This is a genomic window from Paenibacillus sp. BK720, assembly GCF_011761545.1.
Lineage (GTDB): Bacteria > Bacillota > Bacilli > Paenibacillales > Paenibacillaceae > Pristimantibacillus.
In genome coordinates this window covers 1-57,671 of sequence record NZ_JAASRQ010000010.1, presented here as the reverse complement: position 1 = coordinate 57,671, position 57,671 = coordinate 1, and the positions used below count along the sequence as shown (strand labels likewise).

The window sequence follows — 57,671 nt, the reverse complement described above, 5'->3', positions numbered from 1 at the left end:
AAGTCTCAGATAGGCAAAGGTGGTGAACACAAATGCAAATTACTGATGTCAGACTCCGCCGTGTAAATTCGGAAGGGCGTATGAAAGCTATTGCTTCCATCACGATTGACAATGAATTCGTCGTTCACGATATTCGCGTCATCGATGGTAACAACGGCATGTTTGTGGCTATGCCTAGCAAACGTACGCCGGATGGAGAATTCCGGGATATCGCTCACCCAATCTCTTCGACGACCCGGGAGAAAATCCAAGCTGCTGTACTCGCTGAATACGAGCGTGCGGCAGTGGAAGAAGTGGCAATTGAAGAAGGAGCTTAAGCCTATCCTTTAAGTAACGGAATTGCGTCCTTTTGCCGGGACGGCGCGTGCCGTTCCGGCAAAGGGATAATAGAAAAGAGGGCCGCGAGGCTCTCTTTTCTTTTTGTGTATAATGGGATATAGTCTTTAACAAGGTGAACCGATGACGCCCAACCATGCGGCGTAACGCGGGTTGCATGCGTAAGTTATTCATAGGATATCAAAACTTATAAATATCAATTATTCAAATCAGGTCGTGTAGGAGGAATTACAGTTGAAGGTAATGACGATTGTATTGGCTGCCGGTCAAGGCAAGCGGATGAAATCGAAACTATATAAGGTTCTTCATCAAGTGAGCGGCAAACCGATGGTTGGCCATGTGCTCGATACGGTAAACGAAGCAAAGAGCGAGCGGACCGTAGTTATCGTTGGCCACGGGGCGGAAATGGTAAAAGGCTACCTCGGCGACCGCGCGGAATACGTACTGCAGGAGCAGCAGCTTGGCACCGGCCATGCTGTACGCCAAGCAGAAACGCTGCTTGGTTCGGAGGATGGCACAACGATCGTCATTTGCGGCGATACTCCGCTTGTACGTGCGGAGACGATTCAATCGATGCTGGCGCTTCATGCGTCCAGCGGCGCGGCGGCAACGGTTCTGACGGCATCCTTCGATAATCCGACGGGTTACGGGCGCGTTATTCGCGGCGCAGACGGTGCTGTACAGCGCATTGTCGAGCAGAAGGATTGCTCGGCCGAAGAAGCCGCCGTGAAGGAAATCAACACGGGTACGTATTGCTTCGACAACAAGAAGCTGTTCGCGGCCTTGGCGCAAGTAAAGAACGAGAACGCGCAAGGCGAATACTATTTGACCGATGTCATCGGTATTTTCCGCGGCGCGGGCGATACGGTTCAAGCTTACTGCACGCCGGACCTCGCGGAAGCGATTGGGGTAAATGACCGCGTAGCGCTGGCGGATGCCGAGCGTTTCATGCGCGAGCGCATTAACCGCAGGCATCTGATCGAAGGAGTAACGATTATCGACCCTGCTAATACGTACATTGAAGCCGATGTGCGCATTGGAGCAGATACGGTTATATATCCGGGCACCGTTCTGCGCGGCAATACGGTTATCGGCGAGGACTGTGAAATCGGACCTCAGGCCGATATTACCGATTCCGAGATTCAAAGCGGCGCCGCCGTAAAATATTCGACGGTTGCCGATTCCGTTGTGGGCAAGGACAGCACGGTTGGTCCGTACGCGAACCTGCGTCCGGGCTCGAAGCTTGGCGAGGGCTGCAAAGTCGGCGATTTCGTTGAGCTGAAGAACGCAACGCTTGGCGATGGAAGCAAAGTGTCGCATTTGAGCTATGTTGGGGATGCCGTAGTCGGCAGAGACGTTAACATCGGCTGCGGAGCGATTACGGTCAATTACGACGGCTTCAACAAAGCGATTACGGAAATCGGCGACAACGCTTTTGTAGGCAGCAACGTCAATCTGATCGCGCCGGTGAAGCTTGGCGATGGCGCGTATGTCGTGGCGGGCTCGACGATTACGCAGGATGTTCCGTCCGGCGATTTGGCTATTGCGCGGGAGCGCCAGGTGAACAAGCCGGGCTATGCGGACAAGATCCGCGCCCGCGCGAAAGCGAAGAAAGAAAGAAGCAAGAAAGAATAGGTTTTCCAGCAGTTGGGCAAAGTGATATGGAAATTGACTTTTTAGGAGGTTCCTATCCCGATGTCCATAGCAATGACGGCAGAACAAAGAAATACAACCATGAAGAGCGAACTCCGCAGCTTGAGGGCAAGCGGCCGGGTGCCCGGCGTCGTTTACGGCAAGCAGCTTGCTTCCCCGGCTTCCGTTGCCATTGAGGAGAAGCAGCTGCTCGCTTTGCTGCGTTCCCACCCGAATGCGGTTATCGACCTGGACATTCCGGGCGCGGGCAAACAGTCGGTCATGATTGCGGGCATACAGCGCGAGAAGCTGTCGCATAAGCTGCTACACGTTGATTTCCAGCAAATCAATATGAATGAGGAAGTAACAACGCATGTCCGTATCGACCTGGTTGGCGACTCGCAGGGCGAGCGCGAGGGCGGTATCGTGCAGGCTTTGCTGCATGAGCTGGAGGTGCGTTGTCTGCCGGGGAGCATTCCGGATTCGATTCCGGTCGATGTAACGGGCCTTCTGATGGGCAGCAGCTATCTGGTCGGAGACGTTCAGACTCCGGCTGGCGTAACGATCTTGACCGATCCTTCGGCGGTGCTCGTGACGGTCCTGGTACCTCAGAAGGACCTGACGGCCGAGGAAGCGGAGGCGCAGGAAGTGGAAGCGAAGGAAGCGGTATCGCGTTCCACGGAAGCGCAAATGCACGAGGTTGATTTCGCAAAATAGAGCAATGGATAAACGGTATCTGCCCTCCGCGGGAAGATACCGTTTCTTCCTTTCGTGCAGGGAATATTGTCCATCGTGTAGAATGAATAAAGACATACGCAAAATGAGATTGGAGAGCAGGATAGCATGAAGTGGATTGTAGGGCTGGGGAATCCCGGCACAACCTATCAAAGCACGCGGCATAATGTAGGCTTTATGGTCATAGACGAATTGGCTCGGCGTTGGAATATCCAGGTGACGCAGAGCAAGTGCAAGGCTTTGATTGGCGAAGGAAACGTACAGGGTACGAAGGTTGTCCTCATCAAGCCGATGACTTATATGAACCTGTCCGGGGAATCGGTACGGGGGTTCATGGATTACTTCAAGGCTGATCTGGAAGACGGACTTATTGTTTACGATGATATGGATACGGAGGTCGGCAAAATCCGGCTTCGTTACCAGGGCAGCGCGGGAGGCCATAACGGCATCAAATCGCTTATTCAGCATTTGGGCACGCAGCAGTTCAACCGGATCCGCATGGGCGTCTCGCGTCCGCAGCCGGGCCGCAATATTGCCGACTACGTGCTCGATAACTTCCCGAAGAGCGAGCAGGAAGCTTTGAAGAGCATGATTGAACAGGCCTGCGACGCAGTGGAGTTTAGCCTCAAGGCCAGCTTCGACAATACAATGGCCAAGTTTAACAAGTAACCGCCTAAGCTTGGGCAAAACGGGCATACTGAAGGGTATAACTATTCTTCAGGAGGCATACATATGGCTGTAAACTATATTTGCCGGCACTGCCGGACGCCGATGGGGACGATAGAGGAAAAGGAAATCTCCGAGTCGAGGCTTGGTTTCCATTTCTTGACCCCCGAAGAGCGCAGCGATATAATAGCGTATAACTCGAACGGCGATATTACGGTTAAAGTGGTCTGCGATTACTGCCGCGAGGCACTGGAAGCAAACCCGGAGCTTGTGCTCGTCGTAAATCCGCTGCAGTAACGGGAGCACAATAGCGTGCGTAGCCTTGGCATTCGGCTGAGGCTTCTTTTCGATGGTTCCTATAGTAAAATAATGCTTCTATTTCTTTGCCTTTTGTCTTGTGTATAGAAACGGGGTGCCTTCACGATTGAAAGCGTTAGTACAGGCTTTTGCCGCGGATCCGGATGTACAGTCGATTATAGCCGGCGTCCGCAAAGGAATGCGCGAACAGATGATATCGGGACTTGCGGGTTCTTCCAGGCAAGTACTCGTAGCGGCGGTGAAGGATGATCTGGACCGTCCGCTGCTTGTTGTCACGCATAATATGTATGCCGCACAGAAAATTGCAGAAGATTTGCAGGAATGCATCTCTGCCGATGATGTATTGTTATATCCCGCGAATGAGCTGGTAGCTGCCGAAGCGGCGATCTCGAGTCCCGAGACGCTGGCGCAGCGCATGGATGTGCTGATCAAGCTGTCCGAAGGCTTCCGCGGGATTATTGTCGTTCCGTTCTCCGGTATTCGGCGCTATCAGCCGATTAAAGGGGTTATGTCGAATGCAAAGATTTCGGTAAAGGTTGGCGACACGCTCGAACTGGATGATTTCCTGCGCCAGATGACCGGACTTGGCTACGTCCGGGCGGACCGGGTGGAATCCAAAGGCGAGATGAGCGTACGCGGCGGTATTGTCGACTTCTATCCGCTTACGGAGGAGCTCGCGTACCGGATCGAGTGGTTTGGGGACGAGATCGATTCGATCCGTACGTTCGATCCTTCCGACCAGCGTTCGCTTGATAACCTGCAGTCCTTTACCGTAACGCCTTGCCAGGAGATCGTTGCCGACCAGCAGCGCTTTAGCGCTGCAGCGGAGCATGCGGCAGCACTTCTCGCCCAGCAGCTCGACAAAATGACGGACCGCATGGCAAAGGACCGCCTCCGTCAAGAAATCGGCGGCGAGATCGAGAAGTTGCGGGAGCAAGTCTATTTTCCTGAAATTTATAAATATATATCCATGCTGTACCCGGAAAGACAGACGATTCTGGACTATATGCCGGAGGATACGGTTCTTATCCTGGATGAGCCGACAAGGCTGATCGAGACCGCGCGGCAGCTGGAGCGGGATGAGGCGGAATGGTCGACCCATCTGCTCTCCAACGGCAAATCTCTGCCAAGCTTTACGCTTGCCCGGGAATCGGATGAGATTCTGCATCACCGGAAATTCCAAACGCTGTTTATGTCGCTCTTCCTGCGGCAGATCCCGCATTCGCAGCCTCAAAATATCCTGAATATGACGAGCCGCGCCATGCAGAACTTCCACGGACAGATGAATGTGCTCAAAGCGGAGATGGAGCGGTGGAAAAAGACGGGCGCGAAGGTGATGATGCTGGGCGGCAACGCCGAACGGCTCGACCGGATTAGGCGCGTGCTGCAGGATTATCATATTGAGCCTCCGATCCTGATTGAGGGTAATCTTCAATCCGGCTTTGAGCTGCCTTCCTCGCATCTTGTCATTATTACGGAAGGCGAGATGTTCTCTCAGAAGCAGCGCAAGGCGCGCCGGATGGATAAGAAGATCGATAACGCCGAGCGGATCAAGAGCTATACCGAGCTGAAAGTCGGCGATTACGTCGTTCACCAGAACCACGGCATCGGCAAATACGTCGGGATCGGCACGCTCGAGATCGGCGGCATTCACAAGGACTACCTGCATATCCTGTATGCCGGCGGCGATAAGCTGTCCGTGCCCGTTGAGCAGGTCGACATGATTCAGAAGTATGTCGGTTCCGAAGAGAAGGAGCCGAAAATCAATAAGCTGGGCGGCAGCGAATGGGTTCGGGCGAAAAATAAAGTCCGCGCTTCCGTCCAAGATATAGCCGATGACCTGATCAAGTTGTATGCGGAGCGCCAGTCGGCGCCCGGATTTGCTTTCGGTCAGGATACGGCCTATCAGAACGAGTTCGAAGCGATGTTCCCTTACGATGAGACGCGAGATCAGCTGCGGGCTATCGAAGAGATTAAGAAGGATATGCAGAAGCCCCAGCCGATGGACCGGCTCCTGTGCGGCGACGTCGGCTACGGCAAGACCGAGGTGGCGGTTCGCGCCGCTTTCAAGGCTGCAATCGAAGGGAAGCAGGTAGCTATTCTTGTCCCAACGACCATTCTCGCCCAGCAGCATTACGAGACCTTCCGCGAGCGTTTCTCCGGCTATCCGTTCAACATTCAGGTATTAAGCCGGTTCCGTTCCCGCAAGGAGCAGAATGATACGATGAAGGGCCTGAAAGCGGGTACGGTTGATGTGGTGATTGGCACGCACCGCTTACTGTCGCAGGACGTCATCTTCAAAGATCTGGGATTGCTGATCGTCGACGAGGAGCAGCGGTTTGGCGTATCGCATAAGGAGAAGCTCAAGAAGCTCAAGACCAATGTCGACGTGCTGACGCTGACCGCTACGCCTATTCCGCGGACCTTGCATATGTCTATGCTGGGCGTTCGCGATTTGTCGGTCATCGAGACGCCACCGGAGAACCGTTTCCCGGTGCAGACTTATGTCGTCGAATACAGTACCTCGCTTGTGCGCGAAGCCATTGAACGGGAGCTGGCTCGCGGCGGGCAGGTATATTACCTGTATAACCGCGTGCAAGGGATATATCAGATGGCCGAGCAGATCAATGCGCTTGTGCCGGACGCCAAGGTTGCGGTCGGCCACGGCCAGATGTCGGAGCAGGAGCTTGAGAAGACGATTCTGGATTTCCTGGACGGCGAGTCCGACGTGCTTGTCAGCACGAGCATTATCGAGACCGGCGTCGATATCCCTAACGTAAATACGCTGATCGTGCACGATGCGGACAAAATGGGCCTCTCCCAGCTGTATCAGCTGAGGGGCAGGGTTGGCCGTTCGAACCGGATTGCCTACGCCTACTTCACCTACCAACGGGACAAGGTACTCACCGAGGTGGCGGAGAAGCGCCTGCAGTCGATTAAGGAATTTACGGAGCTGGGCTCCGGCTTCAAGATCGCAATGCGCGACCTTTCCATCCGCGGAGCGGGCAATCTGCTCGGTGCGGAGCAGCACGGCTTTATTGCCTCCGTCGGCTTTGATCTGTATTCGCAGATGCTGGCTGACGAGATCGCCAAGCGTAAGGCGGAGATGGAAGGCGTGGAGGTGAAGGAAGAGCGTCGCGTCAGCACGCTGATCGATGTCAGCATCGACGCTTATCTGCCTTCCGACTATATTTACGACAGCATCCAGAAGATCGAGATTTACAAGAAGGTGGCTACCGTTACGTCCATAGACGATGCGGAGGATTTGGCGGAGGAGCTGATCGACCGTTTCGGCAATCTGCCGCAGGCCGTCGACAATCTGCTCTCGGTTGCGCGGCTTAAGGTTTACGGCTCCCAATACGGCATTGAACAGATCAGCCAGAAGGGCGATGACCTTATCGTCCGCTTCAACGAACGCGAGAAGAAGCGGATTGACCGCAAGCTGGTGGACCAGCTATGCATGCAGTACGAGAACCGGTTCCGCCAAGGAGCGATACAGGATGAATATCCGACGCTTCTGCTGCGGGGCAAAGGGCTCGAGATGGATCAGAAGGTTCAGCTTCTGGAGGGCTTCCTGAAGAAGTTCAAGGATGCAAGAAAAGGCGAAGAAGCGCTGCAGGACGCAAAAAGCTAAGGGTAGATTAGCGTGTTATTCGCTCGATAATTGACGGGCTGCTCCTCCTTGCGCGGGGCAGCTGTTACAACCTTGTGGTCAAGCCTTGTCGTTTTCTGTTACAATACAATAAACTTCTCAAATTGAAAGGGGATTCAACATGTTGCACACAAAACGCAAATCGACATGGCGCAGAAGCGCACTGCTCGTAATCGCGGCAGTGCTGGTCATGACGATCATGGCGGCTTGCGGTGGCAAGAAAGATAACGAGGGCGGCTCCTCGGGCCTCACTTTCGCAGGGGCGGGCAAAGGTACTGTCGTTGCAACCTACAAAGACGGCACCGTCACAGAAGCGGAGTTCAACAAGTACCTGGATATCTTCAACATCATGCAGCCGGGCTACGAGCAAGTGATTGCAATCCCGCAGTTCAAAGAACAATTGCTCCAGCAATTCGTTTCGTATAAGATCCTTGCCAAGCAAGCTACAGAAGCAACGCTTAAAAAAGCAGGCGATGAAACGAACGATCAGATGAAGAGCTTCGAAGATACGCTCAAAACGAACGCCGACGTGAAAAAGACGCTCGACGAGAAAAAAGTATCTACAGCTGACGTAAGAACCTACCTCAACCTGATGCTGGTTGTGGTTGAGCATATGAATTCGAAAGTAACGGAAGACGAGATGAAAGCCGAGTACGAGAAAAACATCGGCAACTACAACCCGGTAACCGTTCGCCATATTCTCGTAGCAACAACGGATCCAGCGGATTCCACGAAGACGCTTCGCACGAAAGAGGAAGCTCTCGCCCGTGCAAAAGAAGTTAAAGCGAAGCTTGACGCTGGCGGAGATTGGACAGCCCTTGCTAAACAGTACTCCGACGATACGGGCTCGAAGGATAGCGGCGGCGAATACAAGGACGCGAAGGCTTCCGATTGGGTGGAGGGCTTCAAAAATGCGGCCCTGACTCAGCCTGTCGGCAAAATCGGCGATCCGGTCGAGACCGAATACGGCTATCATGTGATCCTGGTTGAGAAACGGGACCAAGTAGCTTACGACAAAATTACGGACGAGCAGAAGCAAGAGGTACAAAGCGTGGTGGCTTACAACCACATGAATACGTTCATGACGGATGAAATGCCGAAGCAAGACGTGAAAATCACGCTTCCGGAAGCTTCGGCTTCGCCAGGCGCATCCGCATCGCCAGGCGCTTCGGAGTCGCCAGCGGCGTCCGAATCTCCGGCGGCATCGGAATCCCCGGCAGCCAGCGAGTCTCCTGCAGCCAAATAAACGCCTTTAATGAAGAGCTGGTCCATCATGCAAATGATCGGACCAGCTTTTTTCTGTAATGGGACTTTCTTGTTTTTGTAAAAAGTGATATCATAATTATATCAAAACAATATAAGGGGTGTACTTATGAAGGAATATAAAGCCTGGCACGTCAACGGATTCCTCGCATTGCTCGCCGCGATTATTTCCTTTGCCGGAGGAATCGCACTTATTATATTTGGCTCGGATCAGTTGGATCCGAACGTATTTCTGATCGTGCTCGGCATATTGCTTGAGGTGATCTTTATCGTAGCCGTATCCTCGCTCACAATCGTTCAGCCAAACGAAGCGAAGGTTATTACGTTCTTCGGCACGTATGTAGGTACGGTTCGCGACAGCGGCTTGTGGATTGTAGTACCGTTCACGAACAAGAAGAAGGTGTCGATGAAGGTCCGCAACTTCAATAGCCAGACCCTAAAGGTGAATGACGCGGAGGGCAATCCGGTGGAGATTGGCGCCGTTGTTGTATTTAAAGTAACGGAGATGGCGAAAGCCTCCTTCGACGTGGATAACTACGAGCGCTTCGTGGAAATCCAGAGCGAGACGGCCGTTCGCCATATCGCGGCCCAATATCCTTACGATACCTTCTCCGATTCTGCGCAGCAGTCGCTGCGCGGCAATGCGGATGAAGTAGCGGCGGAAATGATGAAGGAGCTTCAGAATCGTCTGGCCGTAGCCGGCGTGGAAGTGCTTGAGACCCGCCTCACGCATCTGGCTTACGCGCCGGAAATCGCAAATGCGATGCTCCAACGCCAGCAGGCGATTGCCATCGTCTCGGCTCGCCAAAGAATTGTGGAAGGCGCGGTTGGCATGGTGGATTCCGCTTTGAAGCAGCTGGCGGAGAACGGAATCGAGCTGGATGAGGAGCGCCGCGCGGCAATGGTGAACAATCTGATGGTTGCCATTGTATCCGACCGCGGAGCAACGCCGGTTATTAATACGGGCTCGCTGTACTCCTAAGGGGACAGTCCAATGGGGAAAGAAAAGAAAGCTTTCGCGCTCCGGCTCGATCCAGATTTACACCGTGCCATCGAGCAATGGGCAAATGATGAATTTCGCAGCGTAAATGGACATATCGAGTTTCTGCTTCGGGAAGCGCTTGGCAAAGCCGGAAGGCTGCCTAAGCGGGCGCCAAATAATCCGGTTGATAGCGAGTGAGTGTGGCAGCCGTCGTTCCATCCTTTTAGGGGGAACGGCGGCTTTTTGAATGAAGATTTTTTTCACGTGGAACAATTAGCGGGGTTAATTATTAAAAAGAAGGAAATGAAGCAAGGTTTTTGGCATAGAAGGGAATGCTTTAAATGGTGCTTTACGGATTGCCTTACCACATCTGTCCGATATTGCCTGGCTTCAGCAGGAAACCCGCGGGAAGCGGCGGATAGCCGTGCATAAGAAATTGGGAGCCGATGAATACTATGGTCAGAATCACAAAAGAATTCGTTATCGAACGCGCTAGACAAAAGAGCAGCCGAATCACAACCAGCATAACGGCAGCTTTAGAATAGGCGCTCCGCTAGCTGAATCATTCTTTTTCCGCGAGAACGCTTTAATCCTTGACTTATAACGGGGACGGCGGCAATCGCTTGTTATGAAGGCTAATCGTATCCAGTGACTTAAAATCCTCTAGGAAAGTGGGGCAACAAGAAATGAAAGCAACTGGAATTGTACGTCGCATCGATGATCTCGGGCGTGTGGTGATTCCGAAGGAGATCCGCCGTACTTTACGTATTCGTGAAGGAGATCCGCTCGAAATATTTGTTGACCGCGATGGCGAAGTAATCCTGAAGAAATACTCTCCAATCGGCGAGCTTGGTGACTTCGCCAAAGAGTATGCCGAATCCTTATTCGAGAGCACCAACCATGTTACCCTCATTACCGACCGCGATACGGTTATTGCCGTAGCCGGCGCTTCGAAAAAAGAACTGCTGGAGAAGCAGATCGGATCGATTCTGGAAGGATGCATGGATAACCGCAAGACGATTGAAGGCACTTCCGGCACATACGAGATCGTTAAGGATATGCACGACACATACTCCGCTTACGTAGCAGCACCAATCGTTGCAGGCGGAGATCCAATCGGCACCGTGGTCCTGCTCAGCAAAGACGATGCGGTAAAAATGTCGCAGATGGAAACCAAAATGGTGGAGACGGCGGCAGGCTTCCTGGCGAAACAAATGGAACAATAATAAGGCGAAAAATAAGGCTTGGTTCCCGATAAACGATTGCAGGTTGCATCGTAACGGAAACCAGGCCTTTTCATGTGGTGGTCGCGCGGTTGATATGATCCCGGGATGCCCGGGGGGAGCTGCCGATCACTCTTTTGAACATTTTCGAGAACAGGAAAGGGTCGGTATAGCCGACGGAGCGTGCAATGTCGCCAATGGTAAGCTCCTGATGATGCAGAAGCTCAACGGCCCGGTTCATCCGGAAACGGAGCAGGAAGGCCTGCAACGAGACACCCAGCTGCGCTTTGAATAAGCCGGACAGGTACGTGCGGTCGAGCCCGACGAAATTCGCGATATCCTGAACGGAGATCGGAAGGCTGTAGCTGTTCTCGATAAAAGCAACCGCCTTGTTGATGTAGGCTTCTTTCGTATTGACGGCATGCGCCGGAGCAGAGGGCTGCTTGTTGCAGGCAACCAGCCGGGCCATGTACTGGTACAGAAGGCTTTGACTGAATAGATCACCGCTGCCGGGAAGATCATCAAGGGCCTGATGAAATTGCTCATAGACGGTTTCGAAAAAGTCCTTCTGCTCCGTTGCGTCGAATATCGGATTTGCAGGATTAAGGCCGGCCCTCTGCAGCAGAGATTTCGCATGAAGCCCTTTGAGTCCGACCCAGGAGTAGGTCCAGGGGTCGGACTCATCTGCTTTGTAATACACAAGCGTACCCGGAATAATAAGAAAGCCTTGACCGGCATGCAGCTCATAGCTGAGCTCGCCTAACCGGAATTGACCGGTGCCGCTGTGGATGTAATGAACGATGTACATATCGCGAAGACCAGGACCCCAATAATGCCCGGGATCGCAATCCTGCTTGCCCCAAAAGAGCAGGCTTAAGTCCATATAACGCTCTGTTGCCGGACTGGGCAGATAAATTTCGGATAACGGCATAGGGCGGTTCCCTCCAGTATGGATGGTACACAGCTTATATCTTTATTATAAACCCGGCAGCCCGGCTCGTCATAAGGAAATGGGATTATGACAAATAAATAAGAGGCTTTGCCATGTTCGCTTATCCGCTTCGGAGATATAGTGGAGGAGTCAATTCCTTTTTAGAAAACGGAGGCGGAAGCTAAGATGTCTAAAATTACTTTTCTAGGTGCGGGAAGCACGGTATTCGCGAAAAATGTACTGGGTGACGTAATGTTGACGGAGCCGCTGCAAGGCTTCGAGCTTGCCTTATTCGATATTGACGCAGGGCGTCTGCGCGATTCCGAGCAGTTACTGTTGAATATGAAACAATCGCTTGGCAGCAACTGCGCGGTGAAGGCTTATTCGGACCGCAAGGAAGCGCTGCGCGGCGCGAAATATGTAATCAACGCTATTCAAGTAGGCGGCTACGATCCTTGTACGATTACGGATTTTGAAATTCCGAAGAAATACGGGCTGCGCCAGACGATTGCCGATACGGTTGGCATCGGCGGTATTTTCCGCAACCTGCGCACGATTCCGGTTGTTCTTGATTTTGCGAGGGATATGCGCGAGGTTTGTCCGGACGCTCTGTTCCTGAACTATACGAATCCGATGGCGGTACTGACGAATGTGCTGTCGACGGCGGGCGGCGTTAGAACGGTTGGCTTGTGTCACAGCGTGCAGGTATGCGTGTCCGATCTGTTCAAAAACCTGGGGATGGACGCTACGGGCGTGGAATCCAAGATTGCGGGCATCAACCATATGGCTTGGCTGCTTGAAGTGAAGAAGGACGGCGTGGATCTGTATCCGGAGATCAAACGCCGCGCGGCGGAGAAGCAGAAGGAGAAGCATCATGACATGGTTCGCCTCGAAATGATGCTCAAGTTCGGCTATTACATCACGGAGTCGTCCGAGCATAATGCCGAGTATCATCCGTACTTCATCAAGCGTAATTATCCGGAGCTGATCGACCGCTTCAATATTCCGCTGGATGAATATCCGCGCCGCTGCATCGAGCAGATCAAAGGCTGGAACAGCATGCGGGAATCGCTGCTCGCGAACAGCAATATCGAGCATAAGCGCAGCCATGAGTACGCGTCGCATATCATGGAAGCGATTGAAACCGGCAAGCCGTTCAAAATCGGCGGCAACGTCATGAACACGGGCCTGATCACCAACCTGCCGAAGGAAGCCTGCGTAGAGGTGCCGTGCCTAGTAGACCGCACGGGCATCAACCCGACGTACGTCGGCGATCTGCCGCCGCAGCTGGCTGCGCTCAACCGCACGAACATTAATACGCAGCTGCTGACGATTGAAGCGGCGCTGACGCAGAAGAAAGAGCATATCTACCATGCCGCTATGCTGGATCCTCATACTTCGGCGGAGCTTTCAATGGATGATATTGTGGCTTTGTGCGACGATTTGATCGAGGCTCACGGGGATTGGCTGCCCGCATTCAAATGATGCTTAGTGATCGATGGCGGGCGGGGGCAGGGTATGTAGCTCCTTCCGGTTGCTGTTGCGGCCCCGAATTTTGAATGAACTCGTATAACGAGTATTCGGGGCCACAAAGGCAAACGCTGCGCTCCTCCACGAGCTACATACCCTTTCCTTATCTATCGATCGCAACCCGATCAAAAACCGCGCAAAGCGCGGTTTTTATAGGAAATAAGGCCGCCCACTCCATATTGGGGCGGCCTTATTTTTTGTCATGATGGCCTGTTCGACCTCAGGCCACCTCTAAAACAGCTAGGCTGCCTGGGTTAGTGGGCAGCCTATTGCGGTTTATATAGCAATTGATTGAGGGGAGGAAATGTATCTCTGGAGGAGCGGAGCGTTTGCCTTTGCTATTTTAAAGCCTCGTATAATCAAGTTAGTTCAAGCTTTAAAAGGGCAACAGCAACCGGAAGAGATACAATTCTGAACTGAGATTGTCATGCGTCCTCAGGAAAGAACGAAACGTGAGTCAGTTGCGTCCCGCCTGAAAACGGAGAACGGTTTTGAGCTTGTCCGGTTGCGTTCTTCTAGCATCCGAGATGTAGATTTCTTTATGCAGCTTGGAGATTCGTTTCAGCCCTTGTTCCTCGCAATATTGCTCCATCTTTTCGAAGCTGGCAGGTTCTTCATCGTAAGGACCGCGATGCATCATTTGAACGCAGAGGCCTTCCTCCAGCTTGCCAAACGCTACGTTGCTTAGGAGAGGATGAGGCTTTTTCTTGCTGACGGCCTCAATGACTTCTTGTGCCAATGCCTCCGTTACGAAGTCGGGTTGTCTGATCATGATGGTGTAGATAAGCTTATCCTTATCGAGAACGGCAGCTTGTCTGGCCTCTTCTTCCAGATCCCATATACCCTCCAGCGGAAAAACGGTGTAATCGTAATATCTCTCTGGCGCAGCTCCTTTTTTGGGCAGCATTTTTACCGTGTAAGCCAAGGAGTATAACGCTCCTACAGCTTCTACGAATTCCGAATGATTAGGATTGCCTTTGCCTTTTAGCATGAAGTAGTTCATTGCGGGCACCTCGATGACGGAAGGGACATTTTTGGGCAGATAAAGCGGTTTGTCATTCTTTTTCCACTCATATTTCATTTTAAAATACCTCCGGTCTTTTACAGTATGCGTACGCGCCCCGCAAGGAAGGTGCGGATAACTTGCTCAGCTGCCTGCTCAAGCAGGACGGGAGCATACTCCATCGCTTCCTTCAGGGTCATCGGCGAGCTTATGATGCTGTGCACGCTGTGGATACCCTCCGCGTATAAAGCTTCAATGCCGGTTCCCACTGATCCGGCGAGCGCAATGGCGGGGATACCGTGCTTTCTGGCCAGTTGGGCGACGCCCATCGGCGCTTTGCCGGAGGCCGTCTGATGATCGATACGGCCTTCTCCGGTGATGACCAGATCAGCCTCCTTCAGATGCTCCTCCAGACGGACATGCTCCAGAACCACATCGATGCCGCGGCGAATGGAGGCGGGGAAGAAGGCCAGATAGGCGCCGCATAAGCCCCCAGCGGCCCCAGCGCCTGGACGGTCGTGGAGTCGGATTCCCGTTTTCTCTTGGATTCGATCAGCCCACGCCGTCATCCCATGCTCAAGCTGGTTCACGATCGTGGTAGTCGCGCCTTTTTGCGGACCAAAGACGCGTGATGCCCCTTGTTCGCCGATAAGAGGATTTTGCACGTCGGTGGCGATAACAAAAGAAGATTCCGCTATTCGCGGATCCCATGAGCTGTCGTCGATCGTTACGATATCCACCAGATTTCCTCCGCCAGCAGGGACGGGATTGCCCAGCCGATCCAGCAGCCGCATCCCAAGCGCCTGGAGCATGCCGGTTCCTCCGTCATTAGTGGCGCTGCCGCCAACGGTAAGCAGAAAACGCCGGCAGCCCCGGTCAAGCGCATGGCGGATAAGCTCGCCAGTCCCGTATGTCGTCGTAAGTGACGGATTGCGCTCTTCCTCCTTCAGCAAGCACAGGCCGGATGCCTCCGCCATTTCGATGACGGCCGTTTGCCCAAGCAGCCCGTAGGAGGCCTCCACGGGCCTTTCAAGCGGACCGGCCACGCTAACGTTCACGCGCTCGCCGCCCGCAGCGGTGAGAAGGCTGTCGAGCGTTCCTTCGCCGCCGTCGGCGATCGGAAGCTTGATGATTTGGGCATCGGGCACACATCTCCGGACGCCTTGAGCGATTGCTTCCGCCGACGAGGCGGCGGACAAACTGCCTTTGAAAGAATCCGGAGCTACAACGATTTTCATGGACAGCCATCTCCTTCCAACTCTTTGTGCTTTTATTATACCTAAAGTTCCGGTCGCCGAGATGTCTCGCCATCCATGAAATTGTACGCCACGCCCTCGAATTATTAATCCTCATGCAAGAAATGGTATACTACACTGTAGAATCTGCATGTAGCAGGGAGGAGCATTGCGAATATGGCACAAACGATAACGGTAGTTGGCCTGGGATCGGGCGATCCCGATCAATTAACGCTTGGCGTGTGGCGGAGGCTGCAGGAGGCGGGGACGATTTATGTCCGTACGGAGCGGCATCCGGTGATGTCGCTGCTGCGGGAGCATCAGCTGGCTTATACGTCGTTTGACAGCGTTTATGAACAGCATGACACCTTTCCGGAGGTTTATGATACAATAGCGGATACGCTTGTCCGCAAGGCGCAGGAAGCATCCGCGCCAATCCTGTATGCCGTGCCGGGGCATCCGATGGTAGCGGAGCGCACGGTGCAGCTGCTGCGCGAGCGCTGCTCGCCGCTCGGTATAACGCTCGAGATTATCGGCGGCGAAAGCTTCCTTGACCAGGCTTTTACCCGTCTTGGCATTGATCCGATCGAGGGCTTTGCGCTGCTTGATGCGGCTGACCTGAAGGCGTCTCATGTGCAGCCGCGCGTACATACGATTATCGGGCAGGTCTATGACGCTTACACGGCATCGGATGTAAAGCTTGCGCTGATGGAGCGTTACCCGGATGACTACGAGGTTGTCGTTGGCCATGCGCTTGGAGTAACGGGCGAGGAACAGATTCTCAAGGTTCCGTTGTACGAGCTCGACCGGACGCCGGGCTTCGGCAATTTGTCGCTGATCTGGGTGCCGCGTACGGAGGATGATGCCGTTCTTAACCGTACGTTCGACCGTCTGCACGAGATCGTTGCTATTCTGCGCAGCCCTGAAGGCTGTCCATGGGATCGTGAGCAGACGCATCAGTCCATCCGCAAGAATTTCATCGAAGAGCTGTATGAAGCGCTTGAGGCCATCGATAACGATGATCCCGACCATATGCGGGAGGAGTTTGGCGACGTAATCCTGCAGGTGATGCTGCACAGCCAGATGGAAGAGGAGACGGGAGCCTTTTCCGTCTATGACGTGATCGAAAGCCTGAACGAGAAGCTGATCTTCCGCCATCCGCATGTGTTTGGCGACCGCAGCGCCGGAGATGCCAGCGAGGCCCTTGGCAACTGGGAGCAGATGAAGGCGGAGGAGAAGAAGCGCAAAGGCGAAGACGATGCCCGCAAGTCGCAGTTGGACGGCATTCCGAAGGATCTGCCGGCGCTTATGAAGGCCTATCATCTTCAGAAGAAAGCGGCGAAGGTTGGCTTTGATTGGGACGAGCTGGAACCGGTTCTGACCAAAATAGAAGAGGAGCTGCGCGAGCTGCGCGAGGCGATAGATTCGAAGGATTCGGAGGAGCAGGCCGGGGAACTGGGAGATTTGCTGTTTGCGGTCGTGAACGCTTCCCGCTTTATCCACGCGGATCCCGAGGAGGCGCTCTCTCGCACGAATGCAAAATTTAAGAGCCGATTCTCTTATATTGAGGAACAGCTTCGTATAAACGGCAAAACTTTTGACCAGACTGATTTAACAGAAATGGATCGTTGGTGGGAGGAAGCGAAGCGACAATAGAGCCTCGGATTCGCCACGAATCGCAACATTTCTGCATCTTTCGGTAAATTTTTTTACTCGTGCAGCAGGATTTTTTTACTGACAAGCAGAATAAGTATCAACGTGTTTGTGTTTATGCTTAAAATTACCAAACAAACGGCAGCGCCCATTAGGAGCGTTGACCGAACAAAACAGGCGAATTGAATTTAGGAGGATATTAATAATGAACAAAACAGATCTGATCAACAACATTGCAACAAAAAGCGGTTTGACTAAACGTGACGTAGAAGCGGTATTGAACGGCTTCCTCGGCGAAGTGACTGACGCGCTTGCAGGCGGAGATAAAGTACAACTGATCGGCTTCGGTACTTTCGAAACTCGTAAACGTTCCGGCCGCGTTGGCCGCAACCCGCAAACGGGCAAAGAAATCTCCATCCCAGAATCCAAAGTTCCTGCATTCAAAGCAGGCAACAAGCTGAAAGACGCTATCAAGTAATTCATGCGTCTGGATAAATTCCTCAAAGTATCCCGGTTGATCAAGCGCCGTACGGTGGCAAAGGACGTGTCCGAGCAAGGGCGCGTATGGATCAACGGCCGTGAGGCGAAAGCTAGCAGCACGGTTAAACCAGGGGATGAGCTTACGATCCAATACGGACAGAAGACGGTAACCGTTCGCGTCGAACGGATTGCCGAAACTACCCGCAAGGATGAAGCCGGTGAGCTTTACACTTTGATCAAGGAAGAACAACGCCCGCGCGAGGATAACCTCGGCTGGTAAACAACAAAGGGCTGTCACCTCAAGTGGCAGCTCTTTTTTTCCATTCTAAGAGTTAATATTTCTTTTCATACATAGCTTAGAATTCTCCGGACTGAAACGCTCCCCGTCTAAGGACGGCGAAGCCGGTTCACCTTGATGCTCAGGAGGTAGGCACCTGTGATTGCAACCATGACGAATTTGCCCGAAATCCGTCCTTCAAAAGGCGGCGTATTAGGGATGACTTTTTCTCTCTTTGTTAAAAATGCCGCGGTGCTGCTGCTCATAACGGCCATTACGATTGTACCGGTCGAACTCATCGTCTGTTACGGTTTTTCTAACCTGTCTATTGATAGTATCCTCAAGGACATTGTTATCTCTCAGCTCTTTCTAACCTTATTGACCCCTGTTGCGGTTCATTATCTGGTTGAGAGACTTCGCGGCGACAAGGGCAGCGTTGCCGATGCTTACCGCTGGGGGCTTCGCAAGTGGCTGCGGATGATCATGTATAATTTTTTGCAAGGCGTCATTTTTACGGCGGGGCTTCTGTTGTTCGTCATTCCGGGTTTGTTCATGTACGTAAGGCTTCTGCTGCTTCCCGCCGTCGTCTCCATCGAGAATACCTCCGTGACGAATCCGCTCGAGAGCAGCCGCAATATGGCCGCAGGGCAATTCTGGCGTTTTATCGGACTTGGCGTTGTAGTCAATCTATTTAGCTTTCTCATAGGGCTTGGCGCAAGCAAATTGCTGCTAGAGTCGGGGATGATCAACGGGATTACGGTTACGCTTTATTATTTGTTCATAGATTGGGTATCGCTGATTAGCGTTATTCTATCTCTTGTGTTGTATCTCACGATCAGAACGGAGCAATTTGGAGCGTCCGCTCGGGCGGCTGAAGAAGCTGCCGTAACAGCGTAACCGAACCGGCAAAGAGTAAGAGCGTTTCTCTCAAGGGAGATACGCTCTTTTTGTTTTCTATAAACAAACATATCAATGATATCATTAAAAATTTATTGTAAAACGATAAATACTGTGATACTTTAAGGGTGATTTTTCACTATGCAGAGGAGGGGCACACTTATGGAATTGCAGCCCTTATGGAATGCCGTTTTGTTACGCCGCATCCGGCAGCTTTTTATTTTTGGTTATCAGCAGGCCATGTCCTGTATTTTTCCGGTTATTATATTCGCGTCGCTCGCTTTAACGAAAGTTATATCCATACCCTACGTTCATCGTTACGATCTGCTGCTGCTGATCTGCCTGATTGCCCAAGTTGGTATGGTTGCATTGAAATTGGAGACCGTCGACGAACTCAAAGTAATATGCATGTTCCATCTCATCGGATTGATGCTTGAACTGTACAAAGTGCACATGGGCTCCTGGTCTTATCCGGGCGAAGGCTGGTCGAAGCTGTACGGAGTGCCGCTCTACAGCGGATTTATGTACGCCAGCGTTGCGAGCTACATCTGCCAGGCGTGGAGGCGGCTGTCGATTTCCGTCTACGGTTGGCCGAGGCAGCGTTATACCGTCATGGTCTGCGCAGCTATTTATTTGAACTTTTTTACCCATCACTATTTATGGGATTTGCGGTGGGTGCTGACGGTTCTTTTGGTTGCCGTCTTTTACCGGACATCCTTTACGTACAAGGTGGGGGGCAGGGAATACCGCATGCATGTTGTGCTGTCCTTCCTGCTAATCGGCTTCTTCATCTGGCTCGCGGAAAATATTTCGACGTTTATGGGGGCATGGGCTTACCCGGATCAGGAGCATGCCTGGCATATCGTCCATCTGGGGAAAATTAGCTCCTGGTTCCTGCTCGTTGTCATCAGCGTCATTATCGTGGCGCAGCTAAAGCGCGTAAAAAGCGCGAGGGACGGAGGCAATCCCGCGCTCTAGCGAAAGCGAATATGAAAGAGTAGAATTGCCCCGCGCGGATGTTCTAAAGTTCGTCCAACCCCCATAAGCTAGTCTCAAGCTATGCTTTCGAAGTGGAGGGACGGGTCAATGGTTGAACAAAGCAAAGGGCAGAAGCGGCAGGAAGTCAAAATGCTGAACCGCAAGCTGCTTGAAATCACCGGTGTGCTGAATGTGGAAAGTTTCGACAGCGAAGAGTTTCTGCTCGATACCGATCTTGGCTTCCTGATGATAAAAGGGCAAAACCTGCATATCAAGCATCTCAATCTGGAGCAAAACCTCGTTGCCATCGAGGGGTATGTCCATTCACTCGCCTACTTGGACGCCAATACCTCTACCAAAACAAAAGGCTTATTCGGAAAGCTGTTTAAGTGACCTCCTTAAGCCTTCAGTTCCTCACGATGGGGATGATGCTGCTGTCAGGCATCGGGATGGGCGTAATCTTCGACGGCTACCGGGTGGTGTCGAACGAATTGCGCTTTCCGCGGTGGACGCTGCCGGTACTCGATATGGCGTACTGGCTGGCCGCATCGCTCCTTGTGTTTCGTGTGCTGTACGCCAGCAACTATGGCGAGGTGCGGGCGTATGTATTCCTCGGCTTGCTTATTGGCGTGCTATGCTACTATTGGCTGCTGAGCAAACCGGTCATCCGTACGGTAAAATGGCTGATTGATGCGGTACGAGCCCTCATCCGGTTCACTGTGCGGACATTCGACCTTCTAATTGTGAAGCCGGTCGTTCTGTTATACAGGTTTATCCGCGTATTAATCGGATTTGGGACTGCACTCACTATATTCCTTCTAAAAATTGTGCTACAATTGGTTCGTCCGTTCTGGCTTTTGCTGCGTTTTCTGCTTGGTCCGCTTACGCGCCCGTTATGGCGATGGCTTGGACCAAAGCTTTCCAGCCTGCAGCTCAAGGAAAGAGGGGACAAGATCCTATCAGGCGTTATAAAATTATGGAAACGCCTGTTTTAACGTAGCCCAAGCTTTCCAACCATGAATCATCGCAATGGCCCGGCAACGGCCGATGGGGTGATCATTCATTTTAGGAGGATTACCGTTATGACGACTGCCACAGCCAATCAATCGACAGGGAACGCAGGATCCAAACGCCGTCTGCGCATATGGGCCATGTGCATCACTCTATTTTTGTGCTGGGCGGCTTATACCTTTATTGGTCAGATCAAGGATGCGCGTGCCACGCAGGCGCAATTGACGGAGATCAAGAAGCAGGTAGATGAATCCACCTTGCAGTCCAAGCAGCTTCAACAACAGATCGATCGGCTTAACGATCCGGAATATATCAGACAACTTGCAACGAAGGAACAAGGAATGGTAACACCTGGAGAACAGCAGATTCAGGTCATTAAATAGACGCTACAACGGGTGAACGTCTGTTGACCTTACTTTGACGATTCGGTTATAATCACGATAGTAACGCTATTTAGCTTAGGGAGGAACATTTTATTTTATGGCAATTGAAGTAGGGGCCAAGTTAGAAGGCAAAGTGACAGGCATAACGCATTTCGGAGCATTCGTTGATTTGTCCGGGGGTGTCACAGGGCTCGTTCACATCTCGGAAATTGCCGATAACTACGTCAAAGACGTGAAGGATCACCTGAAAATTGACGATGTTGTTAAAGTCAAAGTGATCAACGTTGATAAAGACGGTAAGATCGGACTTTCCATTAAACAGGCAGTTGACCGGCCTGAGGGCCAAGCAGCGCCACAGCGCGAACCACGCGCAGGCGGTGGCGGCGGTTTTAACCGTGGAGGCGGCGGCGGTCAAGATCGCGGTGGACGTCCTTTCAACAAGCAGTCGGCTGGCAGACCGTCTTACAACAAACCGTCATTCGAGGATAAAATGTCTCGCTTCCTGAAAGATAGCGAAGAACGTATCTCCTCCCTCAAGAAAAATACCGAAGGCAAACGCGGCGGCCGCGGTGCTAAACGGGTCTAAGCTGGATTTTATACAATCATATGAGGGCAGAACCTAAACGGTTCTGCCTTTTTTACCGCAAAAGACCTTATAAATTCCGAGAGTCGGAATTTATAAGGTCTTTTTGGCGATAAAACCTACAGCTAAACGCGGTCGCCCATCTTCGATTTGCATCGATCCGGGATTTCTCACGGCAGCACGCCTTCTCGCTACTCCCCAAAATCTGTGTTTATCAAAAACGCAAGCAGGGTATTAAAGCTCATCCCGTACGGAGCGACAAACTTCCTCATAAAAGCAGGCTCCAGCATTTTCTGACGAAGCAGCTCAATGGTGTTTATCTGCGCCCAATTCGGTCCCGCAAGCAAGCAAAAGACGACTAATCCCCGTTTTTTAACCCCCGCTATGCGCTTTTTTCAAAAAATATACCTCATTTCAAAAAAAGTTTCAGCTTGTTTCCCCGATACTCCCTGCAATCCCGACAGCAGAAAACAAAGATTTCGCTGGCAGTCCGCGGCGCGGCGCGACGGTTTTTGTTGAAGCGGCAGTAGTGCCAATAGTCACGTGTCAGGTTTAAACCCAGTAACGGTGCGGATTTGAAAGCGTTGACAATTTGTGGATGAAGGATTTGGCTTTTGTCGGAAAAAACTTCGGCACACCCACGGTAAACTGACAAACTTCATACGGACATGCTCCTATAATGAGAACCACAACAAAACGAAATGGGTGGTGTTCGAAATGAAAAAAGAAAATGTCATTATGTTTCCTGCGGGTGAGCAACAAATGGGATGGGGACGTTCCATGATGGAGAAGGGCCGCGGATGGTTATCTTCGAGAAGGCTGGTTCAGCTGGTGCTCGCGAAAAAATGGACAATCATGCTCGTGGGGCTTGGCTTCCTGCTCGGAAGGGCGGTGATCTTGGAATCCCTGATGCCCTTCGCTGCGGCTTACTTTGCGGTCGTCTACTTTCTTCGAAAAGACGCGTTCGCCTGGACAGCCGTTTCGCTGGTCGCCGGGAGCTGGTTCGCGGTTACGCCCGCACCCTTATGGATCGGGATGGAGCTCGCCGTTCTATTCTTATTATTTAAAGGCCTGGAGGCTTACGAGAAGGCGGAGCTCGGGTCTGCTCCCTTACTCGTCTTTATCTCCACCTTACTTGTGCAGCTATTTGGACTCTTCATAGGAGATACGATGAGCTGGTATGGATTCATGATGGTGGTGGTGGAGGCAGCGCTCAGCTTTGTGCTTACGCTTGTCTTTATTCAGGCCATACCGGTTCTGACCATGGCGAAGAAGACCGCCTCTCTCAAGAATGAAGAGATTATCTGCCTGATGATTCTGCTTGCCTCCGTTATGACCGGAGCGGTAGGCTGGCAAATTTACGGTCTGTCCGTTGAACATATTATGTCGCGCTTCCTGCTCTTGTTGTTTGCCCTTGCGGGCGGTGCTCCGCTTGGGGCCTGTGTAGGCGTAGTTGCCGGACTCATCCTTAGTCTCGCCGACTTTAACGCGGTTGTGCAAATGAGTCTGCTTGCTTTCGCGGGGCTATTGGCCGGCCTTCTGCGCGAAGGCGGCAAAGCGGCGGTTGCCTTCGGCATGCTGCTCGGCACTTCAATCCTTGCCATCTATGTGGGAAGCGGATCGGATGTGATGACCTCGACATGGGAGTCGGTCACCGCGGCTGTCCTGCTTATGCTTACCCCCAAAATTATGATTCGAACCATCGCCCGCTATGTTCCGGGTACAAACGAGCATGCCAAATCGCAGCATGAGTATGCCAAGCGCGTGCGGGACGTAACGGCGGAGCGGGTATCCCAATATTCGGAGGTGTTCCGCCAGCTCTCGAAGAGCTTTGGCCAGCTGAATAACAACAACACGGCAGGGGCCGTGAAGCAGGAGGAGGAGCTTAATCATTTCATGCAGGCGGTATCGGCGCGCAGCTGCGCGGACTGCCATAGGAATAAAGCTTGCTGGGAGGGCAAGTATTTCCAAACCTATCAAATGATGAAGGACATGATCTCGGCGGTGGACGAGGACCGCATTCCAACGCATAATATGCCGCGCACATGGGCGTCCCATTGCGCTAAGCCGGCTCAGGTGCTTGGCATTATCGAGCAGGAGTACGAGCTTTATAAGAATGATATGCACTGGAAAAAACAAATATTCGATTCCCGCCAGCTTGTCGCGGATCAATTATCAGGCGTATCGCAGGTGATGGAGGACCTGGCGCACGAAATTAAAAGGGAGGGGCAGACCCTGCATCTGCAGGAGGAACAGATCCGCGAAGCATTGGAGGGACTAGGATTATCCATACAGGAGATTGAGGTTATTAACCTGGAGGAGGGGAACGTGGAAATCGAGCTGTACCATCATTTTGCCAGGGGGTATGACGAATGCCGCAAAATTATCGCTCCGCTCTTATCGGATATACTGGGCGAGCATGTGGCCGTCAAATCAGAGCGTCCGGCGGAAAAGAATGGGGAACCAACCCTTGTCGTATTTGGTTCGGCCAAGGAATTTGAGGTAGAGACAGGCATTGCCGGTGCCGCCAAAGGTGGCGATCTGCTGTCGGGAGACAGCTTCAGTATGCTCGAGCTTGGCAATGGCAAATTCGCCGTAGCCATTAGTGACGGCATGGGCAATGGAGAACGCGCGCGCCAGGAGAGCAGCGCTGCCCTGTCGATTTTGCAGCAGCTTCTAAAGTCCGGGATGGATGAGAAGCTTGCCATCAAATCGGTTAATTCGATTCTTCTCTTAAGGTCGCCGGACGAGGTGTTCGCGACGATCGACCTGGCGATGATCGACTTATATACGGCGAGGACGACCTTCATGAAGATTGGCTCGACGCCAAGCTTTATTAAACGCGGAAACGAGGTGATTCCGGTAACGGCGAATAATTTGCCGGTCGGTATTTTGCAGGATATCGAATTCGACTTGATTTCGATGCCGCTGCAGCCGGGCGACACGATCGTCATGATGAGCGACGGCATTTATGATGCGCCGGGCCATGCGGTTAATAAGGAGATGTGGATGAAGAGGATTATCCAGGAGCTGAAGACCGATGAACCGCAGGACATGGCGGATGCCTTGCTGGAGACGGTGGTGAGGTACCATGAGGGCGATATTAAAGACGATATGACGGTGCTTGTCGCAAGGATCGATAAGCATTTGCCGGAGTGGGCGTCATTCCGTTGGCCGGGAATCAACCGGATGGAGCGGCCGCGGACGGTTAGCTGAAGGAGGCAGATGACAAATGGGCGGATGCAGGCTCTTAGACCGAAGCGCGGCAGTTTGCGCTTTGGCTCAAGAGCCTTTTTGCGCGGTTAAAGCCCGAATAATAAATTTTTCTTTGCAAAGGCTGCATAATTTCTCGGGAAATAGGGCAATCTAGCGGTTTATCCCTCGCTCCAAACGGCAAAACTGATAGAGAGGTCATGCTTGTTTGAAGAGGAGGCAAGAAATAATGAAACAAATATTGCTGGTAACGGACGGCTGCTCCAACGTCGGAATGAGTCCGGTTGTAGCGGCGGCGCACGCGAAGGCGGAAGGCATCGCAGTCAACGTGGTAGGTATTCTTGATTATGGTGATGTGGGAGAGCTTGGCGCATCGGAAATAGAAGAGATTGCCCGTGCCGGAGGCGGTCTGAGCAGGCTTGTGAATATGCGGCAGCTGTCGCAGACGGTTCAAATGATGACGAGAAAAACGGCGGTTCAAACGATTCAGCTGGCAGTCCAAAAGGAATTGAAGCAGGTGCTTGGCAACGGTTCGATCGAGGCGCTCCCACCCGAGAAGCGGAGCGAGGTCGTCCGCGTTATCGACGAGCTTGGCGAGACGTCCAAGCTGCAGGTTGCCCTGCTGATTGACGCAAGCGCCAGCATGAAGCCGAAGCTTCGCGCGGTGGAAGAAGCGATTCATGACCTTATGCTAAGCCTGCAGGCGCGACAGGGGCAAAGCGAGATTGCCGTATTCCATTTCCCAAGCAGCAAGCACGGCGAGGACTGCAAGCTGGATCTGGATTGGACCGATAATCTGAAAGGCATTTCTTCTATATTTACGAAATTCCCCATGAGCGGGACAACGCCAACGGGTCCGGCAATGATGCAGGTCATTGATTTTTACCGGCAGGGGGATTATGGTAAGAAGAGCAGAAACGATGAAACGGATGGGATGATGAGTGACTACGTCGTTTAAGTTGAATCTCCGACGCGGTGCGGTTGTAACGGGGAAATGGAAGCATTCCCGTTATCGAGTCGAGCGGCTGCTTGGAGAGGGAGCGAACGGCAAGGTTTATCTCGTTCATGCTGACCGCGGCTGGTGCGCGCTAAAGGTAGGGATGGACGCCGTTGATTTGCAGTCGGAGATTAATGTTCTGCAGGCGCTCGAGAAGCAGGACCGGAAGCAGACCTACCTTTATGAAGTAGATGACCTGCTTGGAGAGGGTGGCAAAGAGTATCCTTTCTATATTATGAGATACGTGCGCGGCGTAACGATTTCCGAGTTCCTGGAGAAAAACGGGCCCGAGTGGTTTCCGCTCATTGGTCTTAACCTGCTTGGCAAGCTGGCCGAGCTTCACCGTAAGGGCTGGGTGTTTGGCGATCTGAAGATCGATAACGTGCTGGTTGCCGATTACGGATACGTAGAGCTGGTTGATTACGGCGGCGTTACGGCGATGGGCAAAGGGATCCGCCAGTTTACCGAAATCTATGACCGCGGGTTCTGGAATGCAGGGTCGCGATCGGCGGATGCCAGATACGATCTGTTTTCCTTCGCCGTGCTATGCATCATGCTCCATGAGCCGAAGAAGCTTCACGCGCTGACGGGAGGGCTGCCGCAAATCCGTTCAACCGAAGAGCTGGAACGCTTAATTGGCGAGTGCAAAGGGCTGGTTCCCGTAGCGGGCTGGCTGAGGCAGGCGCTCGGCGGGCAATTTTTTGACGCTTCGGAAGGAGCGGAGGCCTGGCGAAGACTGCTGCACCGCAAGGATACGCGGGTGAAGAGCGCGAAGACGCCAGGCTGGCTGAAGGGGCTCGCCGCCGTTTCGGCGGTTGTGCTCGGCCTTTCGGTTTACTGGCTGCTTCGAAGTGGTATATAGCTGATATATAGAAGAAACATATACTAAAAGGGGAATGGGGAGATACATACGCATATGGAAACGGGAGACCATAAGCTGCTGACCGACATGATGAAATACGCAGCAACCGAACAGCTATGGTCAAAGGGCGACCGGATCGTGGCTGCCGTATCCGGCGGTCCCGATTCGATGGCTCTGCTGCATCTGCTTTGGCTGGCAGCCCGGCAGGATCAGCTCACGCTTATTGCGGCTCATGTTAATCATGGCTTCCGCAAGGAGGCTTCCCGGCAGGAGGCGGAGGTTGTCCGCCGATATGCGGAGAGGCTGGGCGTACCCTTCGAGATGATCGAGCTCGACATGCCCGCATACATAGAGGAAACGGGAATGAACGCGCAATCCGCGGCGCGGGAGAGGCGTTATGCCTTTCTGCATGAAATTGCGGTAAAATACGGAGCATCCGCCATCGCGCTTGCCCATCATGCGGATGACCAGGCGGAGACGGTGCTGATGCGCGTCATCCGCGGAGCGGGCTTAACCGGACTCGCGGGAATAGCCGCGAAACGGAAAGAAAAAAACGTGGAACTTATTCGACCATTACTTCGTATGAACAAGTCAGACATTGTGCGCTACTGCTCCGGGCAGGATGTTCCGTATTGCCTCGACAGCAGCAACAATGAGCGATATTACTTTCGGAATGTCGTTCGGCTGGATGTTATTCCCTATCTTTCACGATTTAATCCTCAGCTTAATCAGTCTCTAAGGCGGATCGCCGATGTGGCGGGGGCGGAGGACGAATGGATGGAGCTGGAAGGACAGCGGCTCTTTACATCGCTTGTTACGTTGGCGCCGGATGAATGCAAGCTTAATGCCGGTGAACTGACCGGTCTTCATGTCGCTTTACAAAGAAGATTGATTAAACTAATATTAAATTATCTTTCGAAGGATGCAGATATTGCCTCCTTTGACGCGATTGAGACGATGCGGCTTGCGGCAGCCCCTGCAGCCCCGAGTACCTGGCGATACGATGCAGGCTCGGGTGTTCGGTGCATCCGAGAGTATGGCAGCATCCGATGGGTGCGAGTGCTTAACGCATCGGGAACGTCCGAAGACGGCTATGCCTTTTCCATTTCCGGGGATTCGAGGTCGGTGCGTATGACAGCCGGCGGAAGAGTACTTCATATCGAGCGGCTGAAGCGGGGTGAAGCGGTAAAACCTGCGGGACGGAGCGAGGTGTGCTTTGACGCAGATCAGCTTGTATTTCCGCTTACGGTGCGTAATCGGCAGCCTGGCGACCGAATTCAGGTTTTAGGATTAAATGGGTCCAAAAAAGTGCAAGATATGTTCGTTGACGAAAAGATCGCGCCGTCCGAGCGTGAGCGATATCCGCTGCTTGTTGATGCGAATAACCGCCTGCTCTGGATTCCGGGGATACGACGTTCAAGCCATGCTCAAACCGGCCATGAGACAACGGACTTCCTGTTCATTCGGATGGAGAACGAATAAGAAGCACTGCTGTATTCATAATTATAAAGTGAAAGATATGGGAGGATTTACATTTTGTTGAACGATATTAAAGAGGTGCTCTACGACGAAGGACAAATCAAGGCGAAGGTGAAGGAGCTTGGCGAAACGTTAAGCCGCGACTTCGATGGGCGTAATCCGCTCGTTATTTGCGTCCTCAAAGGTGCATTTATTTTCATGTCTGACCTGGTCAAAGAGATGCCGATTAAACTTGAGATCGATTTTATGGCGGTATCGAGCTACGGGGCTTCGACCAAATCGTCGGGCGTCGTAAAGATTATTAAAGATCTTGATGCTTCCGTGGAAGGGCGCGACGTCCTGATCGTCGAAGATATTATTGACAGCGGTCTGACGCTGAGCTACCTGATCGATGTGCTGGAGCGCCGCAATGCCAAGTCGGTAACGGTTGCCACGCTGTTCGACAAGCCTGCACGCCGTTCGGTTGATCTCGAAGCGGACTACACCGGCTTCTCGCTGCCGGATGAGTTTGTTGTCGGCTACGGCCTCGATTACGCAGAGAAATACCGCAACCTTCCGTTCATCGGAATTCTGAAGCCGGAAGTTTACGAGAAATAGAATTTGCGGTTAAACCGGCATGTCTCCCCTCACTCTTGGTTCTATTGAGATGGAAAGTCATGCTATGTTAAAATATTAAAAGCGTCTTGAGAGGAGGTAGGGGATGAATCGGATCATCCGTAATACTGGATTTTATTTGATCATCTTTTTAGTAACGGTTGGGATTATTCAGTTTATCAGCAGCCAAAATAATACTACCGTCGGAATTCGATACGATCAGCTTCGCCAAGCAATCAGTTCCAACAACGTGGAAGAGCTGACCGTGAAGTACGATGGTTATACTTATTTGGTTTCAGGTAAATATAAAGAACCGCCTGCGGACTCCAAAAACGGAGAAAAGAACTTCTCCTCGCGTATCGGTCTAGAAGCGGGGCAGGATATTCTTGATGCAGAGAAGCAATACGGATTTAAGCTGAACTACAAGCCAATGGATACACCCAGCATCTGGCTTACGTTCCTTACTTCCATAATTCCGTTTGTGATCATATTTATTTTGTTCTTCTTCCTGATGAATCAAGCTCAGGGCGGCGGCGGCAAAGTAATGAACTTTGGCAAAAGCCGTGCAAGGCTGTACAACGAAGAGAAGAAGCGCATTACATTTGAGGATGTGGCGGGTGCCGACGAAGAGAAGCAGGAGCTTGTCGAAGTCGTTGACTTCCTGAAGGATCCTCGCAAATTCAACGTCGTGGGCGCGCGTATTCCGAAGGGCGTATTGCTTGTGGGTCCTCCGGGTACCGGTAAAACGCTCCTTGCCCGCGCGGTAGCCGGCGAGGCTGGCGTACCGTTCTTCAGCATCTCCGGTTCGGACTTCGTGGAAATGTTCGTCGGCGTCGGCGCATCCCGCGTCCGCGACTTGTTCGAGAATGCGAAGAAAAACGCTCCGTGCATCATCTTTATCGACGAGATCGATGCGGTTGGCCGTCAGCGCGGCGCCGGACTTGGCGGCGGACATGACGAACGCGAGCAAACGCTCAACCAATTGCTCGTCGAGATGGACGGCTTTGGCGCCAACGAAGGCATTATCATCGTCGCTGCGACGAACCGTCCGGATATTCTTGACCCGGCGCTTCTTCGTCCGGGACGCTTCGACCGCCAAATTACGGTTGACCGTCCAGACGTGAAAGGCCGCGAAGCGGTACTGAAAGTCCATGCGCGCAACAAGCCGCTGGCAAAAGACGTGAAGCTAGATGTGATTGCGAAACGTACGACAGGCTTTACCGGCGCGGATCTCGAGAACCTGCTGAACGAAGCAGCGCTTCTTGCAGCCCGTCGCAACAAGAAAGACATTGCCATGCAAGAGGTTGACGAGGCGATTGACCGCGTAATCGTTGGTACGGAGAAGAAGAGCCGTGTCATCAGCGATCGCGAGAAACGCATCGTCGCTTACCACGAAGCAGGCCACACCATCGTCGGCTACTTCCTGGAGCATGCGGACATGGTACACAAAGTCACGATTATTCCGCGCGGCCGTGCCGGCGGTTACGTCATCATGCTTCCGAAGGAAGACCGTATGCTCGTAACGAAGCAGGAGCTGCTTGATAAAGTAACGGGTCTGCTTGGCGGACGCGTTGCGGAAGAATTGTTTATCGGCGAGATTGGTACTGGCGCATACAGCGATTTCAAGCAAGCGACCGGTATCGTTCGCAGCATGATCATGGAATACGGTATGAGCGACAAGCTTGGCCCGATGCAGTTCGGCCAATCGCAAGGCCAAGTATTCCTGGGCAGAGATCTTGGGCATGAGCAGAACTATTCCGATAAGATCGCTTACGAGATTGATCAGGAAATGCAATTCTTCATTAATGATTGCTACAACCGTGCGAAGCAGTTATTAACGGAGAAAAGCCGAGAAGTACATCTGATCGCTCAAACGCTTCTTAAAGAAGAAACGCTCGAGCTTGAGCAAATCAAGAATTTGATTGAATCCGGCGGCCTTGAAGGCGGAGATGAGTCTGCAGGAGAAGGCAGCGGTGCGGCGGAATCCTCTTCCGAACCAATCGTTGATACGATCGGCGGCGTGAAGGTCCGTATTCAGACCCGCGATGCAGGCGAGATTACACCTCCTGAGCTGGATGAACAAAAACCAGACGACGAAGATCCGAACAAAGGATCTTAATAAGAATCAGCTGTCCGATGTTTGCCTGATAGCAAACGAAGGACAGCTGTTTTTGTTTGCCGTTTGGGTTTTAGGGGTATTAACCAGAGACGTATCCTGGAGATGTAAGATTCTTATCCGAAAATTCAGAAAATTCATAGCACAAATGTTACATAAACAGCGTGGTTCCTTTTGAACAAAATTTCTGTGTCAAATTAGTTGACATAATATGATTGACGGCTGTTAGATTGTAATTATAATTAAGGAGAATAGTGGCGCTGGACATCAAGAATAATAAAGATAGTGCATTTGCCCTAAACACAAATAAAAAGCAGGGGAGAGAACAGGTATGAAGAAACAAGTTGGTTTAATGCTTATGATCATCCTGGCGTTGACATTCGTCTTGTCCGCATGCGGCAGCAAGAGTCATGACAACACCAATAACTCTAACAAAGGCAGCAACGAAGGTGCTGCATCCCCGGGAACTTCTGGAGCGGCCTCTAAACTTAAAATTGGCATGGCAACGGACGTTGGTGGCGTTAACGACAAATCCTTTAACCAAAGCGCTTGGGAAGCTCTGAAGAAAGTAACGGCTGATACCGGCGCCGAAACAAAATACCTTGAATCCAAAGGCGATGCCGACATGGAGCCGAACCTGAAGGCTTTCGTATCGGAGAAATATGATCTGACTTGGGGGATCGGCTTCCTGTTTACGGATGCGATGACCAAGGTTGCAACCGAAAATCCAAACTCCAAATTCGCGCTTATCGATGCCGAAGTGGATCTGCCTAACGTTGAATCCGTATCTTTCGCGGAAAATGAAGGCTCCTTCCTGGTTGGCGTTGTTGCCGGCTTGATGACGAAAACAAACAAAATCGGTTTCGTAGGCGGCATGGAAATTCCGGTTATCAAAAAATTCGAAGCCGGCTTTAAAGCAGGCGTAGAAGCGGTTAACCCTGAAGCTGCGAAAAGCATGAAAATCAACTATGTAGGCGACTTCTCGAAGCCTGACCTTGGCAAGCAAGCCGCTGCAACGATGTATGACGCTGGCGTCGACATCATCTTCCACGCTTCCGGCGCATCCGGCAACGGCGTATTCAACGAAGCGAAATCCCGTAAAGACGCTGGTAAAGACGTATGGGTAATCGGCGTAGACAAAGACCAATCGCTTGAATTCGGCGACGAAATTACGCTGACTTCCATGATGAAGGGCGTAGAAGCGGCTGTATATAAAGTCTCGACGGATCTGATTAACGGTACATGGCAAGGCGGTAAAGTGGTTACGCTTGGTCTGAAAGACAATGGCGTAGGTTTGCCTGAGACTTCGACGAAAAACGTTCCGGCTGATGTTCTTGCGAAAGTGGAAGAGTACAAACAAAAAATCATCAGCGGCGAGATTACGGTGCCAGTTAAATAATTTTCCTTGCGAAAATGATTTAATGTCGCTGTGTCAAGGCAAGGCCGGCAGTAAGCCGGTCTTGTCCTTTTTTGCCATACAGGTAGAAACCCCGGGGGGATGATGAAAGAATGGACCGGAGCACAACGGCTGTTGAACTAAAAGGGATAACGAAACGTTTTCCAGGGTTAGTGGCCAATGACAACATCAATTTTGAATTGAAAAAAGGCGAGATTCATGCACTGCTCGGCGAGAACGGGGCGGGCAAATCGACGCTGATGAACATTCTGTTCGGCTTGTATCAGCCTGAAGAAGGCGAGATTTGGGTTAACGGCAACAAGACCGTCATTGACGGAGCGGGCAAAGCAATTGAACTTGGGATCGGCATGGTCCATCAGCATTTCAAGCTTGTGCAGCCATTTACGGTTGCAGAGAATATCGTGCTCGGCAACGAGCCGTCGAAATTTGGGTTTCTGAAATATAGACAAGCAAACCACAGAGTTCGGGAGCTCTCCGAACGTTACGGATTGAAAGTAGATCCGCAAATGCGGATTCAAGATATTACGGTTGGCATGCAGCAGCGGGTAGAGATTCTGAAAACCTTGTACCGCGGCGCCGATATTCTGATCTTCGATGAACCGACAGCCGTACTGACGGTTCAGGAAATCGAAGAGTTGATCGAAATTTTGCGCAACCTGTCGGCGGAGGGCAAGTCGATTATTCTGATTACCCATAAGCTGAAGGAAGTTATGGCGCTGGCGGATACGGTAACCGTTATTCGCAGAGGCAAGGTTATTCGCACCCTTCCAACGTCGGAAACAAACGAGCGGCATTTGGCCGAGTTGATGGTCGGCAGAGACGTCACCTTCGAGATCGAGAAATCGAAAAAGGAGCCTGGCGAGGTTGTACTGTCCGTTGATTCGCTGCGCATGAAAGGCGATCAGGGCAAGCAGGTTCTCGATGGCCTCAGCTTTGATGTTCGCGCCGGCGAGATTCTTGGCATCGCAGGGGTTGACGGCAACGGCCAAAGCGAGCTTATCTACGCGATTACGGGAATGCGCGGCGTAAACGGCGGAAGCGTAAGCCTGAACGGCAAGGATATTACAAATCGAACGCCGCGCGAGATATCTCTAGCCGGCGTAAGCCATATTCCTGAGGATCGGCACAAGCATGGTCTCGTCCTTGATTTCACGCTAAGCGAGAACATGATTCTGGGCAATTATTTCGACCCGCAGTTCGGCAAGAACGGTTTTATCGATTTTAAGGCAATGGATACGCTGGCCGATAAGCTGGTCAACGAGTTTGACGTTCGCGGCTCCGGTATCCATGCGAAAGCGCGCTCGCTCTCCGGCGGTAACCAGCAGAAGGCGATTATCGCCCGTGAGCTGTGGAAGAACCCGGATTTGCTTATTGCCGTTCAACCAACGCGCGGTCTCGATATCGGCGCGATTGAATATGTACATAAGCGGCTGGTCGAAGCGCGGAATGAAGGCAAAGCGATTCTGCTCGTTTCCTTTGAGCTCGATGAGCTGTATTCCTTGTCCGACCGGATCGCGGTTATGTACGAAGGCCGCTTGATGGGCGAAGTGGATGCCGATCATCGCGATGATCAGCAGCTTGGACTCATGATGGCGGGCGATGCATCCGCTGCCGCCGCTACTGCAGAAGGGAGGAAGTAGAACGAAATGAACACGATGAGAAAAATATTCGACAAGTCTTCCTTCCTTGTGCCTCTTGTGGCGATCATCCTAGGTCTCATCTGCGGCGCGCTTGCGATGCTCGCGGGCGGATACGATCCTTGGATGGCTTATACCGCTTTGGTGAAGAAGCTGTTCGGCAGTCCTTACGATATCGGTGAAGCAATCCGTGCGATTACGCCGCTTATCTTTACCGGTATTGCGGTAGCCTTTGCTTTCCGTACGGGTCTTTTCAACATTGGTGCCGACGGTCAGTTCCTGATGGGGATGACGGGGGCCACGATTATCGGGGTAACGCTTGATTTGCCATGGTATATCCACGCGCCGCTTGCGATTATCGTAGGCGGACTGTTTGGCGGCCTGTGGGCGGCGCTCGCCGGTTACCTGAAGGCGGCCCGAGGCGTTAACGAGGTTATCTCCTCCATTATGCTGAACTGGATTGCCCTCTTCCTGTCCAACTATATCGTAGGCACGTATCTCGTTATGGAAGGCCAGCAGAAATCGAAGCCGGTTCACGAATCGGCGCTTGTATCGATCAAGTGGCTGTCCGAAAGCATGGGCAATGCCCGCATGCATTGGGGGACGCTCATCGCAATCATCGGTTTGATTGTGTTTTACGTCATTTTGTGGCGCACGAAGAAAGGCTACGAGCTCCGGGCGGTTGGCCTCAACCCGAATGCCGCGCTGTATGCGGGAATGAACGTAAACCGTACGATCATTACCTCGATGTTTATCAGCGGCGTATTCGCCGGACTTGGCGGCGTATTCGAGATTCTTGGCGTCTTTGGTTACCAGACGGTTATGGCCGCGTCATGGGGTTATGGCTTCGACGGCATCGCGGTTGCCCTTCTTGGCGGCAATACGCCAATCGGCGTATTCCTTGGCGCCGTGCTGTTCGGCGGTTTAAGCTACGGCTCGGCCGGCATGAGCTTCGGAGCGAATGTACCACCGGAGATCGTACGGATCGTTATCGGATCCATCATCTTCTTTGTCGCTTCGCACGGTCTCGTGAAGTTCTTCCTGAAGCCGTTTATGGCTCGCCGTTCGAATAAAGGCAAGTCGGAAGGAGGCAGTGCCCTGTGAACGCACTAGATACAATCGGACAGTTAATCAGCATTACGCTTGTCTTCTCAACCGCTTTGATCTTCACCGGACTAGGCGGCGTGTTCTCGGAGCGATCCGGGGTCGTGAACATCGGTCTTGAGGGACTTATGATCGCGGGCGCTTTTGGGGCTGCCGTATTCGCCGATCAAGCCATTCAGGGCGGAATGAAGCATGGCGCGCCATGGATCGGACTGCTTGCCGGTCTGGTGCTTGGACTTGTGGTATCTTTGCTGCACGCGGTTGCCACGATAACGTTCAAAGCCGACCAGACCATTGTAGGCGTCGTTATTAATATTTTGGCGGCGGGTCTTGCCATCTATCTGACGAAGAGCCTCTATGAGGGCTCGGGACAAACAACCACGCTGGAATATGTATTTAATCCGGTCGCCATACCGGGGCTGTCGGATATTCCTTTGCTCGGCAAAGGTATTTTCACCGCTTACCCAACCACTTATATCGTGATCGGGGTTGTTATTCTCAGCTATATCGTGCTATACCGTACAACCTTCGGCCTTCGCCTCCGAGCGGTGGGCGAGCATCCAAGCTCGGCCGATACGGTTGGCATCAGCGTAACGAAGTACCGTTATATCGGCGTGATGCTGAGCGGCGCTTTGGCCGGTCTTGGCGGAGCAACGATCGCCCTGACAACAACAAGCAACTTTGCCCATAATACGATTTCCGGGCAGGGCTTTATCGCGATTGCGGCCGTTATTTTCGGCAAATGGAATCCGCTTGGCGTAGCCGGAGCGGCGATCTTCTTCGGGATGGCGCAGGCGCTCCGGAACTGGGCGCAGCTGTTCGAATGGTCGCATCATATTCCGAATGAATTTTTCTACATGCTGCCGTATCTGCTGACGCTTCTTGTGCTTGCGGGCGCGGTGGGACGCTCGGCGGCGCCGGGCGCGCTTGGCGAGCCGTACGATCCGGCCAAAAGGTAGCCGAAAATCGTATTCCGGCAGCGGTTTACGTCCTCTTCTCCACTTCATGCAAAATTTGCTGTGGAGAAGAGGTTTTTTTATTGTCTAAATACATTGACAGCATCCTGCGCCTGGAGTAAATTAAACCTTAACAAAAGAATCATAAATAGCCATTGACTTTAAAATAGTTTGTGCATCAATTCACAAAGTCTGGGTAGCCATAATCGGAATGGGACTTATCGCCCATCCCTCATAAGAGGAGAGGATCAACTGTGGAAGCACTGGCGCTGGAACGCAAGGCGGAACAGAATCGTGAACTGCGTGAAAGGCTCATGCAATTGAAGAAGGAACGCAATGCCATCATTCTTGCCCATTATTATCAACGAGACGAAATTCAAGAGGTGGCCGATTTCCGCGGGGACTCGTTCCTGCTTGCGCAAAAGGCTGCACAAACCGACGCGGACGTTATTGTTTTTTGCGGCGTTCATTTTATGGGAGAGAGCGCCAAAATTCTGGCTCCTAACAAAACCGTCATTATTCCCGACGAACGCGCCGGCTGCCCGATGGCCGACATGGTTAACGTGGACGGTCTGCGCAAGCTGAAGGCGCAGCATCCGAACGCGACCGTCGTTACGTATATTAACTCTTCCGCGGAGATCAAGGCGGAAACGGATATTTGCTGTACCTCGGCCAACGCCGTTAAAGTGGTGAACTCGGTTGAGGGCGATGAAGTAATCTGGGTACCGGACAAAAACCTTGGCCATTACGTGCAGCAGAACACCGACAAGAAAATGATTATCTGGGAAGGCTACTGCAACACCCATGATATGCTTACCGTGAAAGACGTTGAAGAAATGAAGGCGAAGTATCCGAACGCGCAATTCGTCGTGCATCCGGAATGCCGCCCCGAGGTTGTGGAGCTTGGCGATTTCGTCGGCAGCACGACAGCCATTATTAAATATTGCAAGGAGTCGGATTGTCAGGAGTTTATCGTCGGCACGGAAGACGGTACCGGCTACCAGCTGCGTCTGGACAGCCCGAATAAGACCTTCCATTTTGCATCCAAATATTTGGTTTGCCCGAACATGAAAGTGAACAACTTGAAGAAGCTGGTGAAATGCCTGGAAACCATGCAGCCTCAAATTTACGTTCCCGATCATGTAGCGGAACAAGCTCGTAAGTCCCTGGAGCGCATGTTACTCGTTAAATAGGAGGAGCATGCGCTACTCCTATGCTTGGAGGCGCATTACGAAGATGATGATACCAAGATATCTTGTTGATCTGTCGCTCGAGGACTTGCCGGTAATAGAGAAGGACGTTATCGTGATTGGGGCTGGCATCGCCGGTCTTTTCACCGCGCTCCGGGCAAGCGAGAATAATCAGTCCGTCTTAATGATTACGAAAAAATCACTGCTCGACAGCAATACGCGTTACGCGCAAGGCGGAATCGCGGCTGTAATCTCGGATGACGATTCCCCGGCTTATCACCGCGAGGACACGCTTATTGCGGGGGCAGGCCTCTGCTCCGAGGATGCCGTTAACGTTCTGGTTCACGAAGGACCGGAAGGGGTTAACAACCTGATCCGAATGGGGACGCAGTTCGACCTGGAGAACGGCGAGTTCGCGCTGACCAAGGAGGGCGCGCATAGCCAGCGCCGCATCCTTCATGCCAATGGCGATGCGACGGGTTATGAAATTGTACGCGCTCTTTCCGAGAAGGCGACCGCCGACCCGGGCATTGACGTGTGGGATGATCACTTTGTGATCGATCTGGTCACGCAGGACGGCGAATGCTGCGGGGCTATCGTGCAGAAGCCGGACGGACACCGCTTGTACGTGCGCGGCAAAGCGACGATTCTGTGCTCCGGCGGGACGGGCCAATTATACCGGTACACAACAAACCCGGATGTCGCAACCGGCGACGGAATTGCGATGGCGTATCGGGCTGGCGCGCTCATTCAGGATATGGAGTTTGTGCAATTCCATCCGACTTCGCTATGTTATCCGGGCGCTCCGCGCTTTCTGATCTCGGAAGCCGTTCGCGGAGAAGGCGCGTATCTGCGAAATATCCGGGGCGAGCGGTTTATGGAGCGTTATCATCATCAGCTGGAGCTGGCGCCGCGCGATGTCGTGGCACGCGCTATTGTCAGCGAGATGGAAGAGACGAAGTCGACCTTCGTCTATCTGGATATTACGCATGAATCGCCTGAAATGGTGAAGCATCGTTTCCCTACGATTTACGAGTTCTGCCTGCAGTACGGGCTGGATCTGGCAACCGACTGGATTCCGGTTGCGCCGGCCGCCCATTATATGATGGGCGGAGTCAAAACCGATCTGTTCGGGGAAACCAATATAAGAAGACTGTTTGCTTGCGGGGAAGTATCCTCAACCGGCGTTCATGGCGCGAACCGTCTTGCCAGCAACTCGCTGTCAGAGGCTATTGTGTTTGGCAAACGGATTGTGGACAGCATCATGAAGCTGCCTAAGCTGCAGACGAAGCCGGTCCTCGTGAACGACCAGCCGCGCAGCAGCGCGCCTATGCAGGCGGTAGTCGAGAAGAGACTGAAGCTGCAGAAGGTGATGGTGCGGTATGCGGGGCTTCGCCGCGACGCGCACGGTCTTGAGAGAGGGCTTGAGGAACTGAAGCGGCAGCTGCCGTTCTTCCAATCCGTTCTGACCAAACGCGAGGAGTACGAATTCGCTAACCTGCTGACCTGCGCGATTCTAACCACGGAATCCGCGTTGCAGCGGGAGGAAAGCCGGGGCGGGCATTACCGGGAGGACTTTCCGGAGAAGAATGACGAGGCATGGCGCAAGCATACCGTGATGCAACGGCTGCAAGGAACGACGGAGGAGCGAATTATTCATGTTTGATACAACGTTTGGCACATATAACCATGCCCTGCGCGAGCAAATCCGCGGCTGGCTGGCCGAAGATATCGGCAGCGGCGATATTACGACGGCAACGACCATTCCGATGGGCTCGCAGTCTACGGCGGTGATCCATGTGAAGGAGAGCGGGATTATTGCCGGTCTCCCGGTTGCGCGGATCGTTTTCGAGATTGTGGATCCGTCGCTTCGGTTTGAAGCAAAAGTGATAGACGGGGAGCGCGTAGAGAAGGGGACGGTCATCGCAACCGTGGAAGGCAGCACTCACAGCCTGCTTACGGGCGAGCGACTGGCGCTGAACCTGATGCAGCGTTTGTCCGGCATCGCAACAAAGACCAATGCTTTTGTAACGGCGCTGGAAGGCTTGCCTGTCCGTCTCGTGGATACGCGCAAAACAACGCCCGGCCACCGCATGCTGGAGAAGTACGCAGTCCGTGTCGGCGGGGGAGCGAATCACCGCTTTGGTTTATACGACGCCGTAATGATCAAAGATAATCATATCAAGGGCGCGGGCGGCATCCGCCAGGCTGTTGAGGCATCCCGCGCGGCGATTCCACATACAATGAAAATCGAAGTAGAGGCGGAGTGTATTGAGCAGGTGGAAGAAGCGCTGGCCTGCGGAGCGGATATTATCATGCTCGACAATATGGCACCGGCGCTGATGACGGAGGCAGTAAGCCTCATTAAGTCGCGCTCGCCTCATGTTATAGTAGAAGCGTCCGGCAACGTGCGTTTGGATACGGTCCGCAGCATTGCGGCCTGCGGCGTGGATGTCATTTCCGTCGGGGGCTTGACCTATTCCTTTAACGCTCTTGATATCAGTCTGGATTTGAATGAGAAAAAAGGAGGCGCGCGGGCGTGATTTTAGTAATCGATGTGGGCAACACAAACATCGTTCTGGGCGTCTATAAGGGCAAGGACCTGCTGCATCACTGGCGGCTCAGCACGAACCGCTCGGCGACCGTTGACGAATACGGCATGAATATTCATAATTTGTTCCACTATGCGGGTATCCGGATGGAGCAGATCGAAGGCGTAATTATCTCCTCCGTTGTGCCGCCGCTCATGCGCGCCCTGGAACAGCTTTGCATGAAATATTTGCGCAAAACGCCGCTTGTCGTTGGACCCGGCATTAAAACCGGGCTTAATATACGCTACGAGAATCCGCGCGAGGTTGGCGCCGACCGGATCGTAAACTCCGTTGCCGGTATCGTCAAATACGGCGCGCCGCTGATCGTTGTTGATTTCGGCACGGCCACAACGTTTGATTATATCGATGCTTCGGGAAGCTATCTGGGCGGAGCGATTGTGCCGGGCATCGGCATTTCCACGGAAGCCTTGTACCAGCGCGCGGCTAAGCTGCCGCGCATTGAGCTGGTCAAGCCGAAGAGCGTTATCGGCCGCAATCCCGTTACGTCCATGCAAGCCGGTATCATCTATGGTTATGCGGGACAAGTTGACGGTATCGTGAACCGGATTAGAAAAGAGTTTCAGGTAAGCCCCCGCGTTGTGGCAACGGGAGGGCTGGCGGAGTTAATTAGCACGGAATCGGAAACGATAGAAGAAGTCGATCCACTTCTGACGTTGGAAGGATTGCGCATTATTTACGAACGGAATCAGGAGGGATAAACATGGAGCAGTTACCAGACGTTCTCGTCCGGGGGACGGCGTGGGGAGGCAAGATCCGCGTATTCGCAGCCTGCACAACGCAGCTTGTAAATGAGCTTCAGCGGCGCCACCACACAATGCCCACCGCAACGGCAGCCTTCGGGCGCACGGCAACAGCCGCCGCGATTATGGGCGCAATGCTGAAAGGCGAAGAGCAGCTGACGGTTAAAGTAAAAGGCGACGGTCCGATCGGACAAATCGTGGTTGACGCGAATGCGCACGGCGAAGTGCGCGGGTATGTCGATAATCCCGATGTCCTGCTGCCAAGCAACGAACAGGGGAAAATCGATGTTGCCGGCGGCGTTGGCCGTAACGGCTATCTTCACATTATAAAGGATCTCGGCCTCAAGGATCCTTATCTCGGCAGCGTCCCGATTGTATCGGGCGAGCTGGGCGAGGATTTCACTTATTACTTTGCCGTATCCGAACAGACGCCTTCCGCAGTTGGACTTGGCGTGCTTGTTGAGCCGGAAGGAAGAGTCACTCATGCGGGCGGCTTTATTTTACAGCTTCTGCCCGGTCTTACCGATGAGGAGATTACCCGTCTTGAGCAGACTATCGGCTCCATTCCGCATGTGACCAAGCTGATGGAGCAGGGCGAAACGCCGGAGGGCATCCTTCGCAGGCTGGTAGGCGACGATCTGCATATCCATGATACGCTGGAGCTGAAGTTCCAATGCAAATGCTCGCGGGATCGGGTCGAGCAGACGCTGATTAGCCTAGGGGCATCGGAGCTGGAGCAGATTATCGAGGAAGACGGCAAGGCAGAGGTTGTCTGCCATTATTGCAATGAGGCTTACACGTTTGACCGGGAGCAGCTGCAAGAGCTGCTTGACCAGGCGAAGCCAAAGCTTGTGCAATAACGCCGGAAGCATGGGGGAATGAAGAAATACGGGGTATTAAAAGCAGTTGTTGTACTTCAAGCGATCTGCATGATCGTCCTAAGCGTGGCGGTTATCGTGAAGCTGTCTCCGTTCTCGGACGATCCCGAGAAGCATGATTCCGATTCGGAGACAAAAGCGCAAGCCGGGGATACGCCTAGCGATTCCGATCCTTCCCGGAGCGAAGGAATTGCTGCGACGGTAGGAGGCTTCCCGATAACGGCCGCGGAGCTGGCCGATCAGCTTAAACGGCAGTATGGCGATAATGTGCTGAGGACATTGATGGTCCATAAGGCGATAGATCTGGAAGCAGAGGCGCAGCGGCTAACCCTGTCCTCCGAGGAGGAGGAGCGGGAGCTTGCCGCTATGATGGACGGCTATGACAGCGAGGAAGTTTTTTATGAAGTAATGAAAGAACAGCTTGGCATGACGAAGAGTGATGTAGAAGAAGACGTAAAGTACCGTCTGCTGCTCGAGAAGATTGCCATTCTGACCGTTAATCTGTCCGAAGTGGAGATCGAGAATTACATAGCGGCTCATCCGGAGCAGTTTGCGGACCGGCTAAGGCTTCATTTGCAATGGATTGTCACGGATACGAAGAACGAAGCAAGCGATGTTCTCGATAAGCTCGCTGCCGGCGATTCGTTCGAACAGCTTGCGCTGGAGTATTCGAAGGATGCGAATACATCGGGTTCGGGCGGCGACCTTGGACTTATCGATTTGGACGATCCGTTTTACGATGCCGATATGCTGGAGGAAGCGGGCAGGCTGCAGACCGGCGAGTCAACCGGTCCCATCAAGGTTCCGGAGGGCTATGCGGTTATCCGCGTACTGGAGCGGCAGAAGACCGAGGGGCTGACGGGACATGTCCTGTACGATACGGCCCGCAAGGAGCTGGCGCTGTCCAAAGCCAAGCCGCTTAGTGAGATCGAGGATGATTTGCTCAAGAAATACAACGCGGAGATTACCCCTTAGAGCACTTATCAATTATCAGGGAGAAGTCGCCTACCGGGCGGCTTCTCCCTTTTCCTGTCAATTCAAGAAAGAAACTATTGACAACGGATGCGAGAGATTGATAAGATGTTAGTAGTGAAAAAACCAACTGAATTAGTCGGAATAAGGGAGGCAATTATTCTCATGGCTAGAATCGTTAACAGCGTAACTGAACTTATTGGTGATACACCGCTTGTCCGTTTGAACCGTCTTGTACCGGAAGACAGCGCGGAAATCTATGTGAAGCTTGAGTACCAGAACCCTGGCGCAAGCGTTAAAGACCGTATCGCGATCAGCATGATCGAGGTAGCGGAGCAAGAGGGCATTCTGAAGCCCGGCGATACGATTGTCGAGCCTACAAGCGGCAACACGGGTATCGGTCTTGCAATGGTAGCTGCGGCAAAAGGCTACAAAGCGATCCTCGTTATGCCTGAAACAATGAGTATCGAGCGCCGCAACCTGCTTCGCGCTTACGGTGCCGAGCTTGTTCTGACTCCAGGATCCGAAGGCATGAACGGTGCCGTTCGCAAAGCGGAAGAGCTGGCGAAGGAGAACCCGTCTTACTTCATCCCGCAACAATTCAAGAACCAAGCCAACGTGAAAGTACACCGTGAAACAACAGGTCCGGAGATCGTCGAAGCGATTAACTCGCTGGACGGCAAGCTGGATGCTTTTGTTGCCGGCATCGGTACTGGCGGAACAATCTCGGGCACGGGCGAAGTGCTGAAGAAGAACTTCGAAGGCATCAAGATTTACGCGGTTGAGCCTGCTGCATCCCCGATCCTGTCGGGCGGCAACCCGGGTCCTCACAAAATCCAAGGCATCGGCGCTAACTTCGTGCCGGATATCCTGAATCGCGAGATCTACGACGGCGTTATTACCGTTGAGAATGAAGAAGCTTTCGAATTTGCACGCCGTGCTGCAAAAGAAGAAGGTCTTCTGGTCGGTATTTCTTCCGGTGCAGCAATCTATGCCGCTCTGAAAGTAGCGAAGGAACTCGGCAAAGGAAAACGCGTTATTGCGATTATTCCATCCAACGGCGAGCGTTACCTGTCTACGCCTCTGTTCAACTTCGAGAACTAATATTGTCGCCAAAAAGCCCCCCGTTCTTAGGAACGGGGGGCTTTTTGACGTTTGTTTAGGCTTTTTGTATACTTAGCAAATCATACCTGATCGGAGGAAATTGACATGTTCACCGCACTAGGGCAGTGGGCTTTATGGCAGGCAGAGCGCAAATACACCACCTTGCCGCTGCTGAAGCGCATTCCGCTTCATGCCATTACGGTTGATTCATGGGAGTCGGCATGGCGCGAGGCTTCCCCGCATGCATTCGTTTTGGAGAGCGGTAAGGATGGACGTTATACCTATTTGGGGCTTCATCCGGAAGGGGTTATCCGCGGCAAAGGACACCATGCCCAGTCATCGGAATGGGACCGGGAGGGACAGGTTCTCTCGGAGCAGCTCTGGGAGGGCAAGCCGCTTGAGGTTGTCCGGCGCTGGATGGAGCCGCACCGCGCACCTAAGCTTGCTGGGGGACCAAAGTGGACAGGGGGCTGCGTAGGCTTCTGGAGCTATGATGTGATCCGTTCTATCGAACGGCTGCCCGAGCTTGCGGCGGACGACACGGGACTTCCGGATTATCTGTTCCTGCGGATGAACCGGATCTGGATCGTGGATCAGCAGGAGAAGATGCTGTACTGCGCGGTCCATAAGGCGGTTACCGGGGAAGAGAACGAAGCGCAGCTGCAGGCCAAATACGACGAGGCCGTTGTTGAAGCTGAGGAGATGGAGATATTTTGGCAGCAGCATATTCAGCCTCAGGGCGGCGAGGCGTCAGCCGTGCGCGAGGAACGAAGACAATTCACAGCAGGCGACAGTCTTCACATTGACGTAGAGTCGGTAGAAGGCATCACTTCTCCATTCCGGAAGGAAGCATTTATGGAGGCAGTCCGCCGGATTCAGCAGTATATCAGCCAGGGAGACGTATTCCAGGTGAACCTGTCGCAGCGGCAGAGCAGGCAGGTCAGCTCCCCGCCGGAGGAGCTGTACGAATGGCTGCGTATTTTCAATCCGTCGCCTTATATGGGCTTTCTCCGCTGTCCGGACTTCCAGCTGGTTTCTGCCTCTCCGGAGCTTCTGGTCGAGCAGAACGGCGGCAAGCTGGCAACACGACCGATAGCGGGCACTCGACGCCGGGGACGCTCGGAGGCGGAAGACGGCGTGATGGCAGAGGAGCTCCGAGCTAGCGAGAAGGAGCGGGCCGAGCATATTATGCTGGTTGACCTGGAGCGGAACGATCTTGGACGAATATCGGAATTCGGAACCGTTAAAGTGGAAGAGCTTATGGTTATCGAATATTATTCCCACGTGATGCATCTGGTCTCGCAGGTGGAAGGACGCCTTGCCGAAGGAAAGGATGCCTTTGACGTCATTGCCGCAACTTTCCCGGGAGGAACGATTACCGGCGCGCCGAAGATCCGGACGATGGAGATTATCGAGGAGCTTGAGCCCGTGCGGCGGGGAGCTTATACGGGATCGCTCGGATGGATTGACTATAATGGCGATATGGAATTTAATATAATAATAAGAACGATGGCGGTGAAGGACGGTATCGTTAATATTCAAGCCGGAGCGGGCATCGTTATTGATTCCGATCCGGAACGGGAATATTACGAATCGTTAAATAAAGCAAAGGCGTTGTGGAAGGCCATTCAGTACAGCGAAAGGTTTGCGGAGCGGGCGAGCCGGACATAGCGCGGAGCGACATACAAAGGGGGAGCAGGAGCGATGATTCTAGTAATTGATAATTATGATTCGTTTACGTACAACTTGGTGCAATATTTGGGTGAACTGGGCGAAGAGGTTGTCGTGAAACGGAATGACGAGATTGATCTTGCGGGCATTGAGGCGCTGAAGCCCGACCATATCCTGATCTCGCCAGGGCCTTGCTCTCCGAACGAAGCGGGGATTAGCCTGTCAGTCATCGAGCATTTCAAAGGCGTTATTCCGATCTTTGGCGTGTGTCTTGGTCACCAGTCGATCGGACAAGCCTTTGGCGGCGATGTAGTGCGCGCGGAAAAGCTCATGCACGGCAAGACATCCGAAATTCTGCATGACGGCAAAACGATTTTTGAAGGGATCCCATCGCCGTATACGGCTACTCGCTACCACTCTCTTATCGTGAAGCGCGAAACGCTTCCGGATTGCCTGGAGATCACCGCGGAAACGGCCGAAGGCGAAATTATGGGGCTGCGCCATAAGGAATATCCGATTGAAGGCGTACAGTTCCATCCCGAATCGATCATCACGCAGCACGGTCATGACATGCTGCGCAATTTCTTGAAAATCCGAACGGGCGCGGCGCGATGAAGATCGGGCTGAACGGAGCGGTAATGGAATCTGGCGAAGCTGTGATCTCGGTATACGATCACGGCTTTTTGTACGGTATGGGGTTATTTGAGACGTTCCGCACGTACGGCGGCAAGCCGTATTTGCTGGAGCGGCATATGAAGCGCCTGGCGGAGGGCTGCGAAGCGATCGGTATCCGTTACAAGCCGGATCCGGATGCGGTCCGGGGGATGATAGACGCTCTGTTGAGAGAGAACGGGCTTGCGGAAGGTTACATCCGTCTGACCGTTACGGCGGGAACCGGGGAACTGGGACTTCCGCCGGGGGATTACGAGCAGCCTACGGAGTTTATGCTCGTTAAGGCGCTTCCGCCCCATAGCGAAAGCCTGTACAGTGAAGGCAAGGAATTGCGGCTGCTTAATACGGCAAGAAATACCCCGGAAGGTACCATTCGATTAAAATCGCTCCATTATATGAACAATATAATTGCAAAGCGGGAATTGCTGGCAAGCGATGCTTCGCCTTCGGCGGAGGGACTTATGCTGAGCCACGAGGGACTCCTCGCGGAAGGCATCGTCAGCAACGTGTTTTTCGTGCAGGAGGATACGATTTATACTCCTTCGACAGATATCGGTATTTTGCCGGGGATTACCAGACAGCGGGTTATCGAACTGGCACGCGGGCTTGGCTATGCCGTGAGGGAGGGGCATTATTTGTTTGAGGAGCTTCTTGCCGCGAATGAAGTGTGGCTGACGACTTCTATACAGGAGCTTGTACCGGTAACGCGAGTAACCGATCATCACGGCGGCAGTACGGTGGTTGGTTCCGGAACGGCAGGACCCGTTCTGCGGGAGCTGCTGCTCGCCTACCGCGAAGATACGGAGGAACAACAACGATGAGCGAACAAGAACAGGGACAGGAACTTAGAGGTTATAAGCCGACCTTTTGGAATAGAAGCTATGAGCTTGACGGCGGAATGAAGCTGGAGCTTGGGAAGCGGACGCTGATTATGGGCATTCTGAACGCCACGCCGGATTCTTTCTCGGATGGCGGCCGGTATAACCATGCGGAGGCAGCTGCTGCCCGCGCAGCCGCAATGGTCGAAGAAGGCGTGGACATTATCGATATCGGCGCGGAATCGACCCGCCCCGGCTTTGAGCCGGTCAGCGTGGAAGAAGAGCTCCGCCGTCTGCTGCCCGTTATCCGGGCCGTACGCGAAGCGGCGCCACGCGTGCCTATCTCCATCGACACGTACAAGGCCGAGACGGCGCGCCAGGCGCTTGAAGCGGGCGCGCATATCATCAACGACATCTGGGGTCTGAAGCATGACCCCTTTATGGCGGCCGTGGCGGCCGAATACGGCTGTCCGGTTATTATCAGCCACAACCGCCCTGCCCGGGACTACGGCGACCTCGTCCCGGATGTGCTCGCCGACCTGCGGGCGAGCGTGGCTATTGCTCTTCAGGCTGGCGTTGAAGCGAGCCGGATCTGGCTCGACCCGGGTCTTGGCTTCGCCAAGGACCATGACGACAACCTCGAATTTATGGGCCGGTTGTCGGAACTGACCGCGCTTGGTTACCCGGTGCTGCTTGGCACCTCGCGCAAACGGTTTATCCGGCAGACGCTCAACCTGCCGGTGGACGATCTTGCGGAAGGCACGGCGGCTACTACGGCGCTTGGCATTGCCCAAGGCTGCCAAATCGTGCGGGTGCATGATGTGCGCGCGAATAAGCGGACTGCGATGATGACCGACGCGATTATGTACAATTCTAAGAAAGTATAAGTTACTGTTTGATTGGCGAAACGTCTGCTGCCCCTCTAAGGACCGCAGTCGTTTACGCTTGAGCCACTCTACCTAGAAAGCGGGGAAGCTAAAAGCATGGACAGCATGATCATGAGGGGCATGCAATTTTACGGTTATCACGGCGTTTTTCCGGAGGAGAACAGGCTGGGACAGAAGTTTATCGTTGATCTTGACCTGAAGCTGGACCTGGAGAAAGCGGCGGAAACCGATGATTTGGATGCAACGGTCAACTATGCCGAGCTGTACGAGCAGGTCAAATCCGTCGTGCAGGGAGAGCCTTACAAATTAATCGAAGCTTTGGCCGGCGGCATTGCAACGCGGGTTTTGGAAGCTTATACTATGATAAATGAAGTGACGGTTCGCGTAACGAAGCCAAATCCGCCGTTCGAGATCCATTTTGACGGGGTTACGATTGAGCTCCGCCGCAAGCGGGACGGGAATGGGCGTGTTGTCCGTGCCTAACATCGCGACGCAGGCGTACATTGCTCTAGGCTCCAATCTTAACGATCGCGAGGGACTGCTTCGGCAGGCGGTGGAACACCTCCGGCAACAGCCAGGCGTTCAAGTTTTAGGGATATCCGGTATTTACGAGACTGCCCCTGTCGGGTATACGGATCAGCCGGCTTTTCTGAATATGGCGATGGCCGTTCTGACTACTCTTTCGCCTATTGAGCTTCTTCACGTGTTATTCAAGGTCGAACAGCTTCTTGGACGAGTAAGAGATATACGCTGGGGACCGCGCACCATAGATCTAGATCTGCTGTTATATGGAGATGTTGCGATGGATGGCGAGGAGCTGACGCTTCCTCACCCCCGTATGATGGAGCGGGCTTTCGTGCTTGTTCCGCTTGCGGATGTCATCGATCCGTCGCATCCTCTGCAGGACCTTGTTTCGGCTTCTGCGGCAGCGGCGCTTCAGGATGGAAAGGAAGGCATCACGTTATGGAAAATCACCAATTGGCTCAGCGGGTCCGGGCATTCCGGAAGCTGAAGGGCTACACCCAGCAGGAGCTGGCAAAGGTATTAGGCGTATCGGTTGCGGTCCTTGGATCGCTGGAGCGGGGAACCCGCAAGCCCGATGCCCGGCTTATGATGAATATAGCGAATACGCTTGGCATCAGCTATGAAGAACTAATGGATACGGAATCATAACGTACCTTTCATATGACGCGATAGAACTTCATTACGTCGTCAATAAGGCGGTCAATCGGTTTAAGAGGAGGAACAAAAGCAGCATGTTGAAAATCGGAGACATCGAGATGAAAAATAAAGTCGTGCTCGCGCCGATGGCCGGTGTCTGCAACCCTGCTTTCCGTCTGATTGCCAAAGAATTCGGAACCGGCCTCGTATGCGCGGAGATGGTCAGCGATAAAGCGATCCTGCACGGCAATAAGCGTACGATGGAAATGCTGTTTGTAGACGAGCGCGAAAAACCGCTTAGCCTGCAAATTTTCGGCGGCGACCGCGAGTCGCTCGTCGAAGCGGCCAAGGTCGTGGACCAGCAGACCAATGCCGATATTATTGATATCAATATGGGGTGCCCGGTGCCAAAGGTTACAAATTGCGACGCTGGTGCGCGCTGGCTGCTTGATCCCAACAAAATTTACGAGATGGTGTCGGCGGTAACCGCCGCAGTCAGCAAGCCGGTAACCGTAAAGATGCGGATCGGCTGGGACGACGAGCATATTTACGCGGTAGACAACGCGAAGGCTGTCGAAAGCGCGGGCGGCAAAGCGGTCAGCGTTCATGGCCGCACCCGCGAGCAGCAATACACCGGCAAAGCGAACTGGGATATTATCCGCGACGTGAAGCAAGCCGTCTCCATTCCGGTCATCGGCAATGGCGATGTCTTCTCGCCGGAGGACGCCCGCCGGCTGCTAGACCATACCGGCTGCGACGGGGTTATGATCGGACGCGGAGCGCTCGGCAACCCTTGGATGCTGTACCGGACGATTCAATACCTGGAAACGGGCGAGCTGCTGCCGGATCCGCTTCCGCGCGAGAAGCTGGAAGTTGCGATTTTGCACATGGACCGTCTTATAGCCTTGAGAGGCGAAGCGACAGCCGTACGCGAAATGCGCAAGCATATGGCCTGGTACCTCAAAGGGCTTCCGGGCGCGGCACGCGTGAAAGATGTCATTATGGAAGAGACAGGACGCGACAAGCTTGTCGAAATTATGGAGCAGTACATCGCTTCTTTGGATGAGGAAGCTCTTGCCGGCATGGCCGGAAGCTCTAACAAAGCACATTAAGAGAGCGAAGAGGATTATCGGTCTGCAAACCGATAATCCTCTTAAGTCTCTTTCCGATAAAGCGGTTACACCACAAATTTGGCTTTGATTGACATTCGGGGTGTCTTTGAAATATAATCTTGCAATATACATCAACGACATCGTCGTTTCCGCGCTGGCTGCCCCGCAACTTGGCATGAGGAACGGGGAATGCAATATATTAAATACAGTGAATTCATACGCCGTATGAATAATATGTCACACGACAGGAGAATCGGAAGATGAGCGATAAGGAAATCATTCTGACTCAGGACGGGTTAAAGAAACTTGAAGAGGAACTGGAAAACCTCAAGTCGGTCAAGCGTCGTGAAGTAGCGGAACGTATTAAGGTGGCCATTGGCTACGGCGACATCAGCGAGAACTCGGAATATGAGGATGCCAAGAATGAACAGGCTTTCATCGAAGGCCGTATCATTACGCTTGAGAAAATGCTCCGCAACGCGCGGATTATTAATAATGATGAGATTGATACCGATACGGTAAGTATTGGATCGGTCGTAACGGTGGAAGATTTGGAATTCGGTGATACAATGGAATATGCAATCGTAGGAACAGCCGAGTCCGACCCTCTTCACAATAAAATCTCGAATGAGAGCCCCGTAGGCAAAGCGATACTGGGCAAGAAGAAAGGTACTGTCGTGGACGTTAGCGTGCCTGCCGGCATCATTCAATATAAAATCGTCGATATTAAAAAATAAGGTCTGCACTGCCATTTGCGCATATTTTTCGAAAGCTTCCTTATCGGAAGCTTTTTGAACGTTAAATATAAGAAAGTATAGGTTTTCTCTATACTGTGCTTATATTTCACTCGCGAAGCGTCTGCTGCCCCTCCCCGGGACGGCGCAGCCGTTTACGCTTGAGCAGTGCCTTTCATTTAGGAGATGAATAAAGTGGATCAGCAAAACACGGGAGTGGAACAAGAACAAGAACTAAGCGAACTTCTGCAAATCCGCAGGGACAAATTGGACGAGCTGAGAGCCCTTGGCGTTGACCCGTTCGGCGTCAAATTCGAGCGTACGCACAATGCGAAAGACATTGTGTCCGCTTATGAAGAACTCAGCAAGGAAGAGCTGGAAGAGAAAGCAATCAAGGTAAGCATTGCGGGCCGCATTATGCAAAAGCGCGGCATGGGCAAAGCTTCTTTTGCGCATATTCAGGATCTTTCCGGCAAAATCCAGATCTACGTCCGTAAGGATACGGTTGAAGCGAACAAATACGCGGCTTTTGAACTGCTTGATATCGGCGATATCGTTGGCATCACGGGCGTCGTGTTCAAGACAAACACCGGCGAAGTATCGGTAAAAGCTTACGAAGTGGAAGTGTTGACGAAGTCTTTGCTTCCGCTGCCCGATAAATATCACGGCTTGAAGGACGTAGAGCTGCGCTACCGCCAGCGTTACGTCGATCTGATCGTGAACCCTGACGTACAGCAAACGTTCATTACGCGTTCCCGCATTATTCAATCGATGCGCCGTTACCTTGATTCGAAGGGCTATCTCGAAGTGGAAACGCCAACGCTGCATTCCATTGCCGGCGGTGCTGCGGCTCGTCCGTTCATCACTCACCACAATGCGCTTGATATGCAGCTGTACATGCGTATCGCGATTGAACTTCACTTGAAACGCCTTATCGTAGGCGGTCTGGAGAAGGTATACGAGATCGGCCGCGTTTACCGGAACGAAGGCATCTCGACGCGCCATAATCCGGAGTTTACCATGATCGAGCTGTACGAGGCATATGCCGATTACAAGGACATCATGGCGCTGACGGAGAACCTTATTGCCCATATCGCGCAAGAGGTTCTAGGCACGATGAAAATTTCTTACCAAGGCCAAGAGATCGATCTGACGCCGCAGTGGCGCCGTGTTTCCATGGTAGACCTGGTTAAAGAGGTTACCGGCGTTGACTTCAGCGTAGAGATGAGCGACGAGGAGGCTCATGCCCTGGCGAAGGAGCATAAAGTACCGGTTGAGCCTCATATGACGTTTGGCCATATTTTGAATGCATTCTTCGAAACGCATTGCGAGCATACTTTGATTCAGCCGACATTCGTTACGGGACATCCGGTTGCGATCTCGCCGCTGGCGAAAAAGAACCCGGCAGACCCGCGCTTTACGGACCGCTTCGAGCTGTTTATCGTAGCGCGCGAGCATGCGAACGCGTTCACCGAGCTGAACGATCCAATTGACCAGCGTCAGCGCTTTGAAGCTCAGCTCGTCGAGAAGGAACAAGGCAATGACGAAGCGCATGAGATGGATGACGACTTCATCCGCGCCCTCGAGTACGGCATGCCGCCTACCGGCGGACTTGGCATTGGCGTTGACCGCCTTGTTATGCTGCTTACCGATGCGCCTTCCATCCGTGACGTACTGCTGTTCCCGCATATGCGCGAGCGTGCGGGCGAATAAGAGGCTAACGACAGCACCGCTTGGACTAACAGGTCCGGGCGGTGTTTTTTTATACCGTGCTTCGATTTCATTCGCGAAATGCAAGCTGCCTCTCCTATGGAGGGCGAAACCGTTTTCACTTGGATAGGAGTACACATTGACTTTTGATAGGGAAAGTGAGAATGTATTTTACAGGAAAAACAAGCTCGAGAAACTTAACGTTTGAGGTGAACCGCGGAAAATGTGGAAGAGTGGCTTGCGTGCAATCATTTGTTTATTATTTGTTCTCGTTGTTGGTCTTTTGCCTGCCATGAACGGTTATGTTTCAGCTGAGGGGAGTCCCGGCGCGGAAACTAACGCCTTAGGCAATATTGCGACAGAAGCTTTCTCGCCTGTCATTACTCTGCAGTCGGAACAGACCGCCTCGGCGACACCTCAAAATCAGGAAAAAATAGACCCGAAGAAAATATCGGCCTTTTCGGTATTATCGATATCGGCTTTGTTTGGCGCCTTATTCGCATACCTGTACAGCAGATGGCTGCGTGCCCGGGAATTCGCGGCGAGCGGCAAGCCTCTAGCTGCCGGCGACAAATCATCCCTGAACGGACTGTGGATTGCGCTTTTAGCGGCATTCGCTTTCCGTTTCTATATAGCAGCCACGAATCCCGGCTATACGAATGATATTAATACGTTTATTTATTGGGCGAATCATGCCTTCAAGGACGGCCTCGGCAACTTCTATCAGGAAGGCCTCTTTGCCGATTATCCGCCCGGCTATATTTATGTGCTTTATGTCATGGGGGCGCTGCAATCGTGGTTCGGCATCGGGTCTACCAGCGATGCAGCGATAGTGTTTTACAAGCTTCCGGCTATTTTCACGGATCTTATTACCGGTTATCTCATTTATCGCACGGCCGTAAAAAAACTCGATCACCGGGCTGCCTTCGGCCTGGCGATGATTTTCGTCTGGAACCCTGCCGTCTGGATCAATTCCGCCGGATGGGGGCAGGTGGATTCCTTTTTCGCACTGATTCTGGTGTTGGGTATTCGAGCCATTACGGACGGCAAGCTGGAGCGTGGGTCGGTCTGGTTTGCGCTGGCCGTGCTTGTGAAACCGCAGGCGCTGATTTTTACGCCGGTTATGCTGCTCGCTTACGGTTACAACCTCAGGCACTGGAAGCGTGTTGCCGCGGGTGTCGGCTACGGGGCTGTTGCGTTCCTGCTGCTTGCCGCACCGTTTATTTGGAAGAACGGCGGATTGTCCGCGCTCTATCATCTTTATAAATCAACCCTGTCTTCTTATCCGTACGCCACGTTGAACGCGTTTAATCTCTATGCTTTAACCGGCGGCAACTGGGCGAAGCTGGATGCGCATTGGCTTGGTCTGGAGTACTCCTCCTGGGGGAACATCGGAATCGTCCTTGCGACGGTGGTTTCGGTCCTCTTCTTTGCCTTCCGCAAGCAGCAAAAGGACCTGACGGGCTCCTTCTATATGGCTTTGATTCTAATCGTTACGGTTTTTATGTTTGCTGCCAAAATGCACGAGCGCTACATGTTCCCGGCACTCCTTCTGATGATCTTCGCTTACATAGAGGCGAAGGACCGCCGGATTCTGCAGCTGCTGCTTGGCTTTAGCATCACCCATTTTATTAATGTCGGCTATGTCCTGGCCTTCAGTCAGGAGAACACGTTCCTGCCTTCTTCGAACGGCATTATGATCGTGACTTCGCTTGTTAATATCGGCTTGTATTTGTACATGATTTATATTGGCTATGATAGATATATCAAGGGTCGCCTGCAGCCGGTTCCCGCTTTGACGAAAGACGAGCTAGCCTTGTCCGAGGATCGGCTGCTTCAGAGCGTAAGGGCGCAGGAACAGCCGGCTCGCAGGCTGCAGCGCAGGGATTGGCTGTGGATGTCCGCCATCACGGGGATTTATGCCGTTATCGCGCTTGTAAATCTGGGCTCCACGGTTAGCTTCGACAGCGGTTGGAAGGCTGAACGGGATGGCCAGAGCTTTTACGTGGATTTTGGCAAGCAGGTTCAAATTGGCCGGATCAACAGTTTTAATGGGGTTGGCGTTGGCAAATACAAATGGGAATTCAGCGGCAGCACGCCGGATCAATGGAGCAATCCCGTTGAGATCGAGCAGAAGGTTGGCGACGACCTGAAGTGGACGGTTAACCCGGTCAACCAGACGGTCAGGTATGCAAAGCTGACGGTAACCCAGTGGGGCTTCTCCATGCAGGAGGTTGCTTTCTATCCGGAGGGCAGCGACAAGCCGATCCCAATCGAGCGTGTTGTTGATCTTGGAGATGCAAGCGAGGTGCGGGAGGACGCGGCTCTTGCGGGCAGCCGGTTGTTTGATGAGCAGCAGGATGCCGTGTATAAACCGAACTATTTGAACAGCTCTTATTTTGACGAGATTTACCATGCCCGCACCGCTTACGAGAATCTTCATGGCATGAAGGCTTACGAGAATACGCATCCGCCGCTCGGCAAGCTGCTCATAGCGGTAGGGATAAAAGTATTCGGGCTTAGCCCGTTTGGCTGGCGGATCGTAGGGACGCTGTTTGGCATTGCAATGCTGCCCATTATATATCTGTTTGCCTTGCAGTTGTTCCGGAAAACGGGCTTCGCGGCAACCGCAGCCATCCTGTTTGCGGCAGACTTTATGCATTTCACGCAGACGCGGATTGCAACCATTGACGTATACGGCGTCTTTTTCATTATGCTGATGTTCTACTTCATGAATAAATACAGGGAAATGAGCTTCTACCGCTCTCCGCTGCGTAAAACGTTAGTACCATTATTCTGGGCCGGGCTGATGTTCGGAATCGGGGTTGCTTCCAAGTGGATTGTCATCTATGGCGGCGCAGGACTGGCGGTTATGCTGGCGCTTGTCCTGATTGAACGTTACCGGGAGCATGCAGCGGCTAAACGCGTTTTGGCGGACGGGGAAGAAGGCTATCCTTATGAAGATAACGAAGCTTATCAAAAGGCTTCCCGCGGGTTTATACGCAACACGGTACTGACTCTTGCAAGCTGTCTAGTCTTTTTCGTCGCGATCCCGCTAGTTATCTATTGCTTGTCTTATATTCCCGTTCTCCACGTTAAGGGAGATACGTATACCGCGGAACGGCTTATCGAGTACCAGGAGCATATGTACGATTACCACAGCAAGCTTGTCGCTACTCATCCGTATTCGTCCCAGTGGTGGGAGTGGCCGTTCATGAAGCGACCGGTGTGGTACTACAACGGCAAGAACCTGGAGCCGGGACAGGTCTCCTCCATATCGGCGTTTGGCAATCCGTTGATTTGGTGGACGGGGATCTTCGCCGTAATCGCTGCTTTGTATATAAGCGTGAAGCGCAAGGATAAGAGAATGTACGTGCTATGGATCGCTTACTTATCGCAATACCTGCCATGGATGCTCGTGCCGCGGCTGACGTTCTTGTATCATTATTTTGCAATGGTGCCATTCATGATTCTGGCTATCGTTTATATATTTACCCGTATCGAAGAAGGCCGCGACAATAAAAAATGGATTCGATGGGTCTATGCCGGCATAGCGGTCGTTCTGTTTATAATGTATTATCCGGTCATTTCCGGTATGGAAGTAAGCAAGGAATATGTGATGATTGCTTTAAGACATTTTGACTCATGGGTCTTTTACAGCTGACGAACGGAAGGGGTAGACGGGCGTGAAGGCGAGATACAGCATTATAGTGCCGATGTATAACGAAGAAGAAGTGATTCGCCATACGTATGCGAAGCTGAAAGAAGTGATGGACGGTTACGGAGAGCCTTACGAGCTTATATTCGTTAACGATGGCAGCAAAGACCGTACGGTCGAGATCGTGGGTGTCATCTGTCAGGAGGACGGCAATGTCCGTCTTGTCAATTTTTCGCGCAATTTTGGCCATCAGATTGCCATTACCGCCGGTATGGATTTCGCGCAAGGCGAAGCCATTATCATTATAGATGCGGATCTTCAGGATCCGCCGGAAGTGATGCTCGATATGATCGCCAAGTGGAAGGAAGGCTACGAGGTTGTCTACGGCAAGCGGCTGAAGCGCAAAGGCGAAACGGTCTTCAAGAAGCTGACGGCGATGATGTTCTACCGCACGATGCGGAGCTTGACGAATTTCGATATTCCGATGGACACCGGCGATTTCCGCCTGATCGACCGTAAAGTTTGCGATGTACTGCGCGGGTTGAAGGAGAAGAACCGTTTCGTGCGTGGTCTTGTCAGCTGGGTAGGCTTCCGCCAGACGATGGTGGAGTATGTACGCGAGGAGCGATTTGCGGGCGAAACCAAGTATCCGCTCAAAAAAATGATTAATTTTGCGGTGGACGGCATCACCTCCTTCTCTTATAAGCCGCTCAAAATCGCCAGCTATATCGGCTTTACCCTGTCGGCAACAAGCTTCGTTTACTTATTGGTCGTACTGTGCCAGCGTCTCTTTACCTCAAGCACGGTAGCGGGATGGACAACCATTGTCGCCATTAACCTATTGTTTAACGGTATTATTCTGATGCTGCTTGGACTCATCGGCGAATACATTGGCCGAATCTATGACGAATCCAAGAACCGTCCTCTATATATCGTAAGAGAAGCAAGAGGGTTCGGCGAAGAGAAGGAGCAAGAGGAGAAGGAGGAGAAGGATCGCGAATATGTCCATTGAGCAGCCTCGGCAGCAAATTAGCCCTAAAAAACAAAAGCTTGGCGCGTTAAAGCAATTCGTCTTATTTAATATGGTCGGTTTGCTCAACACCCTCGTAGACTTTATTGTCTATAGCATACTGGTGTGGGCGGGACTGTACGTCCTTCCCGCGCAGGTTATCTCTTATAGTGCCGGCATGGCGAACAGCTATGCGCTCAATTCTCTCATTACCTTTAAAGGGGCTTCAAAAAAAGAGGGAGCAGTCAAAGCGGGAAGCGGAAGAGCCGTACGCTTTATTCTGCTGAACGCAGCCGTACTGGGAGTGTCTATGCTGCTCCTCTATGAGTTGACGGAAACAGCGGGATTAGGTCCGTTAACGGCCAAGCTGCTAGCAACGGTAGTAACCGTTGTGCTTAACTTCGCGGGCAGCAAGTGGTGGGTATTCAAGGAGTCTTAAAACGCGAGTTAGCTAGTCTCAAATAAAACTTTAAAAAAATGCTTGCAATCCAATAGGCGTTCATGATATATTATCTCTTGTCGCCGCTGAGAAATACGGTGATGAACGAAAAACAAATTGTTCTTTGAAAACTGAACAACGAGCGAAACTGCCCCGTTAGA

53 protein-coding genes are annotated in these 57,671 nt (G+C 52.6%); 50 read left to right on the top strand and 3 right to left on the bottom strand.

The genetic code is table 11. The features are described 5' to 3' along the window. The first annotated feature begins 32 nt into the window (after positions 1–32). The 10 genes from spoVG (at position 33) to spoVT (ending at position 10,810) form a co-directional block, all read left to right on the top strand. Positions 33–317, top strand: a complete 285-nt coding sequence (gene spoVG / locus FHT67_RS27965; RefSeq protein WP_012772036.1) for a septation regulator SpoVG — start codon at positions 33–35, stop codon at positions 315–317. 253 nt (positions 318–570) lie between these two features. Beyond that, positions 571–1,971, top strand: coding sequence for a bifunctional UDP-N-acetylglucosamine diphosphorylase/glucosamine-1-phosphate N-acetyltransferase GlmU (gene glmU, locus FHT67_RS27960; protein WP_279591611.1), 1,401 nt, complete (start codon positions 571–573; stop codon positions 1,969–1,971). Positions 1,972–2,031: 60 nt separating this feature from the next. Further along, positions 2,032–2,685, top strand: coding sequence for a 50S ribosomal protein L25 (locus FHT67_RS27955; protein WP_132312965.1), 654 nt, complete (start codon positions 2,032–2,034; stop codon positions 2,683–2,685). 126 nt (positions 2,686–2,811) lie between these two features. Next, a complete protein-coding gene (gene pth / locus FHT67_RS27950) occupies positions 2,812–3,372 on the top strand; it encodes an aminoacyl-tRNA hydrolase (RefSeq protein WP_132312963.1) in 561 nt (186 codons plus the stop codon). A 63-nt stretch (positions 3,373–3,435) separates the two neighbouring features. Beyond that, entirely contained in the window at positions 3,436–3,666 is a 231-nt protein-coding gene (fin, locus tag FHT67_RS27945) for an anti-sigma-F factor Fin (protein ID WP_132312961.1), read from the top strand. A gap of 127 nt (positions 3,667–3,793) precedes the next feature. Further along, positions 3,794–7,321 (top strand): transcription-repair coupling factor, encoded by a 3,528-nt coding sequence (gene mfd, locus FHT67_RS27940; RefSeq protein WP_167202019.1) that lies wholly within the window; start codon positions 3,794–3,796, stop codon positions 7,319–7,321. Between the two features lie 139 nt (positions 7,322–7,460). After that, the gene (locus FHT67_RS27935; protein WP_132312957.1) at positions 7,461–8,585 is read left to right on the top strand and encodes a peptidylprolyl isomerase; all 1,125 of its coding nucleotides are present in this window, start codon (positions 7,461–7,463) and stop codon (positions 8,583–8,585) included. A gap of 126 nt (positions 8,586–8,711) precedes the next feature. Beyond that, entirely contained in the window at positions 8,712–9,584 is an 873-nt protein-coding gene (locus FHT67_RS27930) for an SPFH domain-containing protein (protein ID WP_167202018.1), read from the top strand. A gap of 12 nt (positions 9,585–9,596) precedes the next feature. Then, positions 9,597–9,782: a type II toxin-antitoxin system antitoxin gene (locus tag FHT67_RS27925; RefSeq protein WP_132312953.1), complete on the top strand. Its 186-nt coding sequence runs from the start codon at positions 9,597–9,599 to the stop codon at positions 9,780–9,782. A 488-nt stretch (positions 9,783–10,270) separates the two neighbouring features. Next, entirely contained in the window at positions 10,271–10,810 is a 540-nt protein-coding gene (spoVT, locus tag FHT67_RS27920; protein WP_132312951.1) for a stage V sporulation protein T, read from the top strand. A gap of 70 nt (positions 10,811–10,880) precedes the next feature. Here the strand turns inward: spoVT and FHT67_RS27915 are convergent, their stop codons facing one another. Next, positions 10,881–11,738: an AraC family transcriptional regulator gene (locus tag FHT67_RS27915; RefSeq protein ID WP_132312949.1), complete on the bottom strand. Its 858-nt coding sequence runs from the start codon at positions 11,736–11,738 to the stop codon at positions 10,881–10,883. 186 nt (positions 11,739–11,924) lie between these two features. Between FHT67_RS27915 and melA the strand changes: the two genes are divergently transcribed. Beyond that, positions 11,925–13,223: an alpha-glucosidase/alpha-galactosidase gene (gene melA / locus FHT67_RS27910; RefSeq protein ID WP_167202017.1), complete on the top strand. Its 1,299-nt coding sequence runs from the start codon at positions 11,925–11,927 to the stop codon at positions 13,221–13,223. Positions 13,224–13,725: 502 nt separating this feature from the next. On the opposite strand, the gene FHT67_RS27905 is transcribed toward melA, so the two are convergent. Both FHT67_RS27905 and FHT67_RS27900 read right to left on the bottom strand, forming a co-directional pair. Beyond that, on the bottom strand, positions 13,726–14,349 hold the full coding sequence (locus FHT67_RS27905) for a GyrI-like domain-containing protein (RefSeq protein WP_132312945.1): 624 nt from the start codon (positions 14,347–14,349) through the stop codon (positions 13,726–13,728). 20 nt (positions 14,350–14,369) lie between these two features. Continuing rightward, positions 14,370–15,509, bottom strand: coding sequence for a glycerate kinase family protein (locus FHT67_RS27900; protein ID WP_132312943.1), 1,140 nt, complete (start codon positions 15,507–15,509; stop codon positions 14,370–14,372). A gap of 174 nt (positions 15,510–15,683) precedes the next feature. Between FHT67_RS27900 and yabN the strand changes: the two genes are divergently transcribed. The 39 genes from yabN (at position 15,684) to FHT67_RS27705 (ending at position 57,510) form a co-directional block, all read left to right on the top strand. After that, the gene (yabN, locus tag FHT67_RS27895; RefSeq protein ID WP_132312941.1) at positions 15,684–17,162 is read left to right on the top strand and encodes a bifunctional methyltransferase/pyrophosphohydrolase YabN; all 1,479 of its coding nucleotides are present in this window, start codon (positions 15,684–15,686) and stop codon (positions 17,160–17,162) included. A gap of 202 nt (positions 17,163–17,364) precedes the next feature. Further along, entirely contained in the window at positions 17,365–17,637 is a 273-nt protein-coding gene (locus tag FHT67_RS27890) for an HU family DNA-binding protein (RefSeq protein WP_012772051.1), read from the top strand. Between the two features lie 3 nt (positions 17,638–17,640). Continuing rightward, positions 17,641–17,919, top strand: coding sequence for an RNA-binding S4 domain-containing protein (locus FHT67_RS27885; RefSeq protein ID WP_132312939.1), 279 nt, complete (start codon positions 17,641–17,643; stop codon positions 17,917–17,919). A 156-nt stretch (positions 17,920–18,075) separates the two neighbouring features. Next, positions 18,076–18,813 (top strand): hypothetical protein, encoded by a 738-nt coding sequence (locus FHT67_RS27880; protein ID WP_167202016.1) that lies wholly within the window; start codon positions 18,076–18,078, stop codon positions 18,811–18,813. A 162-nt stretch (positions 18,814–18,975) separates the two neighbouring features. Next, a complete protein-coding gene (locus tag FHT67_RS27875; protein WP_167202015.1) occupies positions 18,976–19,791 on the top strand; it encodes a DUF817 domain-containing protein in 816 nt (271 codons plus the stop codon). 108 nt (positions 19,792–19,899) lie between these two features. Then, a complete protein-coding gene (gene yabP, locus FHT67_RS27870) occupies positions 19,900–20,184 on the top strand; it encodes a sporulation protein YabP (RefSeq protein WP_127496999.1) in 285 nt (94 codons plus the stop codon). Further along, on the top strand, positions 20,181–20,786 hold the full coding sequence (gene yabQ, locus FHT67_RS27865) for a spore cortex biosynthesis protein YabQ (RefSeq protein WP_132312933.1): 606 nt from the start codon (positions 20,181–20,183) through the stop codon (positions 20,784–20,786). The genes yabP and yabQ overlap by 4 nt, the downstream gene beginning before the upstream one ends. 87 nt (positions 20,787–20,873) lie before the next feature. Further along, on the top strand, positions 20,874–21,185 hold the full coding sequence (locus FHT67_RS27860) for an FtsB family cell division protein (RefSeq protein WP_165930831.1): 312 nt from the start codon (positions 20,874–20,876) through the stop codon (positions 21,183–21,185). 97 nt (positions 21,186–21,282) lie between these two features. Beyond that, positions 21,283–21,771: a S1 domain-containing RNA-binding protein gene (locus FHT67_RS27855; protein WP_127496997.1), complete on the top strand. Its 489-nt coding sequence runs from the start codon at positions 21,283–21,285 to the stop codon at positions 21,769–21,771. Positions 21,772–22,485: 714 nt separating this feature from the next. Continuing rightward, positions 22,486–24,984: a stage II sporulation protein E gene (spoIIE, locus tag FHT67_RS27850; protein WP_167202014.1), complete on the top strand. Its 2,499-nt coding sequence runs from the start codon at positions 22,486–22,488 to the stop codon at positions 24,982–24,984. Positions 24,985–25,210: 226 nt separating this feature from the next. Beyond that, complete coding sequence (locus FHT67_RS27845) at positions 25,211–25,939, top strand: vWA domain-containing protein (RefSeq protein WP_132312927.1); 729 nt, start codon at positions 25,211–25,213, stop codon at positions 25,937–25,939. 1 nt (position 25,940) lies between these two features. Further along, the gene (locus FHT67_RS27840; protein WP_208403646.1) at positions 25,941–26,840 is read left to right on the top strand and encodes a protein kinase domain-containing protein; all 900 of its coding nucleotides are present in this window, start codon (positions 25,941–25,943) and stop codon (positions 26,838–26,840) included. Positions 26,841–26,894: 54 nt separating this feature from the next. Then, positions 26,895–28,322 (top strand): tRNA lysidine(34) synthetase TilS, encoded by a 1,428-nt coding sequence (gene tilS, locus FHT67_RS27835; protein WP_132312923.1) that lies wholly within the window; start codon positions 26,895–26,897, stop codon positions 28,320–28,322. Between the two features lie 54 nt (positions 28,323–28,376). Beyond that, positions 28,377–28,916: a hypoxanthine phosphoribosyltransferase gene (gene hpt / locus FHT67_RS27830; protein ID WP_012772064.1), complete on the top strand. Its 540-nt coding sequence runs from the start codon at positions 28,377–28,379 to the stop codon at positions 28,914–28,916. 103 nt (positions 28,917–29,019) lie between these two features. Beyond that, complete coding sequence (gene ftsH, locus FHT67_RS27825; protein ID WP_132312921.1) at positions 29,020–31,032, top strand: ATP-dependent zinc metalloprotease FtsH; 2,013 nt, start codon at positions 29,020–29,022, stop codon at positions 31,030–31,032. Positions 31,033–31,360: 328 nt separating this feature from the next. Then, positions 31,361–32,428 carry a BMP family lipoprotein gene (locus tag FHT67_RS27820; RefSeq protein ID WP_132312919.1) on the top strand — a complete coding sequence of 356 codons (1,068 nt, stop codon included), beginning with the start codon at positions 31,361–31,363 and terminating at the stop codon, positions 32,426–32,428. A 110-nt stretch (positions 32,429–32,538) separates the two neighbouring features. Then, positions 32,539–34,086 (top strand): ABC transporter ATP-binding protein, encoded by a 1,548-nt coding sequence (locus FHT67_RS27815; RefSeq protein WP_132312917.1) that lies wholly within the window; start codon positions 32,539–32,541, stop codon positions 34,084–34,086. A 6-nt stretch (positions 34,087–34,092) separates the two neighbouring features. Then, positions 34,093–35,187 (top strand): ABC transporter permease, encoded by a 1,095-nt coding sequence (locus tag FHT67_RS27810; protein ID WP_132312915.1) that lies wholly within the window; start codon positions 34,093–34,095, stop codon positions 35,185–35,187. Then, positions 35,184–36,146 (top strand): ABC transporter permease, encoded by a 963-nt coding sequence (locus tag FHT67_RS27805; RefSeq protein ID WP_132312913.1) that lies wholly within the window; start codon positions 35,184–35,186, stop codon positions 36,144–36,146. The genes FHT67_RS27810 and FHT67_RS27805 overlap by 4 nt, the downstream gene beginning before the upstream one ends. A gap of 251 nt (positions 36,147–36,397) precedes the next feature. After that, positions 36,398–37,336 (top strand): quinolinate synthase NadA, encoded by a 939-nt coding sequence (nadA, locus tag FHT67_RS27800; protein ID WP_132312912.1) that lies wholly within the window; start codon positions 36,398–36,400, stop codon positions 37,334–37,336. 46 nt (positions 37,337–37,382) lie between these two features. Continuing rightward, positions 37,383–38,999: an L-aspartate oxidase gene (gene nadB, locus FHT67_RS27795; RefSeq protein ID WP_167202030.1), complete on the top strand. Its 1,617-nt coding sequence runs from the start codon at positions 37,383–37,385 to the stop codon at positions 38,997–38,999. After that, a complete protein-coding gene (gene nadC / locus FHT67_RS27790; protein WP_167202012.1) occupies positions 38,992–39,876 on the top strand; it encodes a carboxylating nicotinate-nucleotide diphosphorylase in 885 nt (294 codons plus the stop codon). Before nadB ends, nadC begins: the two co-directional genes overlap by 8 nt. Further along, positions 39,873–40,643, top strand: coding sequence for a type III pantothenate kinase (locus FHT67_RS27785; protein ID WP_132312908.1), 771 nt, complete (start codon positions 39,873–39,875; stop codon positions 40,641–40,643). The genes nadC and FHT67_RS27785 overlap by 4 nt, the downstream gene beginning before the upstream one ends. A gap of 2 nt (positions 40,644–40,645) precedes the next feature. Next, the gene (gene hslO / locus FHT67_RS27780) at positions 40,646–41,545 is read left to right on the top strand and encodes an Hsp33 family molecular chaperone HslO (RefSeq protein WP_167202011.1); all 900 of its coding nucleotides are present in this window, start codon (positions 40,646–40,648) and stop codon (positions 41,543–41,545) included. Positions 41,546–41,563: 18 nt separating this feature from the next. Continuing rightward, positions 41,564–42,538 carry a peptidylprolyl isomerase gene (locus FHT67_RS27775; protein WP_167202010.1) on the top strand — a complete coding sequence of 325 codons (975 nt, stop codon included), beginning with the start codon at positions 41,564–41,566 and terminating at the stop codon, positions 42,536–42,538. Positions 42,539–42,700: 162 nt separating this feature from the next. Next, positions 42,701–43,639, top strand: coding sequence for a cysteine synthase A (gene cysK / locus FHT67_RS27770; protein ID WP_132312902.1), 939 nt, complete (start codon positions 42,701–42,703; stop codon positions 43,637–43,639). A 105-nt stretch (positions 43,640–43,744) separates the two neighbouring features. Continuing rightward, positions 43,745–45,310: an anthranilate synthase component I family protein gene (locus FHT67_RS27765; protein ID WP_167202009.1), complete on the top strand. Its 1,566-nt coding sequence runs from the start codon at positions 43,745–43,747 to the stop codon at positions 45,308–45,310. A 33-nt stretch (positions 45,311–45,343) separates the two neighbouring features. Beyond that, positions 45,344–45,925 carry an aminodeoxychorismate/anthranilate synthase component II gene (gene pabA / locus FHT67_RS27760; RefSeq protein WP_132312898.1) on the top strand — a complete coding sequence of 194 codons (582 nt, stop codon included), beginning with the start codon at positions 45,344–45,346 and terminating at the stop codon, positions 45,923–45,925. Beyond that, complete coding sequence (gene pabC / locus FHT67_RS27755) at positions 45,922–46,803, top strand: aminodeoxychorismate lyase (RefSeq protein ID WP_132312896.1); 882 nt, start codon at positions 45,922–45,924, stop codon at positions 46,801–46,803. Before pabA ends, pabC begins: the two co-directional genes overlap by 4 nt. Next, positions 46,800–47,687, top strand: a complete 888-nt coding sequence (gene folP / locus FHT67_RS27750; RefSeq protein ID WP_167202008.1) for a dihydropteroate synthase — start codon at positions 46,800–46,802, stop codon at positions 47,685–47,687. Before pabC ends, folP begins: the two co-directional genes overlap by 4 nt. A gap of 96 nt (positions 47,688–47,783) precedes the next feature. Next, positions 47,784–48,170, top strand: coding sequence for a dihydroneopterin aldolase (gene folB, locus FHT67_RS27745; protein ID WP_132312892.1), 387 nt, complete (start codon positions 47,784–47,786; stop codon positions 48,168–48,170). After that, entirely contained in the window at positions 48,148–48,699 is a 552-nt protein-coding gene (folK, locus tag FHT67_RS27740; protein WP_132312890.1) for a 2-amino-4-hydroxy-6-hydroxymethyldihydropteridine diphosphokinase, read from the top strand. The genes folB and folK overlap by 23 nt, the downstream gene beginning before the upstream one ends. Next, the gene (locus FHT67_RS27735; RefSeq protein WP_012772083.1) at positions 48,651–48,860 is read left to right on the top strand and encodes a helix-turn-helix domain-containing protein; all 210 of its coding nucleotides are present in this window, start codon (positions 48,651–48,653) and stop codon (positions 48,858–48,860) included. The genes folK and FHT67_RS27735 overlap by 49 nt, the downstream gene beginning before the upstream one ends. A gap of 83 nt (positions 48,861–48,943) precedes the next feature. Beyond that, entirely contained in the window at positions 48,944–49,960 is a 1,017-nt protein-coding gene (gene dusB / locus FHT67_RS27730) for a tRNA dihydrouridine synthase DusB (RefSeq protein WP_132312888.1), read from the top strand. 260 nt (positions 49,961–50,220) lie between these two features. Further along, on the top strand, positions 50,221–50,697 hold the full coding sequence (gene greA, locus FHT67_RS27725; RefSeq protein WP_132312886.1) for a transcription elongation factor GreA: 477 nt from the start codon (positions 50,221–50,223) through the stop codon (positions 50,695–50,697). Positions 50,698–50,880: 183 nt separating this feature from the next. Beyond that, positions 50,881–52,407, top strand: coding sequence for a lysine--tRNA ligase (gene lysS / locus FHT67_RS27720; protein ID WP_208403644.1), 1,527 nt, complete (start codon positions 50,881–50,883; stop codon positions 52,405–52,407). A gap of 235 nt (positions 52,408–52,642) precedes the next feature. Then, on the top strand, positions 52,643–56,068 hold the full coding sequence (locus tag FHT67_RS27715) for a glycosyltransferase family 39 protein (RefSeq protein WP_243867532.1): 3,426 nt from the start codon (positions 52,643–52,645) through the stop codon (positions 56,066–56,068). 22 nt (positions 56,069–56,090) lie between these two features. Further along, entirely contained in the window at positions 56,091–57,074 is a 984-nt protein-coding gene (locus FHT67_RS27710; RefSeq protein ID WP_167202007.1) for a glycosyltransferase, read from the top strand. Beyond that, the gene (locus FHT67_RS27705; protein ID WP_208403642.1) at positions 57,064–57,510 is read left to right on the top strand and encodes a GtrA family protein; all 447 of its coding nucleotides are present in this window, start codon (positions 57,064–57,066) and stop codon (positions 57,508–57,510) included. The genes FHT67_RS27710 and FHT67_RS27705 overlap by 11 nt, the downstream gene beginning before the upstream one ends. Positions 57,511–57,671 lie beyond the last annotated feature (161 nt).

Excerpts from the sequence above, each read along its gene's own strand:
- FHT67_RS27900 (WP_132312943.1), bottom strand. The coding sequence starts at position 15,509 with ATGAAAATCGTTGTAGCTCCGGATTCTTTCAAAGGCAGTTTGTCCGCC.
- FHT67_RS27845 (WP_132312927.1), top strand. The coding sequence starts at position 25,211 with ATGAAACAAATATTGCTGGTAACGGACGGCTGCTCCAACGTCGGAATG.
- FHT67_RS27860 (WP_165930831.1), top strand. The coding sequence starts at position 20,874 with ATGACGACTGCCACAGCCAATCAATCGACAGGGAACGCAGGATCCAAA.
- pabC (WP_132312896.1), top strand. The coding sequence starts at position 45,922 with ATGAAGATCGGGCTGAACGGAGCGGTAATGGAATCTGGCGAAGCTGTG.
- yabP (WP_127496999.1), top strand. The coding sequence starts at position 19,900 with ATGGTTGAACAAAGCAAAGGGCAGAAGCGGCAGGAAGTCAAAATGCTG.
- FHT67_RS27930 (WP_167202018.1), top strand. The coding sequence starts at position 8,712 with ATGAAGGAATATAAAGCCTGGCACGTCAACGGATTCCTCGCATTGCTC.
- yabN (WP_132312941.1), top strand. The coding sequence starts at position 15,684 with ATGGCACAAACGATAACGGTAGTTGGCCTGGGATCGGGCGATCCCGAT.
- FHT67_RS27915 (WP_132312949.1), bottom strand. The coding sequence starts at position 11,738 with ATGCCGTTATCCGAAATTTATCTGCCCAGTCCGGCAACAGAGCGTTAT.
- FHT67_RS27955 (WP_132312965.1), top strand. The coding sequence starts at position 2,032 with ATGTCCATAGCAATGACGGCAGAACAAAGAAATACAACCATGAAGAGC.
- tilS (WP_132312923.1), top strand. The coding sequence starts at position 26,895 with ATGGAAACGGGAGACCATAAGCTGCTGACCGACATGATGAAATACGCA.
- ftsH (WP_132312921.1), top strand. The coding sequence starts at position 29,020 with ATGAATCGGATCATCCGTAATACTGGATTTTATTTGATCATCTTTTTA.
- cysK (WP_132312902.1), top strand. The coding sequence starts at position 42,701 with ATGGCTAGAATCGTTAACAGCGTAACTGAACTTATTGGTGATACACCG.
- spoVG (WP_012772036.1), top strand. The coding sequence starts at position 33 with ATGCAAATTACTGATGTCAGACTCCGCCGTGTAAATTCGGAAGGGCGT.
- spoIIE (WP_167202014.1), top strand. The coding sequence starts at position 22,486 with ATGAAAAAAGAAAATGTCATTATGTTTCCTGCGGGTGAGCAACAAATG.
- FHT67_RS27890 (WP_012772051.1), top strand. The coding sequence starts at position 17,365 with ATGAACAAAACAGATCTGATCAACAACATTGCAACAAAAAGCGGTTTG.
- FHT67_RS27765 (WP_167202009.1), top strand. The coding sequence starts at position 43,745 with ATGTTCACCGCACTAGGGCAGTGGGCTTTATGGCAGGCAGAGCGCAAA.
- spoVT (WP_132312951.1), top strand. The coding sequence starts at position 10,271 with ATGAAAGCAACTGGAATTGTACGTCGCATCGATGATCTCGGGCGTGTG.
- FHT67_RS27820 (WP_132312919.1), top strand. The coding sequence starts at position 31,361 with ATGAAGAAACAAGTTGGTTTAATGCTTATGATCATCCTGGCGTTGACA.
- nadC (WP_167202012.1), top strand. The coding sequence starts at position 38,992 with ATGTTTGATACAACGTTTGGCACATATAACCATGCCCTGCGCGAGCAA.
- pabA (WP_132312898.1), top strand. The coding sequence starts at position 45,344 with ATGATTCTAGTAATTGATAATTATGATTCGTTTACGTACAACTTGGTG.
- FHT67_RS27925 (WP_132312953.1), top strand. The coding sequence starts at position 9,597 with ATGGGGAAAGAAAAGAAAGCTTTCGCGCTCCGGCTCGATCCAGATTTA.
- folP (WP_167202008.1), top strand. The coding sequence starts at position 46,800 with ATGAGCGAACAAGAACAGGGACAGGAACTTAGAGGTTATAAGCCGACC.
- FHT67_RS27935 (WP_132312957.1), top strand. The coding sequence starts at position 7,461 with ATGTTGCACACAAAACGCAAATCGACATGGCGCAGAAGCGCACTGCTC.
- FHT67_RS27855 (WP_127496997.1), top strand. The coding sequence starts at position 21,283 with ATGGCAATTGAAGTAGGGGCCAAGTTAGAAGGCAAAGTGACAGGCATA.
- pth (WP_132312963.1), top strand. The coding sequence starts at position 2,812 with ATGAAGTGGATTGTAGGGCTGGGGAATCCCGGCACAACCTATCAAAGC.
- greA (WP_132312886.1), top strand. The coding sequence starts at position 50,221 with ATGAGCGATAAGGAAATCATTCTGACTCAGGACGGGTTAAAGAAACTT.
- nadB (WP_167202030.1), top strand. The coding sequence starts at position 37,383 with ATGATACCAAGATATCTTGTTGATCTGTCGCTCGAGGACTTGCCGGTA.
- FHT67_RS27875 (WP_167202015.1), top strand. The coding sequence starts at position 18,976 with ATGGAATTGCAGCCCTTATGGAATGCCGTTTTGTTACGCCGCATCCGG.
- FHT67_RS27775 (WP_167202010.1), top strand. The coding sequence starts at position 41,564 with ATGAAGAAATACGGGGTATTAAAAGCAGTTGTTGTACTTCAAGCGATC.
- hslO (WP_167202011.1), top strand. The coding sequence starts at position 40,646 with ATGGAGCAGTTACCAGACGTTCTCGTCCGGGGGACGGCGTGGGGAGGC.
- FHT67_RS27810 (WP_132312915.1), top strand. The coding sequence starts at position 34,093 with ATGAACACGATGAGAAAAATATTCGACAAGTCTTCCTTCCTTGTGCCT.
- FHT67_RS27705 (WP_208403642.1), top strand. The coding sequence starts at position 57,064 with ATGTCCATTGAGCAGCCTCGGCAGCAAATTAGCCCTAAAAAACAAAAG.
- folB (WP_132312892.1), top strand. The coding sequence starts at position 47,784 with ATGGACAGCATGATCATGAGGGGCATGCAATTTTACGGTTATCACGGC.
- FHT67_RS27885 (WP_132312939.1), top strand. The coding sequence starts at position 17,641 with ATGCGTCTGGATAAATTCCTCAAAGTATCCCGGTTGATCAAGCGCCGT.
- melA (WP_167202017.1), top strand. The coding sequence starts at position 11,925 with ATGTCTAAAATTACTTTTCTAGGTGCGGGAAGCACGGTATTCGCGAAA.
- fin (WP_132312961.1), top strand. The coding sequence starts at position 3,436 with ATGGCTGTAAACTATATTTGCCGGCACTGCCGGACGCCGATGGGGACG.
- FHT67_RS27905 (WP_132312945.1), bottom strand. The coding sequence starts at position 14,349 with ATGAAATATGAGTGGAAAAAGAATGACAAACCGCTTTATCTGCCCAAA.
- dusB (WP_132312888.1), top strand. The coding sequence starts at position 48,944 with ATGTTGAAAATCGGAGACATCGAGATGAAAAATAAAGTCGTGCTCGCG.
- FHT67_RS27815 (WP_132312917.1), top strand. The coding sequence starts at position 32,539 with ATGGACCGGAGCACAACGGCTGTTGAACTAAAAGGGATAACGAAACGT.
- folK (WP_132312890.1), top strand. The coding sequence starts at position 48,148 with ATGGGCGTGTTGTCCGTGCCTAACATCGCGACGCAGGCGTACATTGCT.
- FHT67_RS27735 (WP_012772083.1), top strand. The coding sequence starts at position 48,651 with ATGGAAAATCACCAATTGGCTCAGCGGGTCCGGGCATTCCGGAAGCTG.
- lysS (WP_208403644.1), top strand. The coding sequence starts at position 50,881 with ATGAATAAAGTGGATCAGCAAAACACGGGAGTGGAACAAGAACAAGAA.